This window comes from Nocardioides sp. TRM66260-LWL (genome assembly GCF_020075545.1).
GTDB lineage: Bacteria > Actinomycetota > Actinomycetes > Propionibacteriales > Nocardioidaceae > Nocardioides.
The window spans coordinates 1-57,671 of sequence record NZ_JAIQZK010000003.1 but is presented as its reverse complement, the minus strand read 5'-3'; the positions used below and the strand labels follow the sequence as shown (position 1 = coordinate 57,671).

Here is a 57,671-nt window from a genome sequence, read left to right as displayed (position 1 = left end):
CGCCGGGTCGCGCAGGCGGTTCTTCACCTCGTCCCACAGCGACGCGCGCCGCAGGCTCGTCCACACCAGCTCGTCGGCCTCGTCGCGGTTCGCCTTGCGTCCGGTGAGCATCAGCCCGGCCAGCACGTTGTCGTAGATCGACATCGTCGGGAACGGGTTGGGCTTCTGGAACACCATGCCGATCCGCGAGCGGATCTCGGTGAGCGTGCGCTGCGGGTCGTAGACGTCCTCGCCGTCGAGCTCGATCAGCCCGTCCATCGAGGCGGTCTTCACCAGCTCGTGCATCCGGTTGAGCATGCGCAGGAACGTCGACTTGCCGCATCCGGAGGGCCCGATGAGCGCGGTGACCTCGCCTGCCGGGATCTCCAGGTCGACATCGGCGAGCACCTGGTGGTCGCCGAACCAGGCGGCGACCTTCGTGGCCCGCAGCTCGCCGGGCAGTCGCTCGGCGGTGGCGGTGGCGCCGCGGCCGCGGCGCAGGGTGCTGTCGTTCACGGTGACCTCACATCAGGTTCGGGAGGAGCAGGGCGAACTGGTGGCCGACGCCGAGGGAGGCCAGCCCCAGCAGCGGCACCGCCACCACCCAGGTCTGCCAGCGGCCCCACAGCCGACGCAGCACGACGACGCCGGTCAGCGAGAGGAGCAGCAGCTGGGCCCAGAGGAACAGCGGCAGGCCGATGTCGCGCTGTCCGGCCATCGGCGCCTCGTCGGCACCGAGGGACGCCGAGCTCAGCACGGGCGCGGGGGCCGGCTGCACCTTCGAGGTGAGCATCGCGTCGACGCGCAGCACGTCCTTCGGCAGGAAGGGCGGCCCGGAGGCCGTCATGAGCGTCAGGCGGCTCGCGCCGGCCTTCAGCACCGGCACGGGGTCCCCCGGACGACGCGCGCCGACGACCTCGAAGCTCTGCACGCCCTGGCTGCCGACGACGTTGATGACGTCGCCGCGCGCGAGCTCGTCGAGCCGCGAGAAGTCGGCGCCGTACCCGGCGCGGCGGCCGGCGATGATGCTGACGCCGGCCTGGCCGGGCAGCACGGAGTCGCGCCGGTGGCCAGGGCCCTGGGCGAGCACCGAGGAGGTCGTGCCCTCGAGCACGACCTCCTTGAGGCCGATCGCGGGGATCGAGAGGATGCTCAGCGGCGCGCCGAGGTCGAGCAGCCGTCCGTCGACATCGGTCTGCCCGACTGGTGCGGTGCCGTTGGCCAGGTCGGATCGCAGCCGATCGAACGCCTGGGCCTGGGCACGGTCGTGACGCAGCATCCCGACGACGGTCGCGTCGGCGAGGGTCGCCAGCATCAGCATCGCGAGGCACCCCAGGGCAGCGCGGCGGATCGCCTCGGCGGCGGTCAGCTCGCGGACAGGCGGGCGGACGAGCTGGCGCGCGACCCCGCGCCAGCTCGCCGCCCGGTTCCCCCGTGGGCGCCCACGAGGGGGCTCGTCGGCCGAGACCGGGGCGTCCGGCTCGGCGGGCTCGAGGAGCGTCATGAGACCTTGACGGCCTTCGTCGTCGCGACGCCGTCCTTGTGACCGGCCGCCTTGGCGGTGACGGTGCAGGTGAGCGCCTTGCCCTTGTCGGCCTTGGCGACCTTGTAGGTGGCCTTGGTCGCGCCGGCGATCTTCTTGCCGGCCTTCAGCCACTGGTAGGCGTACGAGGTCGCCTTCGGCGACCAGGCGCCGGGCTTGCAGGTGAGGGTCTTGCCGACCTTCGCGGTGCCGGAGATCGACGGCTTGGTGGTGGGCTTGAGAGCCGCGCCGAGGGCGACCGTGACGGTGTTGCTCAGCTGCTCCAGCGAGCCGCCGTCCGCGGAGGTGGTGACCTTGCAGCGCACCGGCTTGCTCAGCCAGGCGGCAGGGACCTTCGCGGTCGCCGAGGTGAAGCCGGCGGCGGGGGCGCCGTCGACGAGCCACTGGAACTGCTTGGTGCCGGCGGTGCCGGTGCCGCAGGTGAGGGTCTCGCCGACCGCGGCCGTGCCGGTGACGGTCGGGGCGTCGACGACGGTGTACGCCTTCGCGGAGGAGGTCGAGGCGGCGTAGGCGTTCGCGTTGTCGGGCGTGAAGACGGCGACGAGGTCGCCCTGGCCCGACGCGATCGCGATCGCGAACGTCGCGGTCCCGTTCTTCACGGCCACCGGGGCGCCGAGGCTGGTGGCGCCCCGCTTGAACTGCACGGTGCCGGCGGCGTTCGAGGGCGTCACCGTCGCGGTCAGCGTGGTGGTCGTGCCGCTCGCCACCGGCGAGCTGGGCGAGACGGACAGCTCCGTGGTGGTGGCGGCGGCCTGGCTGGCCTGGGAGAACGCGAAGCCGCCGGAGCCGGGCGTGATGTGGATGGTGCCGTTCTCGGTGCCGAACACGGTGGCGCCGTCGCTGGTCTGACAGATGATCGTCACGCCGTAGTCGGCGTCCTGCGGCGTGATGCTCAGCCGCTGGAAGAACGCCTTCATGGTGCGCGCGGAGGTCACCGTGAACCCGCCGTCGGCGTTGGTGTCGAGGATCGTGTAGTCGGTGTTGCCGACGATGTTGTTGCTGCCGTTGTCGGCGATGCCGGGGCCGGTCAGCTTCGCCTTGATCGCCTCGGTGCCGCTCGGGCAGGGCGCGTCGGTCTCCATCGTCAGGAAGTCGTCCTGCGTGCCGGGGTTCGGCGTCACGAAGATCTTGCCGACGGAGGCCGCCGACGCGGGCACGGCGAAGGCGACCGGGAGGGCGACCCCGACGACGGAGAGGGCGGCGGTCGCCGCGGCGAGCCGCGAGCGCTGGGAGAGGTTCATCTTCATTCCTTCGGTGTCGGATTCACGCGCCGCGGCGGCGCAGGAGCAGGACGATGCTGGCGAGGACGACGGCGCCGCCCACGAGGGCGATGCCGATGCCCAGGGGACGGCGCGATGAGGTGGACCCGGTCGAGCCGAGCGCGGCAGCCGCCTGCTGGTCGACGGTGCCGTTCGGCGCCGCTCCCGGCGACGAGCCGTCGGTGGCCGTGCCTGGGCTCGCCTGGTCGCCGGGCGTCGGCGCCGAGAAGGCCCCTGGCCCCGACGAGCCGTTTCCACGGGGCTTGGCAGCGCCCGACGGACGGTCGCCCGGCGCAGAGCCCGAGGACCCCGGACGGTAGCCAGGGGTCGTGGAGACCGGGCGGGCCGCTACCCAGGCGCGAGGCGAGGTGAACCGGATCGCGACGACGTAGTCGCCGTAGCTGCGGTCGCGGTCGGGCAGGCGGCAGGTGACGACGATGCGGTACACACCGCGCAGCGGCACCGGGTTCGGCTGGTCGAACATGAACTCGCGCATCGACTTGAAGAGCGCCGTCGTGAACGCGCCCTTCTGCGAGACCCCTGCGTCGGTGTTGCCGATGACGTTGAGGCCCGCCTTGGGGAAGCCGGCGCCGTATACGCGGCCGATGATGTTCGTCGCCGGCGGCGGGCAGCCGCCGGAGGTGCGCACCTCGATCGGCTGGTCGTCGGCCCCCTTGGAGGGCTTCACGAAGGCCTGCCACTGGGGAGCGGGCTTGGACGACGCCTGGGACGGGCCCGCGACGCCGAGGGCGCCGACGGCGCCGAGCGCGACCGCGAGGACGGCCAGGAGCAGACGGATCGCCGAGCTCGGCGCGAGGTGTCCGGTGTCTGCGGGGTCGTGGCGGTGGTGGCGGGCCATGTCAGCTGTCTCCGTTCGCGGGACTCGTGGTGGCGGTGCTGGCGGTCTGGAGGACGGGGTCGGACGCGGCCGCAGCCGGGCCGTCGCCGTCCGGCGCGGCGGACGGGTCGGCGTCCTCGGGCGTCTCGGGCTCGGCCCTGCGGCGCAGCAGCCGCCGGATCGCCCACTGGAGCAGCAGCACCAGAGCGACGAGCACCGCGAGCAGCGCCCACGGGATCACCGTGATCGTGGTGCGGGCGATCGCGGTCGGCGCGACCACCTGGCCGAGGTCCTGGCCGGCGGGGTCCACCTGCACCTCGGTCGTGAGGTGCCAGAAGGTGAAGGCGCCGGGATGGTCGACGGTGACGTCAGTGGTGCCGCCCGGGAGCAGGTCGGGCAGCTGACCGTCGGGCACCGACAGCGGGTCCATGCCGAAGGACCGCAGGTAGCGCAGGTAGGTGGCGCCGGTGAGCGTCACGTTGCCGGTGTTGCGCACCGTGTAGGTCGTGTGGGGCCGGGTCCAGCCCCACCAGTGCCAGCCGCCGCGGGCCTCCGTCCGGAGGTTCTCGATGGTCAGCTGCGGCTTCAGTGCCCCGGGCACCCGGATGAGCACGCGCAGACCGACCCGGTTGGAGACGATCACCTGCTTGCCCTGCTTGATGCTGCTGGTCGCGATCGAGAGCAGCACGGCGCCGGCGTGGTCACCGGGCGTCACGTTGTAGGGCACGCCCACCTGGAACGGGACGAGCGCCATCGAGCGCGGGGGCAGGGTCAGCCGGGTGCGGCTGAGCGAGATCCAGGAGCCGACGTCGGTGGCCTTGGTCGCCTCGTCCTGGATGATGAACGCGCCCTCGGGCGTCGAGGTGGCGTCCTTGGCGCTCAGCCCGACGACCGCCGGGCGGCCGCTGTAGTTGAAGACCGCGACGGTGTCCTGGCGGACGCCGCGCGGATCGAGGGTGTACACGTACCGCGCCCGCTGGTCGGGTCCCTGCGGGGTGGCGGTCTGGATGCCGACGGTGACGCGGCTCTTGCCGCCGCTGTTCGTCGGGTCGGGGGCGATGGACGTGGGGGCACCCGGTGTCGGGGTGCCGGCGGGCGGCGTGGTCGGGCCGTCCGCCCGGGCCGGGCCGGCGAGCGTGCCGAGGAGCACGGCTGCGGCGGCCAGGAGCCTGCTGAGGGTGGTCATGGGATTCCGTCTCGTGTGGGTGGGTCGACCCGGGGTCGGGCGGTGGTCGCCGTCCGGCCGGTGATGCGGAGTGGTGCTTGGCGTTGCTGGGTGGTGCTGGGCGTTGCTGGGCGTTGCTGGGCGTTGCTGGGCGTTGCTGGGCGGTGCTGGTCCTGCTGGGTGGTGCTGGTCCTGCTGGGTGGTGCTGGTCCTGCTGGGTGGTGCCGCCGGCGTCGTGGTCGGACGCCGGCCGCGCTCAGCCGACCGTGATGGTCAGCGTCGCGACGTAACGGCCCGGAGGGGTCTCGGTGGGCACCTGCAGCAGCAGGTCGGCGCCGAGGTACGCCGTGCCGCTGCCGTGGTCGGCGGTCGCGGTGGCGAGGATCCGGGAGTCGTGGAGGCCGAGGTCGGGGTCGGCCGGGATGCCGCCGGCCGCCACGAGGGCGGGGCGGATGCGGGGTCCGAGGGCGAAGCCGGGAGCCTGGTTGGACGACACCGAGGTCATCGTCGGCGTCCAGCCCAGGTCATATCCCGAGATGCGCTGGGTCGCGTCGCGGGTCTGGACGAAGTCGGTGACGCTGCCGGACGCCGTCCAGCCGGGGTCACCGGCGCGGGTGTCGGAGACGACGATCGGGTCGAGCGAGCCGCTCGCGACCATCTGGCCGCCGGACTGGTCGAGGACCGGCTGGCCCAGCGCGACCTGGCCGTCGGAGGTGTCGGGCACCGAGATCGTCAGGGCACCGGGCTGCACCTCGACCCGCAGCGTCTGGGCCACGACCCGCTCCGGGTCGGCGGCGACGATCTGCGAGACGTCACGGGAGGCGACGGGCGCGAGTCGACGATCGGCCGGCACGAACACGGCACGCACGGGGTGGGTGCCGACCCGGAGCAACGGCGCGACGAGACGCACGCGACCGGTGGCGGCGACCCGCGCCGTCCGCACCTGCCGGCCGTCCACGAGCAGGCGGACGACGCCGCGCGATCCGGCCGGCACGATCGCCGTGAACCGCGCGGCATGCCAGCGGCTGGTCGGGCCGTCGGCGCGGAGTCGCACGGTCACCGGCGGCGCCGTCGTCACCGCGGGCGCGGTGGTCGTCGCAGGCCGCGCCGGCGACGACGCGGCGGCGCTCGGGCTGGGGGTCGGGCTGGGGGTCGGCTGCGACGCCGACGCCGGGTCGACGGCGCTCGCGGACGCCGAGGCGCCGGAGCTCGCCGGGGGGAGCGTGCGGAAGGCGAGGGAGTCGCCCGTGCGCTCGAACGTCACCGAGCGCTCGACGGTCGTCAGGGGGCGTCCGCCCGCGTCGCGGCAGGTCCACGCCACGACGTAGGGACGCCCGACGACCGGAGCGACGCCGGTGTCGTGGAAGAAGGCGGCGAAGGAGGTCGCCAGGACGCGCTGGTCGCCGGAGGCGGTCCGCCGCGCGCGGGCCAGCTCGGCGGGCGCGACGAGGGCGTCCGCGCGCAGGCTGGGCCCCCGCAGCGTGACGGTCGAGGTCGCGGCCGACGGGGAGCAGGACGGGCCCTCGAGGGCCGGCGTGTCCGTCCAGTCGCCGTGCCCGGGGAGCACCCGGAGGGTCGGCGTCGACGGGTCGTCGGCCAGGGCCGGCGGCGGGAGCAGCATCGGCCCGCCGGCGAGGACCACGGCAAGGGACGCGGACGCGAGATGCCGCATGGCGTGACCTCCTCCGGGCAGCCGACGGGACGGACGGGACATGGGGCTGGACGCCCCGATCGGGTGGGGATCGCCAGGGACGCGACCCCCACCCGACGGGTGGAGCGGTGGTGCGGGTGGGGCTCAGGCGCGCTCAGGCGCCTGCTGGTGCACGGGTCAGGAGACGGTGAACGTCAGCGTCGCCGTGTAGAGGCCCGGCGGGAGCTCGGTCGGCACCTGCAGCAGCAGGTCCGCGGCGAGCTTGGCCGTGCCGGTGCCGGCCTTGGCCGGGGCCGACGCGAAGGTGCGCGCGTCGTAGAGGCCCAGGGACGCGTCGGACGGCTTGGCGCCGGCGAGCACGAGGGCGGGGTCGACCTTCGAACCGAGGGTCAGGTTCTGGTGGTCGGCGGCCGAGACCTTCTTCGGCTTGAAGCCGAGGTCGTAGCCCGAGATCTTGACCGTCTTGTCCTTCGCGTAGACGAAGTCCGACACGCTGGCCTGAGCGGTCCAGCCCTTGTCGCCGGCGCGGGTGTCGGTGACGGTGATCGGGTCGATCGAGCCGGTCGAGACGAACTTCGAGCCGGTCTGGTCGATCACCGGGTCGCTCAGCTTGACCTGGCCGTCACCAGCGGCGCTCAGCGGGTCGGGGTCGGCGATCGAGATGGTGAGCGAGCCGGGCTGCACCTCGACGCTCAGGGTCTCGAAGGCGGGCTTCGACAGCGCCTCAGTGACGGTGTGGTTGATCGTCGCCTCCGAGCCGGTGACGTTGGCGTCGGTCGGGGTGAAGACCGCACGGACGACCCGGGTGCCCTTGTCGAGCGTCTTGTCGGAGTAGACCGAGGTGCCGGTGCCGTCGACGGCCTTGGTGGCCACCTTGGTGCCGTCGATGTAGAAGTCGACCGAGCCGGCGATGCCCGCGGCGACCTTCGCGGTGAAGACTGCGTCGGCGTACTGCGCGGTGTCGCCGTTGTCGGTCAGCGTCAGGCTGGTCGACTTCTTCGCGATGGTGATCGCCCGGTTGTTCACCGAGGACGACGCACCGAACTTCGCGGTGCCCGGCAGGTAGTCGGCGGTGATCGAGTGGTCACCCGCCGTGATCGCCGTCGTGGTGAGCGACGCCGCACCGTTGACGACGGGCTGGGCCACGTCGAGGGCGTTGCCGTCGACCTTGAACTGCACGGTGCCGCCGTTGACCGGGCCGTTGGCCGCCGCGGCGACCGACGCCGAGAGGGTCACCGAGTCGCCGTAGGTGAACGGGCCACCGGCGATCGCGTCGACCGAGGTCTCCGTGGCCGGGTCGCCAACCGAGGAGCTGAACGCCGAGTCGCTGCCCGCGTTGTTGGGCGTGAAGGTGACCTTGCCGACGAAGGTGCCGAAGACCGTCGTGCCGTCGGCGTTCTGGCACACCGCGGTGACGGTGTAGGCACCGGACGGCGCGTTCACGCCGATGGCCGAGAAGATCTGCTTGAAGGTCTTCTGGCCGACGAAGTGGGTCGAGGTGATGCCGTTGGTGTCGTTGTTGCCCAGGATGTTCGCCGGAGCGGACAGCGCCGGACCGGACAAGGTCACCTTGGAGTTGGTCGCGCCGAGCGAGCCGCAGGTCGCATTGGAGTCGAACTCCAGCGCCTGGGCGAGCGTGGCCGACGACGCCGGCGACACGGTCAGGATCCGGTAGGGCGCCGGGGCGGCCTCCGCGGATCCGGCGGCGACGACGGCGATGCCCGACGCGGCCGCGGCGGTCGCGCAGGTGAGCGCGAGGGTGCGGTTGAGCTTCATCTGAGTCTTTTCTCTCTGTGGGGGGGAGATCACTTGACGAGCGAGGTGTCGCCGCAGGTGGACAGCACGCCGAAGCCGTACTTCAAGATGGTCGACTGGGCCTGGCAGACCTTGGAGTTGGGACCGACGAAGACGTCGCTGAGCGTCTGGTTGAACGCGGCGTTGCTGGACGTGATGGCGTTCTGCGGCACGACGTTGTAGACGTCGCGGGTCAGGTCGAGGATCTTGGTGCCGCGGTTGTTGGCGTAGCCGGTGTTGAGCGAGATCGGGTAGCTGACCACGCCGCCGGTCGACGCGACGGTGCCGAGGAGGGCGTCACCGCGGTAGTCGGTGCTGGTGCCCTGGGCCTGGGCGATGTACTGGGCGATCGAGATCGGGACGATGCTGTCGTCGTCGAGCACGTTGCCGCGGTGCTCCTGGATGAGCGGGGCCTTGTTGGCGGAGACGCGGTCCTGCGAGTCCGAGATGCAGGGGTACGCGGTGGCGTCGAAGGTGCCGTCGGTGCTGATGCCCATGGCCTTCAGCCAGAACGAGCGGGTGCCGGAGCCAGGGGCCGGGACGAGGGCGTGGTAGGGACCGGTGCCGGCCGCGCGGTTCCAGTCGGCCGGCGTGGCGCCGCCGTAGGTGCAGTGGTAGATCGCGTAGAGCGAGTCGCCGGTGAGCTTGCGCGGGAAGTTGCTGGTGGAGGTCACCGCGAACGCGACGGCGTCCTTGGCGAACGGGATGTTGACGAACTTGTTGTTGGCGTCGAGGCCGGTCTGGGAAGACGACGCGCGGGCGAAGTCGACGCAGCCCGCGTAGGGGCTGTTGCTGGTCACGGCCGCACGCAGGGTCGCCGCGCCGTTGCCCGAGTTGTTGGCCCGCTTGCCGAGAACCCACGTGTCGCCGGCGTTGTAGGCGGTGAAGGAGCAGCCCGACGACGAGGTCGTGGACGAGCGGGTGGTGAAGCCGGCGCCCGTGGAGTTCCACGAGGCGATGAGCTTGTTGCCGTTGCTGTCGGTGATCACGTCGGAGAGGCCCTGCATGACCTCCTCGGTGGTGTCCGAGCCCATGCCCTGGAGGGGGCGCACGGTGCCGGCGGGGTCACCCGACGGGTCAGCAACGGCGATGCTGGTGCCGAGGGCAGCCGTCGCCAGGCCGAGGCCACAGGCGAGCATCGCGACGCGGTGGAGTCGCTTCATGGTGTGTGTCTCCTTGGTGAGGCATGACGCGGACGCGGCGCCCGCATCGCCCGGCGGAACCTGTATCCGCCGGGAGTCGGTGGGTCAGGGGCCGGCCCGGGTGGTCCGGGCCCCGGTGAGGGATCGCGCGATCAGCACCGCCGCCGTCAGCAGCAGCAGGGCCGCCAGGGCGTAGCGGGAGCCACCGGCGGGCGATCCGGGCGTGGTGACGGTGGAGGCAAGGGCGGTCGCCGGCGCCGTCGGGCTGGCCGACGCGGCGCCGGACGCCGGGGCGCTGGGCGCCGCTCCCGGTGCCGCCGGGGCGGACGCGTCGGGTCCGGCGGGCAGCCCGGTCGCCGGCGGGACGACCCCGCCGCCCGCGTCGACCGGCGTCGAGGGCACCGTGGCCGGCGGCACGGACGACGAGGCCGACGGCGACGCGCTCGGGCTCGCCGTCGCCGCGGCGCCGACCGCCTTCGCCATCGCGAGCGTGCGGGCCCGCATCGCGGCCGGCAGCGGCACGTAGCCGTCCGGCAGCAGACCGGGCGCGGCGCCGAGCACCTGGCCCTTGGTGGCCACGTAGGTGAGGAAGCGGGAGTAGGCGGTCGCCTCGTCGCCGGTGAGGTGCTCCGGCGAGGTGACCGCGTAGGTCACGTGGGTCAGCGGGTACGCGGCGTCGGAGGACGACGTCGGGTCGGGGACCTCCACGCCCGCGACGGACGACGGCTTCAGCGAGTCGAGGCCGGCGGCCAGGCCGGCGCGATCCGGGGCGACGAACCGGCCCGCGGCGTTCTGCAGCGACGCCATCGGGAGCTGGTAGCGGGCGGCAGTGGCCGTGTCGGACACGGCGAGCACCGCGTGCGTGCCGCTCAGCTGCGGCTGCGCCAGCTTGTACCCGCCGACCGTGCCCGGCGTGTACGCCGTGCGGGCCAGCGTCGAGCCGCGGGCCGCGGCCCGGGTGCCGTCGTGGATGTCGGCGGCGTAGGCGAAGGCATCGAGCGGACACAGGTCCGGCGTGCCGGTGTCGAACGTCCGGCAGGTGAGGTCGCTGAGCGGGAAGTCCGAGCGGGTCAGGTCGAGGCCCTTGTAGGCGGCGTTGACCGTCATGCCCCACGGGTCGGGATCGCCGTTGAGGAAGGCCCGGGCGGAGCGGTCGGCCGCCACCCAGCGCCACAGCTCCGCGAACGCGTCCGTCTGACCCACCGGCACAGTGATCCGCGCCAGGGCGCGGATGTCCTGGTGCGACAGGCCGGGGTTCAGCTGCTTGAACTCCGGGTCGTAGCCCATCGCCAGCGGGTTGCGGCCCAGCTTGTCGGGATCCAGCGTCGCGAGGCGGTACGACTGGGTGAGCAGCTTCGCCACGAGCCGGGCGTTCAGCCGCAGCGACGGCACCCGGGCGCCGGCCTTGGAGGCCTCGTCCTCGGGTGCGGTGTCCGTCGGCGACCCGTCGATGTTGAAGGCGATGCCGACGCCGGAGACCGAGACCGGCGCGTAGGAGAGCGAGCGGCCGTCGGCGACGTTCTCCGGGTCGAGCGGCTTGGAGACGAAGGACAGCCACGGGTCGGCCGCGAGGGTCTGGGCGCGGGCGAGGTCGTCGTTGATCTGGGAGAAGCCGAAGATCGAGCCGGTCTCCTGGCACAGCACCGGCTGCCAGCGCGACACCGCCTCGCTGACCTCCTCCTGACCGACCAGGCGACGCTCCGGCGTGCCGATCGGGCACGCCAGACCGACCGGGTCGAAGTGCAGTCGGACGACGAGGCGCTGGTCCCAGTTGGACTGCGAGAGCGGCGAGCTCTGCACCGAGGAGGTGGTCTTCGATCCGTCGGCGTCGACGTCGTCGCGCGGCACGATCACCAGCCAGCAGTCGCGCACCTTGCCACCTTCGAGGCGGGCGCCGCACCCGAGTCCGGGCGCCTCGCGCACCGTCTGGATCTCGACGTGCTCCTCGCCGGTGCCGTCGGCGTAGGTGCGGGCGAAGGGCAGCTCGTTGGTCGAGTAGGCGTCGAAGAACTGGTTCGGCGCGTCGGGCACGGTGACGCCGGAGACGCTGCGGAACGGGATGCTCGTGGTCGTCGCCCGCTCGTTCGGGTCCTTCAGCGTGGAGCCGTAGTCGACCTGGCGCGAGGTGGCCCAGTTGCCGCCGCGGGTGTCGCTGCTGAGCGCGCCGAACTGGCAGTCGCGACGATCGGGACCGGCCGGGTCGTCGCCCCAGCACTGCATGATCTGCAGGTAGTCGGAGGAGAAGCCGCCCGTGGTCGGGGTGGTCTGCTTGCCACCCGACCACTTCACGTCGACGACCTGGTTGATCAGGTGCTCGGTCTGGGAGACGGTCACCTTGAGGTCGGCGAACCGCCCCGTGCCCTGGACGGTCACCGCGGAGCTCGCCTGCGCACCCGAGGCCGGGGCGCCACCGAGCGGCGAGAGCACGAGCACGGCGCCGATCAGGCAGGCCCCGCTCGCGACCCAGCTGACGACCGACCCACGCCGGCTGCGGGCGCTCACGCGCGCCGCCCGAGGTACTGGCCGACCAGCGGCGGGACGACGACGGCGCCGACGAGCACGAGGCCCGCGAGCAGGAGCAGGAGCGTCTGGCCGCCCACCGCTCCGGAGGCGACGTTGACCGACTGGCCGGCCACCGGCGCGCCCGAGGCGAGCGTCGTGCCGGCCGGGAGTCCGGTCTCGGGGTCCACGGCGGCGCCCACGACGGGGGCGCTGCCGACGCCGCCCGGCGTGGTGCCGGTGCCGCCCGTCCCTGCGCCGGAGCCGACCGGGGTGCCGGGCGCGCCGCCGGTGCCGGTGGTCGCCGTGCCACCGCCGGAGCCACCCGGCCCCGCGGTGGTGCCGGATCCGCCACCTGGGCCTCCGCTGGGCGTGCCGTTGCCGGGGTCGGGCGCTCCGCCGGTGTTGGCGGTGGGCACCTTGGCGCCGCCGGTGCCGTTGAGGCACTGCGTCGGGCCTTGCTTGTCGCACTTCGCCGGGTACGGCGCGTTCTTGGCCAGCAGGTTGGTGCCACCGGGCCCGAAGGTCGGGTTGTTGCACTTCGCGTACGGGTTCTTCGCGACCTTCGCTCCGGGGATCCGGGCCACCTGCTTGAAGGCGGCCTGCACCAGGTTGAGCGGCAGCGGGCTGTAGCCGAGCGTCGGCGCCTGCTGCTGGCCCTCGCAGAGGAAGTAGCTCGCGAACGCGCCGAGCGTGTATCCCTTGGCCGTGGTGAAGCTCGAGGTCGTCGCGGTCGGGACGATCATGTAGCTGTAGGACGACAGCGGGTAGGTGCGCGGGTCGCGGTTGCGGTAGACGCCGGTGAGGTCCTGGGTGAGGTTCTTGTCGATCCGCGCGCCCTCGAGGCCGACGGCCACGCTGTTCGCGGTCGGCTCCACGTAGTAGCCCGCGCTGTTGAGCACCTTGACGACCGGAAAGTTCGTGGCCAGCGCGTAGGAGTACTCGACGTAGGTGATCGTGCCCTCGTTCTGCGCCTGGCTGACGAAGCCGGAGACGCCGAGGGAGCCGGCCTGCGCGACGAACTTCGAGCCCGAGACGACCGGGAAGAAGCTGGTGACGCCGCACGGCGTCGGACGGCCGGCGGTGGCGCAGTAGTTGTTCCAGACCTGGGCGTGCTCCTTGCTCATCCAGGTCGCGAACTGGGCCGTGGTGCCGGAGCCGTCGGAGCGGACGACCGGGATGATCTGGCGGGCGGGGAGGGCGAGGCCGGGGTTGTCCGCCTTGATCTTCGGATCGTTCCACTGCGTGATGTTGCCGGTGAAGATGCCGGCGATGACGTCGCCGGAGAGTCGCAGGTTGGTGACCCGCTGGCCGCCGATCTTGAGGTTGTACATGAACGACGTGCCGCCGGCGACGATCGGCATGTACGCGAACCCGCGCGTCGGCGGGGTGTCGACGACGCCGCCGTCCTTGAGGCCGTAGGGGATCTCGGAGACCGCGAAGTCGACCGTGCCGTTGCGGAACTGGTTGCGGCCGTCGGAGGAGCCGGTGCCCTGGTAGTTCACCTGCATGCCGTACTGGTTGACGTTGCGGCGCCACTGGTCCAGGGCGTTCTGGCTCCAGGTGGAGCCGGCGCCGGAGATCGGGACGAACGCGTCGGCGGCCTTCGCCGGGGCGGACGGCGCGAGGGCCAGGCCGGCGACGATCCCGCCGACGAGCACCAGCACCCCGACGGGCGTCCCGAGGCGCGCGGCCATCCGCGCCGCGTCCTTCGCCGATTCCGCCTTGCGCCGACGCTTCATCCGCGCGGTCTCCTGGCCGGGAGCCCGACCGCCGATGATCCGTGCGGCGATGAAGAGGAGCAGCACGAGCGCCAGCAGCGTGACGGCGGTGCCGAAGCCGCGCTGGATCATCGCCGGCTGGGGGGACCGGACGAACTCGAAGATGGCGAGAGGCAGGGACACCTGCGGACCTTCCAGGGGGTTGGCGTTGACGGTCGCCGAGAAGCCGGCGGTGAGGAGGACGGGCGAGGTCTCGCCGATGCCGCGGGCGGTGCCGAGGATCACCGCGGTCGTCAGGCCCGAGCGCGCGGTCGGCAGCACGACGTGCCAGACCGTCTTCCAGCGGCTCGTGCCCAGGGCGTAGGACGCCTCCTTGAGCGGGCCGGGCACCAGGCGCAGCACGACGTCGGAGGCCCGGATGACGATCGGCAGCATCATCACGCTCAGCGCGAGCGCAGCGGCGAGACCCGACTTGGGCCGGCCGAGCATGAGGATGAACGTGGCGTAGATGAACAGACCCGCGACGATCGAGGGCAGCGCGGTCATCGCCTCGACGATCGTGCGGACGAACTTCGAGAAGCGGCTCGGGAACTCGTTGAGGAACACCGCGGTGACGAGCCCGAGCGGCACCGTGAGGGTCAGCGCGATGCTGATCTGCTCCAGGGTGCCGATCGCGGCGTGGATCATGCCGCCGACCTCGAGGCCCTGCAGCGGGCCGGCGTCCTTCATGTCCTGGCTGAAGAAGTTCGCGTGGGTCAGCGCGCTCGAGCCTCGGCTGACCGTGTACGACAGCACGAACACCAGGACGCCGAACAGGATGACGCCGGCCGTCGACAGCACGACGGTCGCGATGCGGTCGACGACGACGGTGCGCTGCTCGTCCTGGCTGACCAGCAGGGCGTAGAGCCCGAGGAACGAGACGTACCAGATCAGCACCATCGAGACGACACCGCTCGTCGGCAGCACGACGGTGGTCAGCAGCGCGGTGAGCGCCACCGCCGCCACCGCGGATCCGGCGAGCGCGAAGACGTCCGAGCTGCGCACCGCGCGCACCGCGCGACGCGGCTGCTCGGGCAGGTCGAGGCCTGCGTCCAGGTCCGGCAGGTGGGTGGTGCCGAGTGGCTCGGCCCGGCGGGCGCCCGTGCGCCCGTTCACGTCGACGGACATCAGGTGCTCTCCGCTCCGGACCGGCTCCGCGCGACGACCGAGGCGGCGGCGAAGTTGATGACGAGGGTGACGAGGAAGAGCGCGAGCCCGGCGGCCATGAGGGCCGAGACGCCGACGCGCGTGGAGTCGCCGTAGCGCTGCGCGATGAGCGCGCTGACTGTCGAGCCGCCGCTCTTGAGGATGTGCGGCTGGATGCCGACGACCACCGAGAGGATCATGTAGACCGCGATGGTCTCGCCGAGCGCGCGACCGAGCCCGAGCATCGTGCCGCCGATGACGCCGCCGCGGCCGAACGGCAGGACGACGGCGCGGATCATGCCCCAGCGGGTCGCCCCCAGCCCGAGCGCGGCCTCCCGCTCGCCGACCGGCGCCTGCGAGAAGGCCTCGCGCATGACCGACGTCATGATCGGCGTGATCATCAGCGCGACGACCATGCCGGCGATGAAGATCGAGGACTGGTACTGCGTCGCGGAGTCCAGCGGGTCGTCGGGGTTGGAGCCGGGGATGGCGAAGATCGGGATCCAGCCGAGGTACTGCGAGATCAGCTTGGAGAGCCCGTACACGTGGCTCTGCAGGAAGAAGGCGCCCCACAGGCCGTAGACGACGCTCGGCACCGCGGCCATCAGGTCGACCAGGCTGATCAGCGTGCGCTGCAGGCCGCGCGGCGCGATCTCGGAGATGAACAACGAGGTCCCGAGCGCCAGGGGGAGGGCGAAGGTGATGGCGACGAGACCCACCGAGATCGTGCCGAGCAGCACGCCCGCGATGCCGAACCGTCCCCCGTCGGGCTCCCAGAGCTGCTCGGTGACGAAGTGGAGCTTCGCGATCTGGAGCGCCTCGAGCGCCCGGTAGCCGAGGAACAGGCCCACCGACGTCATCACGACGAGGACGAGGATCCCGCCCGCGTGGGCCACGGAGGCGAAGACGGCGTCGGCGGGCTCCACGCGCGCACGGCGACGGGAGCCCCGGGACAGGGCTGACAAGGCGGACAAGTCGGTCCTTCGTGGGAGGGAGGTGCGTGGGGCTCGGGCCGATCCGGATCGCGGAGCGGCGCGAGAGGGGCGTGCGGTGGAGGCACCCGAGCGGCCGGGCGTCATTAGTCAGGCCACGCGTGACGCCTTGATCCGCCGCAGATGAACGGACGGCGACGCGGCAGCGTCCGAGCGCAACAACGCCCGGACCTGTGGAGAGACCTGTGAGCGGATGCCGTGCCGACGGCGCGACGTCGATCAGGAGTCGCCGGGCGTTCACCGGGGACGCGATCGGGGTCACACGCGCCGGACGACTGGACCAGACCACCGGACCAGACCAGTCTCAGGTCCGAGGGCCGCCTGCCGATGCCCGCGAGCCCGCGCGCACACCCGCGCGGCCTGAGAGGCCTCCCTACTCCGGTGTGGCGCTGACCTGCGCGGGCCTCGGCCTGGGAGGCTGGCGACCGACCGTCCGCCACCCTCCGCAGGAGCCCCCGTGTCCACGAGCCGCACCCTGATCGTCACCGCCTTCATGTCCCTCGACGGCGTCATGGAGGCGCCCGGCGGCGAGCCCGGCTACCGCAGCAGCGGCTGGACGATGTCGGGCGTCGAGCCCGACATGGCGGCCTACGAGCTCAAGGGCCGCGAGCAGGACGAGGCCGCGGCGCTGCTGCTCGGTCGCGTCAGCTACGAGGCGTTCGCGCCGGTGTGGCCGTCGATGACCGAGGTCTTCCCGCGCTACAACGCGATGCCCCGCTACGTCGTCTCGTCCACCCTCGAGCACGACGACGAGCGCTGGCCGGCCACCGTGCTGCGCTCGGTCGACGACGTCGCGGCGCTCAAGCAGCGCCCGGAGGCCGACGGCTCGACCGGCCCGATCATCGTCCACGGCAGCGCCCGGCTCGGGGCCGCGCTGGCCGACGCCGGCCTCGTCGACCGCTACCACCTGCTGACCTTCCCGGTGCTGCTCGGCGAGGGCCGGCGGCTGTTCTCCGAGAGCGCCCACCCGATGCAGCGGCTGCGCGTCGTCGAGTCGACCACGCACGCCAACGGCATCACCGCCCAGGTGCTCGACGTCCTGCGCTGAGACAGGCGGCCCAGGCGCCGACGCGTCCCGGAACGGGTGAGCCCGCGCACGTCCGGGAAGCCCCGGCGCGTCCGGGCCGTTGTGTGTCGACGTCCCACCGTCACACGCAGAGGAGCACCGCCATGCGAGCCGTCGTCTACGACGCCTTCGGCAGCGCCGACGTCCTGGAGGTCCGCGAGGTCGCGGACCCGCCCGTCGGCCCCGACACGATCCTGGTCCGCGCGAAGGCCACCAGCGTCAACCCGGTCGACTGGAAGGTCCGCGAGGGCTACCTGCAGGGCGCTCTGCCCCACCACCTGCCGATCATCCCGGGCTGGGACGTCGCCGGGGTGGTCGAGGCGGTCGGCCCCGCCGCCCGCACCGACCTCCAGGTCGGCGACGAGGTGTGGGGCTACGTGCGCCGCGACGACATCGCCTTCGGCACCGCGGCCGAGCTCGTGCCGGCCCCCGACCGCACCGTGGCCCGCAAGCCGGCGTCCCTGTCGTTCGTCGAGGCGGCGTCGGTGCCGCTGGCCGGGCTCACCGCCTGGCAGGCCATCGACGAGGCCCTGCAGGTGCAGGAGGGCGAGCGGCTGCTCGTCCACGCCGCGGCCGGCGGCGTCGGCCAGTTCGCCGTGCAGATCGCGGCCGCGCGCGGCGCGATCGTCGTGGCGACCGCGCGCGCGGTGAACCACGAGCACCTGCGCTCCCTCGGCGCCACCGAGACCCTCGACCACACGGCCGGCCCGATCGGCGTCCAGCTGAACGAGAAGGTCGACGCCGTGCTCGACCTGATCGGCGGCGAGGCGCTCGCCGACGCGCCGAACCAGGTGAAGGACACCGCGCGGGTCGCCTCGATCGTCGACGGCGACACCGTGCTGGGCCTCGGCGGCCGCTACGTCTTCGTCCGTCCGGACGTCGCCGGACTCGACGCCCTCGCCGAGCTGGTCGAGTCGGGGCGGCTGCGGGTCGACCTCGCCGCCACCTACCCGCTGGAGCAGCTGGCCGAGGCGCACCGCGCGTCCGAGACCGGCCGCACCCGCGGCAAGATCGCCGTCACGATCGGGAACGACGCGTGAGCGACGCCGCCCGCACGGCCCCTGCCCTCGGCGAGGAGCTGCGGCTGACCCGCGGCCCGGCCTGGCGCAACCGCGTCGCCCTGGCTCCGCTGACCAACCTGCAGAGCAACGCCGACGGCACGCTGTCGGACGACGAGCACGCCTGGCTGGTCGCGCGCGGACGCGGCGGCTTCGGCCTGACGCTCAGCTGCGCGTCGCACGTCTCGCGGGCGGGTCAGGCGTGGCCGGGCCAGCTGGCCAGCGCGGAGGACCGTCACCTGCCGGGGCTGACCCGGCTGGCCGACGACCTGCGCGCCACCGGCACGGTCTCCTCGGTGCAGCTGCACCACGGCGGCCTGCGCTCGGACCCCGACGTCTCCGGCGTCCCGAACCTCGCCCCGTGGGCCGACCCCGCCAAGCGCACGGAGGCGCTGACCACCGAGCAGGTGGAGCAGGTCGTCGCCGACTTCGTCGCCGGTGCGGTGCGCGCGGAGCGGGCCGGGTTCGACGGCGTCGAGCTCCACGGCGCCCACGGCTACCTGCTGTGCCAGTTCCTCGACGCGCGGCACAACCACCGCACCGACCGCTACGGCGGCTCCCTGGAGAACCGCCTGCGGATCTTCCACGAGGTGCTCGACGGCATCCGCGCCGCCACCGGCCCCGACTTCCAGCTCGGGCTGCGGCTGACCCCCGAGGGCAACGGCATCGTCCTGCCCGAGGGCCGCGCGATCGCCCGCGAGCTGCTGGCCACCGGCCACCTCGACTACCTCGACATGTCGCTGTGGGACGTCTTCGCCTCGCCGCGGGGCAGCGAGGTCGTCGCCGGCCACGAGGGCGACCTCTTGATCGACCACTTCACCGACCTGCCGCGTCACGGCGCGGCGCTCGGCGTGGCCGGCAGGATCCGCTCGGCCGCGGACGCCCGCTGGGCGCTGGAGCGGGGCGCCGACTTCGTCAGCGTCGGGATCGGCGCGATCCTGCACCACGACTGGGCGGCCCGGGCCGTCGCCGACCCGGACTTCGAGCCGCGTCCGCAGCCCGTCACCCGCGAGGAGCTGGCCGCGGAGTCGGTCAGCCCCGGCTTCGCCGAGTACCTCTCCCGCGGCTGGCAGGGGCTGGTCGCCTGATCGGGGGCCGGGCTCAGCCGCAGCGGTCGTCGATCGCGACGCGGCCCGGGCCCGGCACCACCGACGGCGTCTGCCAGACCTGGCCGACGGCGTCGGCACCCTGCGGGAAGCCCGCGGGCAGCCGGAACCGCCAGGCGACGAGCACGTCGCGCGGCCCGCGCAGCAGCACCGGCAGCGAGGCGACGGGCCGCCGGTCGAGCCGGGTGCGGACGATCGAGTCGGTCACCTCGGCGCCGTCGAGCTCCACCCGCTCCAGTGTGGCGCCCGGCGGTCCGTAGACCCGGACGGCGACGCGCTGCTGGCCCGGCTCGACGCCGTAGAGCCCGGCTCCGGTGACGTACGGGTCGAGCCGGCGGGCGCGGACGTCGGTGATCGTCTGGCTCAGCCGGGTGTAGCCGGTGAGCACCCGGCGTCCGTCCTCGCAGGTGACCTGGGCGGTGGTCCCCCGCCGCAGGTAGTACGACATCTTCGAGCCGGTGTTGTCGTCGAGCGTGACCAGCGCCGTGGGCCCGTCGGCGGCGAGCAGGTCGGGCGTCACGCCGGCGCGGTCGAGGGTGCGGCGCAGGTCGGGCGCGAGGCCGACGACGCGCAGCCGGTCCTCGCGCTCGGCCCGGGCGAGGCCCGTGACGACGTCGAGCAGCGAGACCGGACGCGTGACCAGCCGCTGGAAGGCCGCCTCGGTGGCCTCGCGGAAGAGCCGGTCCGAGGCCCCGCCCAGCCGCGCGTAGCTGCGCGAGAGCAGCGTGGCAACGGCGTCGTCCTCGGTGAGCGTCGGCCCGCTGAGCAGGCGCACCGGACCGACCCCGCGCAGCAGGTAGGAGAGGGCGACGGTGTCGATCTGCACGACGCCGTCGAGGCGGACCGGCGGCTCGCCCGGCCGCACCGTCGTGCCCTGGCTGCGCTCCCACAGCAGCGCCTGGAGCCGCGCGGCGCGGTCGGCGTCGGGGGTGAAGGCGGTGTCGCGAAAGTCGGTGGCCGGCAGCCCGGTGAAGAGCCGGCGCTCGGCCGCCGACAGCCGCGCGACGGGCGGACCGTCCATGCCGACGTCGCCGGCGCTGCCCTGGCCGTCGAGGCCGATCCGGCCGTCCCGCACGGTGAGCAGCGCCCAGGAGCCGGGCAGGCCGCCGGTGGAGCGGATCTCCGCGTTGTTCTCGACGACCAGCAGGTAGTGGCGGGTGCCGGAGCCGCCGAGCATCGCCGGCAGCACCCGCAGGGTCTGTCCCCCGGCGCCGAGGGCGCTGGACGCGGCGCGGACCTGCTCGATCATGCCGGCGATCGCCCCCGAGCCCGGCCCGGCGAGCTCGTCGGTGCGGACGTCGGCGACCTCCGCGGCCGCGGCGTCCGCCGCCGTGCCGAGGTCGACGATGGGCCGCTCCAGGCGACGCAGCGTCGGGACGTCGAGGCGCCCGTCGCGCACCAGGCCGGGCAGCACGCCGGCGGCGTCGACGAGGGGCCGGACGCTCGAGCCCGCGAGGGTGTCGGCCGCGGCGCTCAGGTCGCGGGTGGCCGTGATCTCGGTGCCGACGAACGGCAGGTGGGCGGCGAGGCGCCACCACAGGTGATCGCTGCGCCGGTGGGCGTCGGTGGCCGAGTCGGCCATGATCCGGCCCGCCTGCGCGGCGGCCGACTGGTCGCCGGCGCCGAGCGCGTCGGCGACGACCGCCGAGGCCGCCTGCGTGCGATGGAGGCTCTGGTAGAGGCGGTAGCCGTCGTACCCCAGCACGCCGACCACCAGCGCCACGACAGCGCCGGCGCCGATCAGGAGCCGCAGGACGCGACGCCGGCGGCGCGCACGCAGGAACGCATGGTTCGTGCGGCGCACGCGCACGCGCACGTACTCGCCGTCGGCACGCCGGTCGTCACCGACCGGATCGAGTCGCTCGCCGGCGTCCGGCGAGGACGGGTCGAACGGGTCGTGCGGATCGCTCACCCGTTCACCGACCGGTGGAGCGGGTCAGCGGGCGGTGCGGCTGCGGCGCACGAGCACGCCGCCCAGCAGCGCGACGAGCGCGGCGAGCACCGCTCCCCAGACGCCGTACTCGGCGCCGGTGTTCGGGAGGACGCCGCCGGAGGCGCCCACGCCGCCGTTGGAGTTGCCGACGCCGCCGTCGCCGAGGCCGCCGTTCTCGTCGCCGACGCCGCCGTTGGTGGGGCTCGGGGTCGGGACGGGCATCGGGGGCACGTACGGGTCGGCGGCGTGCACGCCGGTGGGAGCGACCGCGGCCGACGCCGGCACCAGCGCCGCGCCGCCGAGCAGCACGAGCAGGGCGACGAGCGGGCTCGCGAGGGCGGCGACGAGCCGGACGGGGCGGGCGGTACGGGTCACGGTTCACTCCTCGGGCCGCGCGTCGCCGAGCGGACGGTGCGGGGCCGGTTCTGGGCTTCTCTGGGAGGGTCAACGACCGGATGGCCGTCGAGTCACGGTGCAGCATAGCCCGGCAGGCGCGCGCGGGTCCCGTCCCGCGGGAGGGTCCGGACGCCTCGGCCACCGGCGTTCCCTGGGAGGATGGCGGCGTGACCGATCGCTCGCCCGTGCCGCGCGGCTCCGCGGCTCCGCGCCGCCGCCACCTGATCGATCCGCACAACCCGCCTCCGCGCACCCCCGCCCGCGAGACGACGCAGGTGCAGCGCTGGGTCATGTCGGCGCTCTCGGTCACGACGATCCTCCACCTCTCGGTGGGCCTGATGCTCTCGACGCTCTTCATCTCCGACGCCCACCGCACCGCCCAGGTCGGGCTCAACGTCATCGCCGCGGCGTTCGGCGTGATCGCCGTGGCGTCCGGCTTCCTGATCCACCAGCGCAGCGCGCTCACCCCGTGGCTCGCGGTGGGCCTGCTGCCGGGCCTGGTCGGCCTCGTGCTCGTGCTCCGCTGAGCCGGCTTCGGCCGGAGACCTGCGCGGGAGCGACCCGCGGGTGATGATGGTCCCTCGCCGACCCCTCGGGGACGGGTCGGCGGCGGGGTGGGGAGGCCCCGTCCGATGACCGCTGCGCATCCGCCCGTGCCGGGCCTGGCCGACTGGCTGCTCGACGCCTGCCCCGACGGCCTCTGGCTGCTCGACGACGAGGGCCGCACCCGGTGGGCCAACGCCGCGATGGCGCGGCTGCTCGGCCGCTCCGCCGACGAGCTGGCGGGCCTGCCCGCCGCCGAGGTCCTCGACGCCCGCGGCCGCGGACGGCTCGCCCGGCTCCTCCCGCTGCTGCGCGGGGACGACGCCCCGCCCGCCGACAACGCCGAGTGCCTGCTCGTGCGTCCCGACGGCAGCACCCTGTGGACCCTCGTCACGCGACGTCCGCTGCCCGCCGCCGCGACCGAGGCCGGCTGGGGGCGCTGGCTGCACCGGTTCACGCCGTACGACGAGCAGCACCGCGCCCGCGCCCAGCTCGCCCAGGCCCAGCAGATCGCCCGGCTGGGCAGCTGGTCGTGGGACCTGCGCACCGGCGCCCAGCGCTGGTCCGAGGAGATGCACCGGCTCTTCCTCGTCGGGCCCGACGACGACGAGGTCACCCTCGACGACCTCCTGCACCGCTTCGACCCCGACGACCACGACGACGTCCGCGCGGCGGTGATGCCGGTCGTCCGGGGCGAGCGCTCCACCTTCTCCTTCGAGGCCCGCACCTCCCCCGGCTCCCCCGCCGCCGTGGTGCGCGGCATGGGCCGGGTCGAGGAGCGGGACGAGAACGGCGAGCCGCTGGTGATCACCGGCACCACCCAGGACATCACCGCGCTGCGGGAGGCGCTGGAGGCGAGCGCCGACGCCCTGTGGGGCATGGAGATGCTCCAGGGCATCGCCTCGGCCGCCAACCAGGCGGGCGATCTCGTGGAGGCCGTCCGTCTGGTCACCGAGCGGATCAGCGCCGCCACCGACTGGCAGCCGGTCGCCCTGCACGCGATCGATCCCAGGCCCGCCGGTGCTGACGGTGCTGACGGTGCTGACGCGGCGGAGCCGAGGGTCGTCGAGCGGCTCTCCTTCCCCGGCCCGGTGCGTCCCGACCCGGCGCTGACGCTGCGGGCCGCGGCCGTCGGACAGCCGTGCGACCGGGTCGAGGACACGCCTGCGGGGCCGCGCGCGCTGGTCGCGATGCCGGTGCTGGCCGAGGGCGGCACCGTCGCGGTCGTGCAGATGCTCGCCGACCGTCCCGACGTCGTCGCCTCGGCCCGACGCCTGCTCGGGCACGGCACGGCGCAGCTGAGCGTCGTCGCCGAGCGCGAGCGGATGGCGGCGACCCTGGCCGTCGCGCGTGACCGCGCCGAGGAGGCCTCCCGGCTGAAGTCGGAGTTCCTCGCGACGATGAGCCACGAGATCCGCACCCCGCTCAACGGCGTCATCGGCCTCAACGAGGTGCTGCTGCGCTCCGGTCTGGACGCGCGCCGCCGGGGCCTGGCCGAGGGCGTGCGCGATGCGGGGCGCTCGCTGCTGGCGATCGTCGACGACATCCTCGACCTCTCCAAGATCGAGGCCGGCCACCTCGGGCTCGAGGACGGCGACGTCGACGTGCGCGCCGTCGTCGAGCGGGCGGCGTCCCTGGTCGGCCCCGCCGCGGCGCAGCGCTCGCTGCCGATCCGGCTCGAGGTCGACCCGCTGGTGCCCGCGCGGGTGCGCGGGGACGCGACGCGCCTGGGCCAGATCGCGTCGAATCTGCTGGGCAACGCCGTCAAGTTCACCGACCGCGGCGAGGTGCGCGTCCGGGTCGCCGTGGTGCCCCCGGCCGGCGAGCACGCCGACCCCGGCGAGCACGGCGGGGGCAGCGCGCCGGGCGCCCGGCTGCGCATCTCCGTCACCGACACCGGCCCCGGTCTGAGTCCCGAGGCCCTGGCGCGCGTCTTCGAGCCGTTCACCCAGGCCGACGCCAGCGCGACCCGCCGTCACGGCGGCACCGGGCTGGGCCTGACCATCTCCCGTCGCCTCGCCGACGCGATGGGCGGCACGCTCACCGGCTCGTCCTGCCCCGGCGAGGGCTCCACCTTCGTGCTGGAGCTGCCGCTGCGTGCTGCGGGGCCGATCGCGTCACCCCCGGCCGCGCCGGAGGCGCCCGGAGCGCCGCCCCGGGGTCGCCGGGTGCTCGTCGTCGAGGACAGCCCGGTCAACCAGGAGGTGGCGGTGGGCCTGCTCGAGGCGCTCGGCTGCGTCGTGGAGCTGGCCGACGACGGCGCCGCGGCGCTCGAGCGGCTCGCCCCCGGCCACGACGTCGACCTGGTGCTGATGGACCTGCGGATGCCGGGCATCGACGGGCTCGACGTCACCCGGCGACTCCGCGCCGCCGAGCAGGACCACGGCCTCGGGCGCGTGCCGATCGTCGCCGTGACGGCCAGCGCGCTGGCCGACGACCGCGCGCACTGCCTGGCCGCGGGCATGGACGACTTCCTCACCAAGCCGATCGACGTCCGCGCGCTCTCCGCGACCCTGACCCGCTGGCTCGGGCCGGCCGACGCCGCCACCGGGCCGACCGCGCCTCCCGCGCCTCCCGAGCCCGCCGAGCCGGCCGTCGACCCCGCGGCCGAGAGCGTGCTCGACCCGGAGCGGGTCGCGGACCTGCGGTCGCTGGTCAAGGACGGCGTCGACTTCTTCGAGCGCACCGCCCGCTCCTACCTCGAGCGCCTGCCGGACGAGGTGGGCTCGGTCGAGGCCGCCGTGGCGGCCTGCGAGTCGGCGCGTCTGCGTGATGCCGCCCACCGTGCGCGGGGTGCGGCCGTCAACGTCGGACTGCCCGCCCTCGGACGCGTGCTCGGCGACCTCGAGGCGTGCGGACGTCAGGAGACGTGGGCGCCCGTCGTCACGCTGATGGCGGCGCTGCGCGTCGAGTCGACGCGAGCGCGCCTCGCGCTGGAGGCCGCCCTGCGCTGAGGGGACGTCCGGGACGAGGACGAGAGGTGCCGTGCGCCCGCAGGCGCACGGCGGGGGTCAATCTCGAGAACGATCCGCGTAGTCGGACCACTCGTCGTGGTCCTGCTCGTCGTCGTTCGGCGTCTCCTCGCCATGCAGCTCTCGGGCCAGCGCGCTGAAGTCCGTCTCGTGAGAGCGGTACTTCAGGTCGCGGGCGACCTTCGTCTGCTTGGCCTTAGCTCGGCCGCGCCCCATAGGGTCAGCCCCCTCGCACGCTTGGCCGGGGCACCAAGGCTCCCGGGCTCACCTGAGTCTTCTCGTGGGCGCAACAGTACCTGTTCACCGCCTGTTCCCGCACACCAGCCCACGAGAATCACCCCACGCGGGGGCGCGGTGCGATCAGGAGGTCCAGCCGGGGTGCTGGCCGGTGAGTCGCACCCGGCCCTCGCCGGCCGCCACCTCGCCGGCCGCCCACGCGTCGATGCCGTGCTCGCCGAGCAGCGCCACGGCGGCGTCGACGTCGTCGGCCGGCAGCAGCGCGACCATGCCGACCCCGCAGTTGAGCGTGGCCTCGAGGTCGTCCTGGGCGAGGTCGCCGACCCGGCGCACGAGGTCGAAGACCGGCTGGGGCGTCCAGGTGCCGCGGTCGAGCGTGGCGCCGAGCTCCTCGGGCATCACCCGCTCGAGGTTCGCGGCCAGGCCGCCGCCGGTGACGTGGGCCATCGCGTGCACGCCGGTGCGGTCGGCGAGCTCCAGGCAGGCCTTGGCGTAGATGCGGGTCGGCTCGAGCAGCTCCTCGCCCAGGCTGCGGCCGAGCTCGTCGACGTGCCGGTCGAGCGCCCAGCCGGCCTCGTTAAGCAGCACGTGGCGCACCAGCGAGTAGCCGTTGGAGTGCAGGCCGCTGGCGGCCATGGCGAGCACGACGTCGCCGGGACGCACGCGGCCGGGGCCGAGCAGCCGGTCGGCCTCGACGACGCCGGTGGTCGCGCCCGCGACGTCGTACTCGTCGGGGGCCAGCAGCCCGGGGTGCTCGGCGGTCTCGCCGCCGATCAGGGCGCAGCCGGCGACGACGCAGGCCTGCGCGATGCCCTGGACGATCGCGGCGATCCGCTCGGGCACGACGCGTCCGGTGGCGATGTAGTCGGTCATGAACAGCGGCTCGGCGCCGCAGACCACGAGGTCGTCGACGACCATGCCGACGAGGTCGAAGCCGATCGTGTGGTGCACGTCCATCGCCTGGGCGATCGCGACCTTGGTGCCGACGCCGTCGGTGGAGGTGGCCAGCAGCGGCCGCGTGTACTTCGTCAGCGCGGAGGCGTCGAAGAGCCCGGCGAAGCCGCCGAGGCCGCCGATCATCTCGGGCCGGCGGGCCTGCTCGACCCAGCCCTTCATCAGCTCGATGGCCTTGTCGGCGGCCTCGATGTCGACGCCGGCGCGGGCGTAGGCGTTCTGGGACACGGGCGGGCTCCTACGGGTTGTTCAGGACGGGCAGGGCCTTGCCGGCCGTGGGGGACTTCAGCGACACCTCGAGCAGGTGCTTGCCGAGCAGCGACTCGTCGGGCAGCTCGACGGGGTACTCGCCGGTGAAGCACGCCTGGCAGAGCCGGTCGGCGGTCTGGCCGGTGGCCTCGATCATGCCGTCGAGGGAGATGTAGCCGAGGCTGTCGGCGCCGACGCTGGCGGCGATCTCGTCGACGTCGAGCCCGTTGGCGATCAGCTCGGCGCGGGTGGCGAAGTCGATGCCGTAGAAGCAGGGCCACTTGACCGGCGGCGAGGAGATGCGCACGTGCACCTCGAGCGCGCCCGCCTCGCGGAGCATCCGCACCTGGGCGCGCTGGGTGTTGCCACGGACGATGGAGTCGTCGACGACGACCACCCGCTTGCCGCGCACCATGTGCTCGAGGGCGTTGAGCTTGAGCCGGATGCCGAGCTGGCGCAGCGTCTGGCTGGGCTGGATGAACGTGCGGCCGACGTAGGCGTTCTTGACGAAGCCCTGGCCGAACGGGATGCCCGACTCCTCGGCGTACCCGGCGGCGGCGGGCGTCCCGGACTCGGGCACGGGCATGACGAGGTCGGCCTCGACCGGGAACTGGCGGGCGAGCTCGCGGCCCATCTCGACCCGCGCCTGGTGGACGCTGCGCCCGGAGATGGTGGCGTCGGGACGGGCCAGGTAGACGTACTCGAAGACGCAGCCCTTCGGCGCGGCGTCGGCGAAGCGGTGCGAGCGCAGGCCGTTCTCGTCGATGACCAGCATCTCGCCGGGCTCGACCTCCCGCACCACGCTCGCGCCGACGGTGGCCAGCGCGGCGTCCTCGGAGGCCACCACCCAGCCGGAGTCGAGCCGGCCCAGCACGAGCGGACGGATGCCCTGCGGGTCGCGGGCGGCGTAGAGCGTGCCCTCGTTCATCCAGACGAAGCAGAACGCCCCGCGCAGCATCGGCAGCACCTCCAGCGCCCGCTCCTCCAGCGAGACGTCGGGGTGGTGGGCCAGCAGCGCCGTGACCAGGCCGGTGTCGTTGGTCGACGACTCCTGCGGCCGGGTGTGCAGGTCGAGCTCGTCGTCCGGCCCCGGGAGGGCGTCGACGAGCTCGCGCAGCTCGTGGGTGTTGATCAGGTTGCCGTTGTGGCCCAGCGCGATCGAGCCGTCGGCGGTGGGGCGGAACGTCGGCTGGGCGTTCTGCCAGGTGCTCGCGCCCGTGGTGGAGTAGCGCGAGTGGCCGATCGCGAGGTGCCCCTGCAGCGAGTCGAGCGTGGTCTCGTCGAAGACCTGCGAGACCAGGCCCATGTCCTTGTAGACCAGGATCTGGCGGCCGTTGCTGACCGCGATGCCGGCCGACTCCTGGCCGCGGTGCTGCAGGGCGTAGAGGCCGAAGTAGGTGAGCTTGGCGACGTCCTCGCCGGGGGCCCAGACGCCGAAGACGCCACAGGCGTCCTGGGGGCCTTGATCCTGCGGGTCGAGCGCGGCGGTCAGGCGACCGTCCCCGCCCCTGCGTCGACTCTCGGCGGCGGGCACCCGGCCATCCTACGGCGGGCCGCGACGACGTCGGGCATTACCGCCCCCGGCCGGACGCACGTCACGTAGCGTCGGAGGCGCTCCCCCGGCTCGGCCCCCGCCGCGCCCGCGGGACCCCTCCGCCCGCATCCTCCCGGGAGTCGTCATGACCGAGCGCTCGCGCGGGCTGCTGCGCTCGCTCGCCGCCGACCGCGCCCGGCTCGACGTCACGGCCGCGGCGCTCGCGCAGACCACCGGCTCCACCCGGGTCGAGATCGCGATCGCCCGCGTCACCGACGAGTACGAGGTGATCGCGACCCACCCCGCGGGGCAGGGCACCGGACGGCACCTCCCCGCCACGACCGTCGAGGGCGCCCCCGAGCCGCTCGACGGCGCGCGGCACCTGCACCGCGACGCCTCCGGCCGGATCCGGCTGCGCCTGCTCTGGGACGGCCCGCTGCGTCCCGACGGCACCGTGCTCGACCGCTTCTCCGACTCGATCGTCGAGATGGACCGCACGCTGCGGCTGCGGCACGCCGTCGAGCTCGGCGAGACCGGACGCGTGCGCATCCGTCGGGCGATCGCGCACCACGACCCCGCGGCCGTCGTCGTCGCGGCCGCGGGAGCGCTGCGCGAGCACCTGGACGCCGACCTCGCCTACGTGCACACCACGAGCCCGGCGCACACCGCCGTCCGGGGGCCCGAGGGCGACGCGCCGCTGCCGCAGCCGGCGCTCGAGGTCTTCGCCGACGTCGCCCTGCGCATCGCCCACGGCTGCTGGGACGCCGGCCGCGCGTTCGTCCTCTCCGCCGACCGGGTCGTCGGCGCCGACCTCGGCGACCGGCAGCGCACCCGGGTGCTGCGGCTGCTGGCCGACATCGGGCTCGCGTCGCTCCTGCTCGTGCCGGTGGGGCACGACGGCACCTGCACCGGCTGCGTCGTGCTGCTGCGCGCCCCCGAGCGGCCCGAGTGGGGCGAGGTCGAGATCCGCACCGCCCTCGAGCTCGGCGCCGACGTGGGGGCCGCGCTGCACCTGGCGTCGCTGTTCGCCGAGGAGCGGCACCGCGCCCGCGAGCGCGAGCGCGTCGTCACGACGATGACCCACGAGCTGAAGAACCCGCTGACGGCGGTGAGCGGGTACGTCGAGGTCGCCGAGGAGCTGCTGGCCGAGCTCGGGGAGGCCGACCCCGCCGGCCCCGCCCTGGCCGGGCGGATGGCCGGGCCGCTCGCCGGCATGGCCGAGGCCGCGCGCCGGATCGAGGCGATCGTCACCGACCTGCTCCTGCTCTCGCGCAGCGACGCCGCCCGACCGCTGACGACCGGCCGCACCGACTTGGCGGCGACCGTGCGGACGGTGGTCGCGGCGCAGGCCGACGCTGCCCGGGCCGCCGGGGTCGTGCTGCGCACGCGGCTGCCGGAGGGCGACGACGCGCTGCCGGTGGCCGCCGATCCCGAGGCGCTGCGCCGCGTGGTGCTGCACCTGGTCGACAACGCGATCCGCTTCGGGGATCCCGGCCACACGGTCACGGTGACGGTCCGGCGGGCCGACGGCCTCCTGCCGACGGCGGTCGGCGCGCCGATGCTCCTCGAGGTCGCCGACGACGGCTGGGGCATGGCGCCCGAGGAGCAGGGACGGCTGTTCTCGGCATTCCAGCGCGCGGACGACCCGCGGGTGCGGGCGCGGCCCGGCGCGGGGCTCGGCCTGGCGACCGTCGCCCGGCTGGTCGGTCGGCTGGAGGGACGCATCGCGCTCCGCTCGCGGCCCGACGAGGGCACCGTCGTGGAGGTCTACCTGCCGGCCGTGGCCGACCCCGGGATCGACGGGCGCGGACCCGCTGGCGCGTCGAGGGAGCCGGGCGAGCCCGAGGAGCCCGGCGAGGCGGTGTCGGCGTGACCGGGGATCCCGACCTCACCGGGCTCCGCGCCGACGTCGCACCGGTGCTCGACGCGCTCTGCGAGGTCACCGGGTTCCGCCTGGCGGCGCTGCTCCTGCTGCGCGGCGAGGGCGGCGAGGTGGTCGCGGCCGGCGGTCCCGCCGCCCGCCACCACGACCCGGTCGGCCACCTGGCCAGTCGCGACGCGGCCGAGCGGCTGCTCGAGCGCGGCCGGGGCGTCGACGGGCTGTGCTTCGTGCCGGCCGAGGCCGTCGACGTGCGCGGCGACGAGGTGTGGCTGGCGGACGCCGCCGGGGACGCCGGGGACGCCGGGGACAGCCGGGACGCGGACTCCTGGCGGCCGGCCGACCTCCTCCTGCTCCCCGTGCGCGCCGGCGAGCGGCTCGTCGCGGTGGTCAGCCTCGACCTGCCGGGCGACGGGCTGCGGCCGGACGCACGCGACCGCGACGGCTGGGAGGGCGCGGTGCGCGAGGCCGCGATCGGCGTCGAGATCTCCCTCGACCGCTACCGCCTGCGCCAGCGGGCGGCGCTCGCGCGCGATGCCGGACGGCTCGCCCGGATGGCGGCCGCCGAGGTCGACCCGCAGCGGCTCGTGGACGTGGCGGCGGCGCGGCTGCGCGAGATGGTCGACGCCCAGGACGTGCTCGTCGTGCTGCACGAGGTGCCCGAGATCGCCAGCGCCGAGCCGGACCCCACGCTGGCGCACCTGGCCGAGCGGGTCGCGCGCGAGGCGTGGGCCACCGGCCGGGTCGGCGTCGTCGGCCCGCACAGCAGCCCGGAGGGGCTGATCAGCGGCGCCGAGCTGGCGCTGGTCCGCGAGGCGATGGGCCTGGTCGGGCGGGCGACCGTCCTGCTCGTGCCCCTCGGCGCCGGCCCGGACTGCCTGGGCCGGATCACCCTGGTGCGCGGACCCGTCGGGCCGGACTGGAGCAGCGACGAGATCGCCACCGTCCGGCAGCTCGGCGAGGAGCTCGGCCGGGCGGTGCTGGTGGCCCGGGCGTACCGGCAGGAGCACGAGCTCGTCGAGTACCGCAGCCGCCTCGTCACGGCGGTCGGCCGCGAGCTGCGTCCCCCGGTGGCCGCCATGCTGGAGCACCTCGCCGGCCTGCAGGACGCGGTGTCGGCCGCACCCGAGGACGACGTGCTGGCCCTGCAGCTCGCCTCGGCCACCGGACGCATCTCCCGCGCCGTGCAGCGGCTCTCGGGCATCGTCACCGACCTGATCAGCCTCGGGCTCGTGGAGGACGACCCGGCGCTGCCGAGCACGCTGGTCGACGTCGGGGCGGCCGCCCAAGCCGCCGTCGACCTGATGTCGATCCGCGCGCTGCGCAGCGGCGTCGAGGTGGTCGAGCGGGCCGAGCCGCAGCGGTGGACCCGCGGCGACGCCGGCGAGCTCGAGCGCGCCATGATCAACCTGGTCGGCAACGCGGTGAAGTACACGCCGCCGGGCGGCCGGGTGGAGGTCTCGGTGCGTCGGGACGACGCCGGCGCGGTGGTCGTCGAGGTGCGCGACACCGGCATCGGGCTCTCCGAGGCCGACCGGTCGCGGCTCTTCGAGGAGTTCTTCCGCAGCGACGACCCCGCCGCCCGGGCGCAGGAGGGCACCGGCCTCGGGCTGGCCATCGTCCGCCGGATCGTCGAGCGCCACGGTGGCCGGATCGAGGTGGAGTCGACGCTCGGGGTCGGGTCGACCTTCCGGGTGCTCCTGCCCGGCGCCGAGCCGGCCTGACGCGTCAGCCCTGCTGGCCGAGCCGCTGCAACAGCAGCGCCTCGGCGACCAGCACCCGCTCGAACTCGGCCAGGTGCAGGCCCTCGTCCGCGCCGTGGGCACGGGTGTCGGGGTCCTCGACCCCGGTGACGAGCACGCTGGCCTCGGGGAAGGTCGCGAGGAACTCGGCGATGAAGGGGATCGACCCGCCGACGCCCATGTCGATCGGCGCGGTGCCGTCCCAGGCCTCGGCGAAGGCGGCGCGGGCGGCGTCGTAGGCGGGCCCGGTGGCGTCGATCGCGGTCGGCTCGCCGGCGTCGACGACGGTCGTGGCGAGGGTCGCGCCCCACGGGACGTGGGCCTGGAGGTGCTCGAGCAGCCGTGCGGTCGCGTTCTCGGCGGTGTCGCCGGGCGCGATGCGCAGCGAGAGTCGCGCGCGGGCGCTCGGGACGAGGGTGTTGGACGCGCCCGCGACCTGGGGCGCGTCGAGGCCGGTGATCGAGAGGGAGGGCTTCGTCCACAGCCGCTCGACGGCGGAGCCGGTGCCGATCCAGTGCACGTCGGCGGTGGCGCCCGACTCGGCCCGCAGGCGCTCCTCGGGGTACTCGACGTCGGCCGCCGGGCCGGCGTGCAGCCCGGCGACGGCGACCTCGCCCGCGTCGTCGTGCAGCGAGGCCAGCAGCCGGGTGAGCGCCATCAGCGCGTCGGGCACCAGGCCGCCCCACATGCCGGAGTGCACCGCGTGGCGCAGCGTGCGCACCTCGACGTCGACCCGCACCAGGCCGCGCAGGCTGGTGGTGAGGGCCGGGACGCCGATGTCCCAGTTGCCGGAGTCGGCGATGACGATGACGTCGGCGCGCAGCCGCTCGCGGTGGGCGGCCAGCAGCGCGGGCAGGCCCTCGGAGCCGACCTCCTCCTCGCCCTCGACGAAGACGGTGACGCCGACCGGCAGCTCGTCGCCGAGGATCCGCAGCGCGGCGAGGTGGGCGACGACGCCGGCCTTGTCGTCGGCCGCGCCGCGCGCGAAGAGGCGGCCGTCGCGCTCGGTGGGCTCGAAGGGCGGGGAGCTCCACTCGGCGTGGTCGTTCTCGGGCTGGACGTCGTGGTGCGCGTAGAGCAGCACCGTGGGCGCGCCCGCGGGGCCGGCGCGGTGGGCGATGACGGCCGGCGCGCCGTGCTCCCCGTCGCGGACGATCTCGACCTCGCAGCCCTCGGCGGCGAAGAGCGCCGCGACGGCCTCGGCGCTGCGCTCGACCTCGGCGGAGCGGGCGGGATCGGCGCTGACCGACTGGATGCGCACGAGGGCCTCGAGGTCGGAGCGGAGCCCGGGGAGGAGGGTGGCGACCCGGGCGCGGACGTCGTCGCTGGTGAGCGTCATGGCTCGACCCTAGACGTCGGCTCCGACAGGCTCGCGCGGGCCGCTCCCCCGTCGATCAGCGCACGCGGGGCGGCGCCTCCACGGCGTCCCAGTCCCACTCGACGACACCGCGCGGGCGGGCCCGGCGGGGCGAGTGGCGCTCGACGTGCGGGCAGTCCGCGCCGTACAGCCGACGGCAGCGACGGGTGCGGCGCAGGCGACGCCAGTGGTGGCTCAGGCTCATGGCGGCATCCTCGCGAAGCCGGCGCACCGCCGCCACCCTTCGGTGCACGCCCGTGCCGAATCGGCCTGAGGCGATCGTCACGCCCCAGTGGAGGAGCGCTTGCGCCCGTCGAACGCGTGTTCGACACTGGACGAGTGACCCGCTTCCTGCACGCCGATCTCGACTCGTTCTACGCCTCGGTCGAGCAGCGTGACGCCCCCGAGCTGCGCGGTCGACCGGTGGTCGTCGGCGCGGGCGTCGTGCTGGCGGCCAGCTACGAGGCGCGGGCCTTCGGGGTGCGGGGCGGCATGGGCGGTCACGAGGCGCGACGACGCTGCCCGCAGGCGGTCACGGTGCCCCCGCGGTTCTCCGCGTACGTCGAGGCGAGCCGCGCGGTCTTCGAGGTCTTCGCCGACACCACGCCGCTGGTCGAGGGCGTGTCGATCGACGAGGCGTTCCTCGACGTCGGCGGTCTCGCCCGGCTGGTGGGGCCGGCCGAGGTCGTCGCACGCCGCCTGCGCGAGCGGGTCCGCGACGAGGTGGGCCTGCCGATCTCGGTCGGGGTCGCGCGCACCAAGCACCTGGCCAAGGTCGCCAGCGCCGCGGCCAAGCCCGACGGGCTGCTCGTGGTGCCGGCCGAGCGCGAGGAGGCCTTCCTCCATCCGCTGCCGGTGGAGCGGCTGTGGGGCGTCGGCCCGGTCACGGCCCGGCGGCTGCACGAGCAGGGCGTCCACACCGTCGGGCAGCTGGCGGCGCGCGAGGAGTCCGAGCTCGCGTCGTCGCTGGGCCGCGCGGCCGCGCAGCACGTGTGGGCGCTGGCGAACCTGCGCGACCCGAGACCGGTCGTGGTCGGGCGCCGGCGCAGCTCGGTCGGCGCCCAGTGCGCCCTGCCCCGGGGCGCGCCCACCGGTCGCGACGATCTCGAGGCGGTGCTCGTGGGCCTGGTCGAGCGCGTGGCCCGGCGCCTGCGCGCCGGGGAGCGGATCGCCCGCACCCTCACCCTGCGGCTGCGGTTCGGCGACTTCGGCACCGCCACGCGCTCGGCGACCCTGCCCCGCTCGACGGCGATCACGGCCACCTGGATCGACACCGCCCGCGACCTCCTGCGCGCAGCCTGGCCGATGGTCGTCGAGCGCGGCTGCACCCTGCTCGGCGTCAGCGTCTCGGGGCTCGACGACGGCTCCGCCGAGCAGCTGGAGCTCGACCTGTTCGGCCACGACGAGCAGCAGCGCCTCGACGCCACGCTCGACGCGGTGCGCGACCGGTTCGGCTCGGCCGCCGTCGGCCGGGCCGCGCTGGTCGGCCGGCGGATCGGCTTCGAGGCGCCGCAGCTGCCGGACGGGCCGTGACGCCGCACCGCGCACAGCGCGACCGGTCAGCGGCGAGGACGCGTGACGCGGCGTCGATGCGCGAGGGCCCGGTCGACGGCGACGACGAGCACCAGCAGCGCCAGCGCCCACGCCCAGCCCTCGATCGCGAAGACCAGGTAGAGCGCCACGACGAGCAGCGGCGTCAGCGCCATCGGGAGCCCGACGACGCTGACGAAGGTCCGCGACGCCCGGGCATCGATGTCGGCGATGCCGTTGCGCGGGGTCATGCGACCAGCATGCGCGCCGACGGCGCCCGTGACCAGAGCCTGCGCCGGCCGCGAGCCGTCAGGTGAGCAGGTCGGTCAGCGGGCTGAGCAGGAAGTAGACGACGAACAGCGCGGCCACCACCCACAGCAGGGCGTGCACCTCGCGCACCTTGCCGCGGACGACCTTGAGCAGCACGTAGGCCAGGAAGCCCGCGCCGATGCCCACGGTGATCGAGTAGGTGAACGGCATGAGCACGATCGTGAGGAAGGCAGGAAGGGCGATCTCGGGGTCGTCCCAGCTGATGCCGGTGACCTGCTGCATCATCAGGAAGCCGACGAGCACCAGCGCCGGGACGGCCGCCTCGGACGGGATCACCGCGACGACGGGGGCGAAGACGATCGTCAGCAGGAACAACAGGCCGGTCACGATCGAGGCCAGGCCGGTGCGGGCGCCCTCGCCGACGCCGGAGGCCGACTCGATGTAGGAGGTGTTGGACGAGACGCCGGCCGCGCCGCCGGCGACCGCGGCCAGCGAGTCGACGACCAGGATCCGCTCGGTGTGGGGCGGCAGCCCCTCCTCGTCCAGCAGCCCGGCCTCGGCGCCGATGGCGGTCATCGTCCCCATGGTGTCGAAGAAGTCCGCCAGCAGCAGGGTGAAGACGAACAGCAGCGCCGAGACCGCGCCGATCGACTCGAAGGAGCCCAGCAGGGAGACCTGGCCGAGGGTGCCGAAGTCGGGGGTGGCGATCCAGTCCGACGGCAGGCGCGGCGTCGTCAGGCCCCAGCCGCCTACGTTCGCGACCTCCTCCAGGAGGATCGCGACGACGGTCGTGCTGAGGATCGCCAGCAGGATCGCGCCGCGCACCTGCCGGATCCACAGCGTCACGACGAGCACCAGGCCCAGCCCGAACACCGCGACCGGCCAGCCCGAGAGCTGTCCCGTCGCGCCCAGCTGCACCGGGACGGTGGTCTTCGCGGCGTCGGGGATGCGGGTGACGAAGCCGGCGTCGACGAAGCCGATGAAGGCGATGAACAAGCCGATGCCCACCGAGATCGCGACCTTCAGCTGCGCGGGCACCGCATGGAACACCGCGGTGCGGAAGCCGGTGAGCACCAGCACGAGGATCACCAGGCCCTCGATCACCACCAGGCCCATCGCGTCGGCCCAGGTGACCTTCGAGGCGATGGCGACGGCGACGAACGCGTTGAGGCCCAGGCCGGTCGCCAGCGCGAGGGGGTAGTTCGCGACCGCGCCCATCAGGATCGTCATGACGCCGGCGACCAGCGCGGTGCCGGCGGCGATCGCGGGGAGGTTCGGCGCGGCGCCGCCGCCGAGGAACCGGCCGTCCACGTCGGGCGCATAGCCGAGGATCAGCGGGTTGAGCACGACGATGTAGGCCATCGTCACGAAGGTGACGACCCCGCCGCGCACCTCGCGGGCGAGGGTCGACCCGCGCTCGCTGATGGAGAAGTACCGGTCGAGGGCGCCCGTCACAGTGCTCACGGGCGGTCAGACTCTCACTGGCGGCCGCATGCCACCAAGCGGCGACCTCGCCCGCCCGGACCGTAGGCTCGACGAGGTGACCGCCACCGTCTCCCTGAGCCACCGCTTCGCCGACCTGCTGCCCGAGATGGCCGTGCCGGTCCGGGCGGCGGACGCCCCGGACCCGCGGCTCGTCGTCCTCGACGAGGCGGTCGCCGCCGACCTCGGTCTCGACGCCGGGTGGCTGCGCTCCGACGAGGGGCTCGGCCTGCTCACCGGCACCCGCGTGCCCGACGGCGCGCGGCCGGTGGCCCAGGCCTACGCGGGCCACCAGTTCGGCGGGTTCGCCCGGCTCGGCGACGGCCGGGCGCTGCTGCTCGGCGAGCTGCGCGACCGCGACGGCCGCCTCCGCGACCTGCACCTCAAGGGCTCGGGCCGCACCCCGTTCGCGCGCGGCGGCGACGGTCTGGCCGCGCTCGGCCCGATGCTGCGCGAGGTGGTGATCAGCGAGTCGATGCACGCCCTGGGCATCCCGACGACGCGGGCGCTGGCCGTCGTCGTCACCGGACGCGCGGTGCAGCGCGAGCAGCCGCTGCCCGGCGCCGTCCTCGCCCGGGTGGCGAGCAGCCACCTGCGCGTCGGCAGCGTCCAGTTCGCCCGGGCCACCGACGACCGCGGCCTGCTCGAGCGGGTGGTCGCCCTCGCGATCGAGCGGCACCATCCCGAGGCCGAGGGCGCGCTGGGGCTCTACCGCGCCGTGATCGCCGCCCAGGCCGACCTGATCGCCCGCTGGATGCTGGTCGGCTTCGTGCACGGCGTGATGAACACCGACAACATGACGCTCTCGGGCGAGACCATCGACTACGGGCCGTGCGCGTTCCTCGACGCCTACGACCCCGCGACCGTCTTCAGCTCGATCGACCACGACGGCCGCTACGCCTACCGCAACCAGCCCGGCATCGCGATGTGGAACCTCGCGCGCCTCGGCGAGGCGCTCCTGCCGCTGCTGGCCGACGACGAGCCGACCGCGATCGAGCGGGCCACCGAGGCGCTGCACGGCTTCGGCCCGCGCTACGAGGCGGCCCTCGCCGCGGGGCACCGCGCCAAGCTGGGCCTGGCCCACGCGCCGAGCGCGGACGTCGACCCGCTCGTCGCCGAGGTCCTCGGCCTCATGGAGGCCGCCCGCGTCGACCACACGCGCTTCTGGCGCGACCTCGCCGAGGCCGCCCGAGGGGACGCGGAGGCGGTGCGCGGCGTCGTCCTCGACCTGCCGGCGCTGGACGCATGGCTCGACCGCTGGCGCGCCCTGGGGCCGGACGCCGCGGCGATGGACGCGGTGAACCCGCTGCACATCCCGCGCAACCACCTCGTCGACGAGGCCCTGCGCGCGGCCGAGACCGACGCCAACCTGGAGCCGCTGCACCGGCTGCTCGAGGCCGTCCGCTCGCCGTACGTCGCCGTGCCCGGCCTCGAGGCGTACGCCGCCGCGGCCCCCGACGCGGGGCCGTTCGTCACCTACTGCGGCACCTGAGCCGCGGGCCTCACAGCAGCGGCAGCGCCCGCAGCTCGTCCTGGTACGCGTCGTACACGACGCGCAGCTCGCGGCCGGGCCAGTCGTCGGGCAGCAGCGCCGCCGGCAGGAGCGGGTCCTCGGCGAGATGGCGCACCAGCCCGGCCGCGATCGTCAGGCGGTCCATCGGGTCGCGCGCCTGCGCCAGCCAGTCGCCGAGGCGTCGACCGACGTCGGCCCACCCGTCGAGGTCCCAGAGCCGCGCGGCGAGCATCCGCCCGTCCTCCTCGGCGGCCGCAAGGGCCCGCACGCAGAGCAGGTCGGGGTGGCCGGCGTGCGCCGGGGCTCGCGTCAGGTTCGCCGGGCGCAGCCACACGCCCTCGCGCAGCTCGGCGAGCCGGTCGTCCTGGAGCAGCGCGCGCAGTGCGGCCCGCTCCGCGGTCGGGCGGCCGCTCGTGACGACCACCGCGGTCTCCCAGGTGCCGTCCCACGGCCCGTCGCCGACATCGGTCAGCGCCGCCCGCTGCCGGGCGTGGCGGTGCAGCTGGCGCGGGCCGAGCACGTAGCCGCCCTCGAGCCGCGCGAGGTCGCCGGTGGCGACGCCGCGGCTCAGCGCGACCCGCACGCCCGACGCCGGCAGGCCGACGTGCGCACCGGCTCGGACGAGGCCCGCCGCCGACACCGGCGACGGGTGCGCGCCGAGCACGACGCTGACGATCGCCGAGCGCACCGACAGCGACGGCAGGTCCGACGGCAGGAGCGGCGACGAGGGTGGACGGTGAGGCAGGGAGCGGAGGGCTGCGGACGCGGCGGTGGCGGGCGTCGGGAGTGCTGGGGTTCCCGAGAGTGGAGCGTCCGAGCGCCGTGGGGAGCGCGCAGGCATGGACGAAGCGTGCCAGAGCACAGGGGTTCACTGGGGGGGCTTCTCGCCAGTGGATGCGGCGCGCCGTCGGCCTCTGGGACGATGTGGTCGCCCGGACGATCTCGGCGACCCGGCGTCGCTCCCGACCCCGACCTCCCCAGGACCGACATGACCGACTCCCCCCGCGTCCGCCGGCGCACCCGGCCGGCGGGATCCCACCGCGCCGCGACCCGTCGCTCACCCGCCGGACGCGGCCTCGTCGCCGCGTCGGCGGTGCTCGTCCTCAGCGGCGTGGCCGGTGTGGCGTACGCGGCCGGCGCCTCGAGCAGCGAGCTGAGCCAGCCGCGTCGCACCGTCGCCACCGACAGCGGCGCGATCGTCGTCCGCTCGTGCGTGCTGCGCTGGCAGCGGAGCGCCGACGGGACGAAGGCCGAGCCGTACCTCTACACCAACCAGGCGCACCCCTGCCCGGGCCTCACCGGCGTGAGCACGAACGCCGACACCGGCGACGTCGTGATCACCGGCGACACCGCGTCCTTCGGACCGATCCTCTACGTCGCGGCCAGCCCGGACGAGACCTTCGCGCGCATGGGCATGATCGTCGGCGCCTCCGCCGGGAACACCCTCGTGCTGCGGCTCTCCCTCGCCGCCAAGGCCGTCCGGGGCGACGACCTGTCGCTCGCCCAGCCGAACGCGAACCTGTGGCTGCTCGTCGTCTCGTCGACCACGCCCGGCCCCACGCCGTCGACCGCCGGCGTCACGCCGACGCCGTCCCCGAGCGTCAGCACCGTGCCCTCCGCGACCCCGACGCCGACGCCCACCCCGGTGCCGTCCACGTCGCCGCGGCCGACCTCGCCGACCCCCACACCCGGTCCGACGCCAGGCCCGACGCCGAGCCCCAGCGCGAGCCCGTCCAAGCTCCTCGGCATCTTCTAGCGGACCCGGGCGAGCTCCGAGACGACGAAGACCGGCTGCGGCTGAGCTTCTCCCAGGTCAGGGCCGGTCTCGGTGGAGCCGCCTGTCGGAATCGAACCGGCGACCTCATCATGACGAGAGATTCGCGTGCCACGCTCCAGAGGCCCCTGATCAGGCCGACAAGCAGCCATCGTGCGTGTAGTGGAGGCTGGCGCCGTGACCAACCCTCGCGAGACGGCCGCCGGCGGCGACAGTCATGGACGCCCTGTTTCGGGGACGTAACGAGGTCTATCTTGTGCACATGGTCCCTCCCCGAGACCCTCGCCGGCGCCGCGGCGCCCTGACCGTCTTGATCACGTTCCTGTTGATTGCGAGCAGCTGGATCTTCGCCCCGCCGAGCCAAGCTCTGGACCCAGACATCCAGGAGGCCCCTCGCGAGGTGGTCGCTGGCGTCCCAGCGACCTACAGCGGCTTCTGCTACCCGGACACCGATCAGGGCGCTCTTTGGTACGTGGATGGCACGTTCGTCGCCTCCGGACCGCGGGTGCAGCTGACCTTCACCGAGGGCGGCCACACCGTGACGCTGACCGGCATCGACGAGTCCAGCGAAGAAAGCTGCTCCGCCGACATCACCGTGCAGGCACGTAAGGCCGACGCGCCGACGGTGTCGATCGCCAAGCCTGCGGCGATCACCGACGGGAACCCGGCCACGATCAAGGCGACTGCGACCACCCAGCTCAACGGCGTCACCTACCAGTGGAGCGTCAACGGCTTCGACGTCCGCGACGCGACCGCCGCGTCCCTGCGGGTTCTGCTGCGCCAGGGCCGCCACACCATCGGCGTCACCGTCACCCAGCCCGACGGACAGACCGCCACCGCCGAGCGCACGGTCGAGGTTCGCTACAGCAGCGAGATGCCGCAGCAGCCGGTCGACACCATCCAGGTCACCCCGTACTCGGCATCCACGCGAGCGACTCTCCCCAGCGCCGGCACCGTCCGCCTCTACCTTCACGACGCCAAGGGCACCCTGCTCGCCTCGAGCAAGTCCATGACCGTGCGCAAGTACGGCCGAGCTGCTGTGTCGTTGGACTTCACCAAGGCCGGCAAGTCGGTGTTCTCGCGGACCAATCCGCCGGGCCTGACCGTGCGAGTCGTCTTCGTGCCGACCGGCGGCCAGGCTGTGGTCCGAACCCACCCGGTCCGGGCGATCCGCGCGCTCTCCTGACCGCTGGACCGGATCCGACCCGAGCGACATCGGCTCGACGACCAGTCGGGGCTGTCTGGGCCTGCGACGGAAGAGACTTTCGGCCCGGGCCGTTGGTCCTGCAGGATGGGACAGGCGATGCCGCCATGGGGGCGGCGTCGTGGGGTCCGTCTTCACCAGCACCTGCGCAGGGGTCCTGAGCGGCGGAGACCTCGGCTGGCCGCGCGAAGGCTGGGGAGCCTGGCGCGGCCAGCCCCCTTGTCCCCGCAGCGCAGGCTCGCGGCTCGGGTACGCGGCTCCCTGCGTGGGGCCGGCGGGAACCGCGTCGGGTCCCGGGCGACCGGAAACCATGACGGTGACTACGGGAGCCCAGCGCTGGGGAGGCGTGCGCACGGTACCGGCGATCAGCGAACAGCCGGCGAGGTGGTCTAGTCGACCGGCTTGCGGACGCTGTTCGGTGCGCGAAGAGAGCGGCCCCGGTACGCGGCTCCTGCGAGCAAGGGGGAGGCAGGAGCCGCGCTCTCCGGGTCAGGCGGTGGGAGGCGGCCCGTGGGGTTCCACCGGAGCCTGCCTCGCGTGGGGAGGCAGTGCCCTGCACGCTACGCCCGTTCCCGAGCAGACGCTTGGTGGTCTGGACACCATGGCCGGAGCCTGCCTCGATGGGAGGCGATGAGGTGACCGCATCCGCGAGGCTTCGACGATGGCGATGCTTTGGTTTGGCCTGGCTGCTCAGATCGAGCACCGAGGACAGCCGGCGGTCGCGAGCGGCCAGGACCACTGCTGCCCTGAGCCATGAGCGCCTACGGACGTCGGTCGCGCACCTCAGCGATCAACGCTCTCGGACTGACCATCGTCGGGTCGATCGTGATCCGGGATCGACCGCGGCGCTGCAGATGCATGCGCCAGTTGCGCGCGCCGACACGACCGTCAGTCTCGATACGCAGATGTTCCGACGCGAGGTCAACGGTGCGATGCGAGCCGCGGGCGACCACATGCAGGACGTCGCCCTCTATCCACAGCCTGCTTCGCCCGAGCCAGAGCTGAGTCCACAGAACCAGCGAAGCGACCGCGACGATCATGGTCGCGATGGGGCCCGCCTTGAGCATGTCGTCGGTCACCGCGTAGTAGGTGAAGGTGCTGAATCCGAGGAGCGCGCTCAGCAGCAACAGGGCCCGGACCGGGTCGAACGGGCGACGCAGCTTCGTCACCTCACCGAACGCTCCTGTCCCACGACGAGACCTCTCGAACGAGGTCGTGGAGGAGCCCCGTCCGATACCACTCGTCGCACTCCAGTCCTCTGACGACCCGAAGGCATCGAAGGTGAGATCGGGCGCCAAGCCTGGGCGCGTGTTCCCGACGAGGAGCGACTCGGCCTCGTCGCGGCTGGGAGCAGCCGTCGCCGACAGCGACGGTCTGTGATGACCCCGAACCGACTCTGTAGGCGTATGGCTCGCGTCGGGGGCGGCGGGGTGATCCGCGGCTGGCGGATCCGCCGGCGCAGCCTCGGTCCCGCTCGCGAGGCGCGTGTCAACCGGATCCGCTGGCAGGGGGCGTGCTCCGAGAACGCCTTGAGCGAGAGCGGCCCTGGTCTCCTCGAGCGCAAGTGCCAGTCGAGTGGCACGGAGCTCGGACTCGGCTCGCTCTCGCGCGGCCTTCTCTGCGATGTCGACGTGGTGACCGATCAGACTTTCGGCTTCGAGACGATCCTCGGCGAGACGGGCGGCTGTCTCCTCGGCGGCCAATCGCGCTTCGAGTGCGGCTGCGACGGCATCCGCCGCATCCAAGGCACGCTGCTCTGCTTCGATCCGGACGCGACCCGCCTCGGCTACCTCCAGGAGCAGCGCCTCGCGCTCGGTGTCGCGGTCGACCGCGGAGCGTTCTCGGGCTTCCGCTGCCGCCCATGCTGCGGCCGCTCGCTCCTCTGCCTCCGAGATGGCCTCGAGCACGCGCTGGGCCTGCTCGTGGAGCACCTCGAGCGCAGCCTCGGCTCCTCGGCGCGCTTCTAGGGCGGCGCTCACTGCAGCCTTGATCACGAGTTCGTCGGTCTCGGATCTCGGGGGGTTCAGATCATCGCCGGCGACGGGGCTCGGTCCGGCCTCCTGCGACGGCGGCTCTGGAGGTTCGGACAGCGGCCGGATCGCGTCCTCTGCAACAGTGGCTGCCTGAGGCAGCGCGGTGTCATCGGCACCAGAGGGCGACGCGGTTGCCTCGGCCTCGATCTCGGAGCGCATCGACACGAGCATTGCGTTGCGGCGCGACGCGTCGTTGCGGTCGTCCGACTGCCGCGCGGCTCGAGCATCTGCTTGCCGTAGCGCCTCGAGAGCGGAGCGAAGATCCTGGCTGACTTCTCGGTCGACCTCCGAGGCTTCCGGGACGTCAGGGGCGCGCTTCTGCTCCGAGCGTCCGGGCGGCGCCAAGGTGGCGGAGCGGATCAGGTCAGCGGGGCCATCCGTGCGGCGGTCCGAGGAAGCAGCCGGGTTGCCAGCGACCGAGCGCCGTGGTTCGACGCCACCAGCCGCCCGCCCCTGGCGAGCGCTGGAGAGCCCATCGGCGAAGCTGCGGCGTCGCTCTCGTGCGACGTCTCTCAGCGATCGCTGGATGGACTGACTCGGCGTGAGCCGGCCAGCCGCATGGGAGCGGTCGTCACTCGGCTCGCGGGGGGTGGAGGCGTCCTCGGGGGGGACCGGGCGAGGCATTGCGTCGTGCGCTCCTCTTCTGTCATGCCAGAGCTCGATGCTCGAGGCGCGACCTCCTAGTGTGCGTCGCACCCCTCACTAAGACAACGTTGTCTAGCCCACCCTCGGCCGAGTCGGGGTTTCGCCCCCGGCGCGAGCGCGACGATGCACGATGACTCGGCTGCGCTGACCCAGGGGGGACAGCGCGCTCGTCGCGGCGGCAGCTGGGCGCACAGCTGCCGCCGCCTCAATGGGGCTGGCCGCGCGACCTGGGGAGGCCGGCGCGGCCAGCCCTCCTGGCATCAGGCGGACCTGCGAGCGCAGGCGCCGCCTGCTGCGACTCCGTCAAGCCCGAAGAGAAGCGCGGCTCCCGGGGTCCTGGGGGTCGGCGGGAGCCGCGCTCCGCGGGTCAGCGTCAGCCAGCAAGGCGCTCCGACCCGCACAGAGGCGGCGTGCTCGGGGATTGCCGCCTCGTGCCGCTGTTCGCGGTAGCCCGATTGCTGGATTGGGTGACATGTCACCTGTCTAGACAACGTTGTCCGTAGGTAGTTCAAAGGTCAACCTTTCAAGGCCGGTTCGGCCATACCCCCACTGGCATGACCACCTCCCCGAAGGACCCCGACCCACATGCTTGACGACCTGCTCAACCCCTACCTCGACCCCACCCACGTCACGGAGGACGCCGCCGACCGCCGCCCGACGCTCGCCGACGTCCGGCCCATCGCCCCCGGCTTCGTGCCTGATCCCAAGCACCCCGGCGCATTGCGCTGGTGGGACGGCACCAAGCACAGTGAGTGGCTGTTCGAGGTCCACACCCCGAGCCGCTGGGAGCAGCGCATCGTCCTCGGAGTCACCGCACTCGTCGCCAGCGCGATCCTGATCGGAGCCGGCGACCTCGCCTACCAGCTGCTGCACCGCTGAGCAGCCGATACCTGGCACCGTCGGCCGGTCAGGTGGCCGTCGCCTCCAGCGGCGGGGCCATTTCACGATCGGCTGGACCGTGCCCTTCGTCTCCGCCACGAGGTCGTCTACACCTGGGTGCCGCGCTCGGTGGTGTCGACGACGATGACGCCCTCAGGGGCTCATTCAGCGGCGTCCGCGGCGGGTCTGGCGGGTCCAGCGGGTCCAGCGGGTCCAGCGGGTCCGCGGTCTAGCTTGCCTCAGGATGACTCGGAGAGGGCGCGCTGCGGGCCCGAGGACTACGTCGCAGCGTTGGAAGACCGATCCGGCGCCGCGGTCGAGTCGTGGGCAAGCCGTGGGTGCGCGCTTCCCTCGGGGCGGAGCCGCGATCCAGGCAGCAATTGGTTGGGGGTCGGTTGACCACCGAGAGCCGACTGTCGACCGCCGAGAGGTTGCCCCGGAACGGAGATGATCGGCTCCGGCCTGGGCTTCTCCCAGGTCAGGGCCGGTCTCGGTGGAGCCGCCCTCGCCCGACGCGCCACGAGCGAGAGCGCCCGGAACCTTGCGGCTGGTCGCTACCGACCCTGGGGAGGAGACGTGGCGGCCAGCCGTGGGGAGGCAGTGCCTTGACGCTACCCGCGTTCCCGAGCAGGCGCTTGGTGGTCTGGACGCCATGGCTAGCCACACCTCGCCAGATGATGCAGGAGGAGCATCTCGGCTCATGCCGCGGATCACGCTCATCGTCGAGCCCGACGACGACTCCGGCCGCTGGTGGCTCTGCAACGTCGCCGGCCCCACCCCGATCGACCTGCAGGCCCACGCCGCCGAGACCCAGGCGGAGGGGCAGGCGTGGTGCGTGGAGCGGGCGGTTGCGATGGCGGCCGGGCGGCCGGTGGTCGGGGGTGGCGGCCCGATGAACGGTTCAGCGCGGTGGTCGCCGACATGTCGATCCGATCCGAGCAGGGGTGCGCGGCTCCCTAGGTCTGCGTCTCCTGGGAGCCGCGCACGTGCGCGCCAGAGACCCCGTCAGTCCACCGGACGCGCGACTGGGGAAGGCCCGGGTCCGCGGTGTGCTGCCTGCCCGGCCCGGCCGCGCAGGTGCCTCCACGACCGAGCCAGTGCGCGAAATTCGGCGTCGCGGGGGCAGCGGATTGCTGGTCTAGCGACCCGGGCTAGACGGGACCGTGGGGACCGCCAACGACCGCGTGGCAACGTTGTCTAGACACCGTTGGGATCCGGCATCGGTTGCCCTACGGTCTGCTCGCTCCCCAGAGGAAGGCAGACCACGATGAGGCGATCACAGGCCAGGGCCGCAGCAGTTCTGACCACCGCGATCCTCGCCCTGACCTCGGCAGCGAGCGCTGCGACCGACAACACGTGGTCCCCCAAGGACCCCAAGAACGACTTCGTCTACACCGGCAGCAAGGCCGACCAGAAGGCGAACGAGAAGAAGTACGGAGCGGCCCTCGCCAAGGCGGACGTCACAGCCCGCTTCCGCTACAACTCTGCGCGCCACGAGTTCGTCTCAGACATCAGGCTTCCGAAGGGATTCAAGCAGCCGAAGGACGCCGGCTTCTTCGAAGTTCTCGTCCTCTTCCACAGGCCCGACGGCAAGAAGTCGAAGATAGAGATCGTGCCTTCTCAGGAGTTCGCGATCACGAGTCTCAAGTGCCGGCCGGACATCGGTCGGGGTGAGATCGAGCGGCTGCCAAGCACCGAGACGAGCACCGGACTCCGCGTCACCTTTCCGCGGGATTGTCTTGTGCGTCCGGACCAAACCGTGAGGGTGAACGTCACGGCCAAGTCGGTCTTGTTCCACCCACGGAAGGCGGACTACCCGGTGGCCTACGACGACTTCGGCCGAGGATCCGACGGCTCCGCCTCGTTCTTGCTGGATTGAGGCAGACGGTCGACAGACGCACACAGCGCCCCCGCCACCCTTGTCAGGTGGCGGGTGCGCTGTGTCAGCGGGGCGGATCAGTCGGTGCGCTCGGCGGTCGGGGGCTGCGGGTGCCGAACGGGCGGTCTGTTCGGGACGGCGTAGACGCCGACGCCGGCCGCGACTGCCGCAGCCGCGATCGTGAGGACGTCCGCGACCGTGAGCCGGCCGTCGACGAGCGTCGCGGGGGTGGTGAGCGCGGCGACGAGGGCGGCGGCGATCGCCCTGCGGTACGGCGCGAGCGTCTCGAGCAGGCCGGTCATCGGCGGGCCACCAGGGCGCGCTGTGCGGTGTTCGCGGCGAGGAGCCGCCGGCCGCGCTTCGACTTCGCCCACCGGCGCACGAGCCGGTCGACGGGCTCGTTGGCCTTCACGAGCTCGAGGTGCATCTCGTCGGGCCGGTTCGCGTAGAACGCTCCGGCGCGGACGACGCCGCCGCAGGTGAGCATCCGCCACCACAGCTTCTCCGTCGCAGCGTTGGTAGACCGATCCGGTGCCGTAGTCACGTCGTGAGCGAGCCATGGCGTGCGCCTCGTGGTGCCAAGCAGCAATCTAGGCAGCAGTTGGTTGGGTGGCAGTTGACCACTGAGCGCCGACAGTTGACCGCCGAGAGGTTGCTCCGGAACGCACAAGACCGACTCTGACCTGGTCATTCTCCCAGGTCAGAGCCGGTCTCGGTGGAGCCGCCTGTCGGAATCGAACCGACGACCTAATCATTACGAGTGATTCGCTCTACCGACTGAGCTAAGGCGGCGTGCCAGCCCGGCATGCACCGGACGGACGCGGAGGAGTGTAGCCAGGGCGTCCGCGCCGGACGAAAACGCGGGCGGGTCACCACCGGGCGGCGGCGAGCAGCAGGCCCGCGTCGATCGTCCAGCGTCCGGTGACGGTGGCGCCGTCGGGCAGCACGGCGACGAAGCCGGCGTCGTCGGCCGCGGTGACGGCGACCTCGAGCGGGTCGAGGTGCCGGGTCGCACGGTCGGGCGCCCAGGCCTTGTACGCGGCCTCCTTGGCGCAGAACAGCAGCCGGTCCGGGCCGAGGAGATCGGCGACGAGCCGCTGCTCCGCCTCCGACAGGACGACCGGGACGACGTCAGGCGGCAGCGGCTCGTCCGGCTCGACGTCGACGCCCACGCCCCGCAGGCCCGGCCGCGACCGGGCGACGGCGGCCACCACCAGCCGGTCCGTGTGGGCGAGGCTGCCCACGACGCCCGGGGGCCACGACGGAGCGCCGAGCGGCCCCGGCAGCAGGGCGTGGGCGGGGGCGTCCTCGACGCCCAGGGCGGCGAGCGCCTCACGGGCCAGCCGGCGCGCGGTGGCGGCCTCACGCCGGCGCCGCGGGACGGCGCGGGCGAGCCATGCCTCCTCCGCCGGCAGCAGGCGGCGCTCGTCGTCGGCGTCGAGCGGACCGCGCTGCTCGCGCACGACGACGTCCGAGGGCAGCAGGGGCCCGAGCAGCGATGCCGCCGGCGTCAGCAGCGCTTCCCGTCCTTCGGCACGGTGCCGTCGATCAGGTACGCCTCGACGGTGGAGTCGACGCACGCGTTGCCGGCGTTGTAGCCGGTGTGGCCGTCGCCGTCGCGGGTGAGCAGGACGCCGGACTCGAGCTGGCGGGCCAGCGACACCGCCCACGCGTACGGCGTGGCCGGATCGCGGGTGGTGCCGACCACCAGGATCGGCGCGGCGCCCTTCGCCGTGATCGAGTCGTCGCGCTCGGTGGCCTTCGTCTGCACGCCGCGGCACGACAGCAGGCTCCAGGCGAAGATCCGACCGAGCGTCGGCGAGGCCTGCTCGAACCGCGGGGTCAGCGCGCGGATCTGGGCGGGGTCGTAGGAGCGCGGGTCGTCGAGGCAGTTGATCGCCAGGATCGCCTCGGCGGAGTTGTCGGCGTAGGTGCCGTCGGGGTTGCGCGAGGAGTAGACGTCGGCGAGCCGCTGCAGGGCCCGTCCGTCGCCGGTGACGGCGAGCGCGAGCGACTGCGTGAGCAGCGGCCAGTAGTCGCGGTTGTACAGCGGGGTGATCAGGCCGAGGAACGCGAGCCCCTCGGTGACCGGACGGTCGGAGTCGGAGGTGAGGGGCTTGGCGTCGGCGTCGAGGATCAGCGTGCGGATGCGCGCGAGCCCCTCGGGCACGGTGCGCCCGATCGGGCAGGTCGCGCTCTTCACGCAGTCGGCCACGTACGCCCGCAGGGCGGTCTCGAAGCCGCCGGCCTGGCCGAGACCGAGCTCGAGCGGGCCGAGCGAGACGTCGACGGCGCCGTCGAGGACGAGCCGCCCGACGCGGGTCGGGAAGAGGTCGGCGTAGGTGGCGCCGAGCTTGGTGCCGTAGGACGCGCCGAAGTAGGTGAGCCGGGACTCCCCCAGCGCCGAGCGGAGGACGTCGACGTCGCGGGCGGTCTCGACGGTGGTGACGTGCCGGACCAGCGCGTCGGAGCGCTGCAGGCAGCCGGTGAAGAAGTGCCGGTAGGAGCGGACGGCGGCCGTCGCCTCCTGCGCGGTGTCGGGGTCGGGATCGGCGCTGAGGAACGCGTCGAGCTGCCGGTCGTCGAGGCAGTCGACGGGATCGGACGCGCCGGTGCCGCGCGGGTCGAACCCGACGATGTCGTAGCGCTGGCGCAGGTCGGGGCGGAAGGCGAGGTCGGCGGTGGCGGCGTAGCCCGTGCCGGGGGCGCCCGGGCCGCCCGGGTTGACGACCAGCGAGCCTATGCGCCGCGCGGGGTCGGAGGCCGGCACCCGCAGGACGGCGATGCGCGTCGTCGCGCCCGCCGGACGGCGGTAGTCGACCGGCACCGTGAGCTCGGCGCACTCCTGGTCGGAGCCCTCCTGGGCGCCGAAGCGACCGTCGCACGGTGCCCACGCGAGCGTCTGCCCGTAGAACCGCTTGAGCGCCGCGGACGGCGGCGTGCCCGACCCCGGCTGCGGGCGGGTGGTCGGCGCGATCGCGCGCTCGTCGCGCCCCGGGAGGTCCATGCCCGTGCCGGTGAACGCGGCGACCAGGCCGACGGCGGCGCCTCCCACGACCAGCGCGGCGACGACGACGAGGGCGATGATCCGCGTGCTGCGGCTCATCGGCGGGCTCCGGACGACTCGGGCAGCTGCATGGCGACCATCATCGACTCCACCGCCAAGGCCGGCGGCACGTTGAACTCCAGCAGCTGCTCGCGGGCCTCGAAGATCGCGGTGATGCGGGCCAGCGCCCCTTCCGGGCCGAGCGCGTCGGCCAGGCCGGTCAGCTCGGAGCGGAGCTCCTCGTTGACCAGCGGCCCCGGCGCGCCCAGCGCGAGCGCGATGACGTCGCGGTAGACCGACACGAGGTCGGTGAGGCTGCGGTCGAGGACGTCGAGGACGCGTCGCTTCGCGCGGGTCTTCTGGGCCCGCTCGAGCGCCACGAGCGCCGGCGCGTACTCGCGCGGGCGCCGGCCCCGCTCGACCACGCCGTAGGCGGAGTCGAGATCGGCCTTCTCGCGGGCGTCGAGCTCGGTGGTGATCGCGTCGGCCTCCTCCTTGGCCTGCTCGACCAGGCGTCCCGCCTCGGCCATCGCGCGCCCGAGGCCGGTGAGCCGCCACGGCAGCCGGACGACCTCGTCGCGACGGCCGCGGGTGGCGGCGTCGCGGGCCAGCGCCCGGGCCCGGCCGATGTGGCCCTGGCTCGCGCGGGCGGCGTGGTCGGCGAGCGCCGGCTCGACGCCGTCGGCGCGCTGGAGGAACGCGGCGACGTCGGCGGTGCTCGGCGTGGAGAGCGTGACCAGCCGGCAGCGGGAGCGGATCGTGGGCAGGACGTCGTCGACGGTGGGCGCGCAGAGCATCCAGACGGTGCGCTCGGTGGGCTCCTCGATCGCCTTCAGCAGGGCGTTGCAGGCCTGGTCGGTGAGGCGGTCGGCGTCCTCGACGACGAGGATCTGCCAGCGCCGGCCGGCCGGCGAGAGGGCCGAGCGGCGGACGAGGTCGCGCACCTCGTCGACGCCGATCGAGAGCCGCTCGGTGCGCACGAGCGCGACGTCGGCGTGCGAGCCGGCGAGCACCGTGCGGCACTCGTGGCACACGCCGCACCCGGCGTCGGGGCACTGGAGGGCGGCGGCGAGCGCGACGGCGGCGTTGGAGCGACCCGAGCCGGGCGGGCCCGTGAACAGCCACGCGTGGCTCATGCCCTGCCCCCGCGCGGCCGCGGCCAGCGCCTCGACAGCCGGGCGCTGCCCGACCAGGCCGTCCCAGACGCTCACGCGGGCGCCACCGGCGGCAGCAGCGGCTCGACGCGCGCCCGCACGGCCGCGGCGATCTCCTCGACGCCGGCTCGGGCGTCGAGCACCAGGTAGTGCTCGGGGTCGGCGGCGGCCATCGCCAGGAACGCCTCGCGCACCCGCTGGTGGAACTCCAGCGACTCGCCCTCGATGCGGTCGCGCTCGGCGAAGCGCCCGAGGCCCGCGGCGGGCTCGAGGTCGAGCACGACGGTGAGGTGCGGCCGGAGGTCGCCGGTGGCCCAGCGCGCGACCCGCTCGACCTCGTCGACCGGCAGCGTCCGGCCGGCCCCCTGGTAGGCGAGCGTGGAGTCGACGTACCGGTCGGTGACCACGACCGCGCCGCGCGCCAGGGCGGGCAGGACGAGGGTCTCGACGTGCTCGGCCTTGTCGGCGGCGTAGAGGAGCACCTCGGTGCGGTCGGCCAAGGAGCCGGTGTCGGGGCTGAGCACGATCCGGCGGATCTCGGCGCCCACGGGGGTGTCGCCCGGCTCGCGGGTGAGCACGACCTCGCGGCCCGCGGCCTCGAGCCAGTCGCGCAGCAGCCGCGCCTGGGTGGACTTGCCCGCGCCCTCGCCGCCCTCGAGGCAGAGGAACAGACCGGTGGAGGCGTGGCGGGCGGTCACGTCGGTGACGCTACCGTCCGCCGCCGACGGTCCGGATCGCGCGGTGCCGCGCCGGGCTCCGTGACCGCCGTCACCAACGCCGCCGCGGGTCGTTGACGAGGTCATGCACTCCCCCCGACCCGTCGCGCGGCTGCTGATCGCCGCCGGCCTCCTCGCCGCCCCGCTCGCCACCGCCGCCCTGCCGAGCGCCGCCGACGCCGCGCCGGCCGTCACGACGGCCGGGACCCCGGCGTCCCCGGCGTCCCCGACCTCCGTGACGGCCCGCGCGTCGGCGGTGCGCGTCACCCCGCTGTGGTTCGACGTGACGGTCGGCTCCGCGGAGGACGGCGTGCGCCGGTGCACGATCGTCGCCGACCTCTACACCCCGCGCACCGCGAGCGCCTCGCGACGGGTGCCGGCCGTCCTCGCGACGAACGGGTTCGGCGGCTCCAAGGACGACCAGGCCGGCCTCGGCCGCTACCTGGCCGGCCGCGGCTACGCGGTGCTCTCCTACTCCGGCCTCGGCTTCGGCGGCTCGAGCTGCCCGATCTCGCTGGACTCTCCCGTCGCCGACGGGCGCGCCGCCCGGTTCCTCGTCTCCTACCTCGGCGGCCAGACCGGCCACGCGTTCCTCGACGCCGGCCTGACCCGGCGTGCACCGCGGCTCGACGTCGTGCGGCGCGACGCCCGCGACCACGCCGGACGCCGGGCCGCGTTCGACCCCCGCGTCGGCCTGATCGGCGGCTCCTACGGCGGCGGAAACCAGTTCGCCGTCGCCTCGATCGACCCGCGGGTCGACGCCCTGGTGCCGCTGATCACCTGGAACGACCTGAGCTACTCCCTCGCCCCGAACGACGTCGTCGCGAACGGCGACGAGCGCGCCACCGGCGTCACCACGCCGACGCACGGCGCCGCGAAGCTGCTCTGGGCCGGCGGCTTCTCCGCCCTCGGCGTCGCCAACGGCCTGCAGAACGCCCAGGACGACCAGCAGCGCCTCCTCGGCTGCCCGAACTTCGAGACCTGGGTCTGCCCGAGCCTGGTGAACGCCGCCACCACCGGCAGCCTCGACGACGCCACCTTCCGCAAGCTGCACTCGCGCTCGGTCGCGTCCTTCCTCCGGCGGATCACCGTGCCGACGCTGCTGATGCAGGGGCAGGGCGACACCCTCTTCAACCTCAACGAGGCGGACGCCACCTTCCGCGCGCTGCGCGCCCAGGGCACGCCGGTCAAGCTGGTCTGGAGCGACGGCGGCCACTCGAACCCCTACCCGACGGGCGAGATCGACCTCGACGCGCCCGACGCCCGCACCCAGTACCTCGTCGGCCGGGCCTACGCGTGGTTCGAGCGGTACCTGCGCGACCGTGAGGTGCCCACCGGCCCGACCTTCGCCTACTTCCGCGACTGGGTGCGCTACTCCGGCAACGCGAAGCCGGCCTACGCGACCTCCTCCGCCTACCCGGTGGCGGGCTCGCAGCGGCTCGTGCTCGACGGCTCCACGCTCACCGGCAGCCCGGCGGCGAGCCCGGCGTCCCAGATGCTCGTGACGCCGATCGCAGGCCTGCCGACCTCCTACGACACCCCCGACGTCGTCGGCGGGTCGTTCGCGGGCCTCCCGGCCCTGCCGACCTTCTCCGACACCGACGCCCCGGGCACCGCCGCCGCGTGGACGAGCGCCCCGCTGACGGCGCCCCTGACGGTGGTCGGCTCGCCGGTGGTCGACCTGCGGGCCGACGCCCCGACCCTGCCGGCGGGGCAGCCGCTCACGCTCTTCCTCAAGGTGCTCGACGTGGCGCCCGACGGCACCGCGAGCGTCGTGCGCGACCTCATCTCGCCGGCTCGCGTCGGCGACGCCACGAAGCCGTTCACCGTGCGCATGCCGGCCTTCGCCCACCGCTTCGAGCCGGGCCACGCCGTGCGCCTGGTGGTGGCCGGCGGCGCGATCTCGTTCCGCGGCGGCCTGCTGCCGGTGCCCGTGACGATCCCCGGCGGCGGCACCGTCACGCTGCCGACGCCCTGATCGCGATCGGACGCGACACGGCCCCGGACCTCGCGGTCCGGGGCCGTGCGGCGTTCAGGCCTCCTTCGCGGTCTTCCGCGCGGTGGCCTTCCTGGCGGCGGTCTTCGTGGCCGCCGACTTCTTCGCCGCCGACTTCGTGGCGGTGGTCTTCTTGGCCGCCGTCTTCTTCGCCGCGGTCTTGGCGGGAGCCTTCTTCGCGCCCTTCTTGGCGCCCTTGGCCGGGCCCCGCTCGCGCCGGTCGGCGAGCAGCTCGGCGGCGCGCTCGAGGGTGATCGACTCGACGGAGTCGTCCTTGCGCAGCGTCGCGTTGTACTCGCCGTCGGTGACGTACTCGCCGAAGCGGCCCGACTTCACCACGACCGGCTGACCCGACACGGGGTCGTTGCCGAGCTCCTTGAGCGGCGGCGCGGCCGCAGCCCGACCCCGCTGCTTGGGCTGGGCGTAGATGGCCAGCGCCTCGTCCAGGGTGACGGTGAAGAGCTGCTCCTCGCTCGTGAGCGAGCGGGAGTCGGTGCCCTTCTTCAGGTACGGGCCATAGCGGCCGTTCTGCGCGGTGATCTCCTCGCCGTCGGCGGTCGTGCCGACCACGCGCGGCAGGGAGAGCAGGCGCACCGCGTCGTCGAGGGTGAGCGACTCCAGCGTCATCGACTTGAACAGCGAGCCGGTGCGCGGCTTGACCGCGTTCTTGCCGGTCTTCGGCGCGTCCTCGGGCAGCAGCTCGGTGACGTAGGGGCCGTAGCGGCCGTTCTTCGCCACGATCTCCAGGCCGGTCTCGGGGTGCACGCCGAGCTGGATCTCCTCGCCCGCCGGGTTGGCCAGCAGCTCGGTGGCCTTCTCGACCGTCAGCTCGTCGGGCGGCAGGTCGTCGGGGACGTTCGCGCGCCGCGCGAAGGCCGTGCCCTCGTCGTCCGGGCCCTCGACGTAGGGGCCGTAGCGGCCCACGCGCAGGTGGATGCCGGAGTCGGGGCCGCCGACGGGGAAGGTCGCCAGCTCGCGGGCGTCGATGTCGCCCAGCTCGTCGACCAGCTTCTTCAGGCCCTCGACGTCGCCGGCGCCGTAGTAGAAGGTCGCCAGCTCGGCGTTGCGCTCGCGGCGGCCGGCCGCGATCTCGTCGAGCACGTCCTCCATCTCGGCGGTGAACTCGTAGGAGATCTGCCGTGGGAAGTGGTCCTCCAGCAGCCGCACGACCGAGAACGCCAGCCACGACGGCACCAGCGCGGTGCCCTTCTTGTAGACGTACCCGCGGTTGAGGATCGTGCCGATGATCGAGGCGTAGGTCGACGGGCGGCCGATCTCGCGGTCCTCGAGCTCCTTGATCAGCGTGGCCTCGGTGTAGCGCGAGGGCGGCTTGGTCTCGTGGCCGGACGCGCTCAGCGCGGTGGCAGTCAGGGCGTCGCCCTCGCCCAGCGCGGGCAGCCGGGTCTCGGCGTCGTCCTTCTCGGCGGCGTCGTCGGTGCCCTCGACGTAGGCCTTGAGGAACCCGTGGAAGGTGATGACGCGGCCGCTCGCCGAGAACACGGCGTCCTCGCCCGACGACGCCCGGCCGCCGAGGCGGATCGTGACGGTCTGGCCCGTCGCGTCCTTCATCTGCGAGGCCACGGTGCGCATCCAGATCAGCTCGTAGAGCCGGAACTGGTCGCCGGAGAGGCCGGTCTGCGCCGGGGTGCGGAAGGAGTCGCCGGCCGGGCGGATCGCCTCGTGCGCCTCCTGCGCGTTCTTGACCTTCGAGGCGTACACGCGCGGGGCGTCGGGCAGGTACTCCGCGCCGTACAGCTCGCGCACCTGCGCCCGCGCGGCGCCGACGGCGGCGTCCGAGAGCGTCGTGGAGTCGGTGCGCATGTAGGTGATGTAGCCGTTCTCGTACAGCCGCTGCGCCACCGACATCGTCACGCTCGCGCTCATGCCCAGCTTGCGACTGGCCTCCTGCTGAAGCGTCGTCGTGCGGAACGGCGCGTACGGCGAGCGGCGGTACGGCTTGGCCTCCACCGAGCGGACGTCGAAGCTCGCCTCCGCGAGCCCCTCGACGAGGTCCTCGGCGCGGATGCGGTCGAGATGGACGACGCTCGCGCCGTCCTTGAGCCGTCCGTCGGGCCCGAAGTCGGAGCCCCGCGCCACCCGGACGCCGTCGACGGAGTGCAGCTTGGCCGGAAAGCTGCGCTGGTCGTGCGCGGCGCCGGCGTCGAAGGTGCCCTCGAGGTCCCAGTAGGTGGCCTGGGTGAAGCGCATCCGCTCGCGCTCGCGGTCGACGACCAGGCGGGTCGCCACCGACTGCACGCGGCCCGCGGACAGGCCCGACATGACCTTCTTCCACAGCACCGGGGAGACCTCGTAGCCGTAGAGGCGGTCGAGGATGCGGCGCGCCTCCTGGGCCTCGACGAGGTCGTCGTTGATCGAGCGCGGGTTCTCGACCGCCGCGAGGATCGCCGGCTTGGTGATCTCGTGGAACACCATGCGGTGCACCGGGATGTCCTTCGGCTTCAGCTCGTCGAGCAGGTGCCAGGCGATCGCCTCGCCCTCGCGGTCCTCATCGGTGGCCAGGTAGAGCTCGTCGGCGTCCTTGAGCAGGCTCTTGAGCTTCGCGATGTGGCTCTTCTTGTCGCGCGGGACGACGTAGTAGGGCTCGAAGCCGTTCTCGACGTCGACCGCCAGCCGGCCCCACGGCTTGTCCTTGATCTTCGCCGGGGTGTCCGCGGCGCTCTGCGGCAGGTCGCGGATGTGGCCGATGGAGGACTCGACGACGTACCCCGCGCCGAGGTACCCGCCGATCGTGCGGGCCTTCGCCGGGGACTCGACGATCACCAACTTGTGTGCCACGAACTACCACTTCCGTCTGGATGCTGCCTGGGCTCTGCAGGGTGCTGCAGGGGTGGTGCGGGGGAGGGGGCGCTCCGAGGCCCACGGCGGCTCACGGTAGCGCGTGCCGCGGAAGAGGCCCGTCGGCCGTCTACCGGGGCCCGCCCGGGACGACGCTCGTGCGAGGGTCGCGCGGGGGCCGTGCGGGGCTCAGGCGAGGATGGCGAAGCCCTCGGCGACCAGCGCGCGGGCGGTGGCGAGGTGGTCCTCCCGGAGCGCGGCGGGATCCTCGTCGAGCAGGGTGGCGAGGGCGTCGAGGATCTGCCCGACGGTGAGCTCGCCGTCGCACGCCCCGGCCAGCGCCGCCTCGACGGTGTCGACCCGTCGGGCCCGGCGCAGCCCGCGCTGCTGCCGCAGGACGATGGCCGCCGGGTCCTCCGCCCCGGCCGCGCCCGAGGTCTCCTGGACGACGTCCTCGCGCAGCACCAGCCGGCTGGCAAGCGTGACCTCGGCCCGCTGCGCCTCGCCCCAGGCCGCGATCGCCGGCGCGATCGGCTGCTCGACGTCGAAGGGCCACTCCAGCAGCTCGCGGGCGCCGCGGCCGCCGGTGCGCAGGCTGATCCAGCCGAAGCCGATCGCCTCGACGCCCTGCTCCTCGAACCACGACAGCCACGTGTCGTAGCGGCGGGCGTACTCCCCGGCGTCCAGGCCGCCGGTGGAGGGGTGCTGGCCGGCGTCCTTGAGCCACAGCTCGACGTAGGCGGCGGTGTCGAGCACCTCGCGCTGCACGACGAGGGCGTCGCAGCCGGGGTCGAGCCAGCCGGCGAGCCGCTCGTCCCACGGCTGGCCGGCGAGGATCGACCAGTTGCCGAGCACCTGGCACCAGCCCCCCTCGGTGAGGTGCGCGGGCGCCGTCCGGACGATGTCCTCGACGACGCGGTCGCCCGGCAGCCCGGAGTCGCGGTAGACGAGCCGCTCGCCGGTGGCCGGCGAGATGACGAACGGCGGGTTCGTGGCGATCAGGTCGAACCGCTCCCCCTCGACCGGGACGAAGAACGAGCCGTCGCGCACCTCGACGCGCTCCTCCACGCCGTTGAGGGCGGCGTTGAAGCGGGCCAGCCGCAGGGCGCGGGCGTTGACGTCGGTGGCCACGACCCGCTCGGCGTGCGCGGCCAGGTGCAGCGCCTGCACGCCGCAGCCGGTGCCGAGGTCGAGCGCCGAGCCGACCTCGTGCCGCAGGGTCAGCTGCGCGAGCGAGGTGGACGCCGGGCTGATGCCGAGCACGTGGTCGGCGCCGACCCGCGTCGGCAGGCCGTCGAGGCCCGGCGTCAGGTCGCTGACCACCCACAGCCCGCGCCCGTCGGCGCCGTCGGTGGCGTAGGGGCGGATGTCGAGTCGGGCGGCGACCTCGCCGACGGTCTGCTCCAGGAACCCCTCGACCGCGAGCCGGTCGACCAGCCCGGGCAGCGCGGCCTCGGCGGCGCGGAGCGAGACCGGGCTCTGCAGCAGGAACAGCCGCACGAGCGTCGCGAGCGGCCCGTCGTCGCGGGTGCGGCGCAGGCCGGGCGTGGTCTCGTTGCGGCCCAGCGCCTCGTGCGCCTGCCCGCCCAGGAGCTCGGCGACGGCGTCGTAGGTGAAGTCGGCGGCCGCCAGGGCGTCGCGCAGACGGTGCGGCAGCTGCTGGCCCTCGCTCATGCCGGGGAGCCTAGCCACGGGGTCCGGCTCCCCGGTCGGACGCCCGCTGGCCCGAACGGGTCATCTGCGACGGCGATCGGCCACGAGGGCGTCGAGTCCCTCCCGCCCGTGAGCAGGGGTCCCTACGGTGGTGCTCGTCGCGGGGGGGGGGGGGGGGGCCCCCCCCCCCCCCCCCCCGGGCCCCCGGGGGGGACCCCCCCCCCCCCCCCCCCCGGGCCCCCCCCGCCCCCCCCCCAACCCCCCCCCCCCCCCCGCCCCCCCCGCCGCCCGGCCCCCCCCCCCCGGG

The 57,671-nt window shown here is 74.0% G+C and carries 44 protein-coding genes and 1 tRNA gene (1 of these 45 running past the window's edge); 14 read left to right on the top strand and 31 right to left on the bottom strand.

Annotation, left to right across the window (positions count from 1 at the left end):
- The 11 genes from pstB to pstC form a co-directional block, all read right to left on the bottom strand.
- On the bottom strand, positions 1–441 hold the 5' portion of the coding sequence (gene pstB, locus K8Z61_RS09505; RefSeq protein WP_224129415.1) for a phosphate ABC transporter ATP-binding protein PstB. Its footprint begins 336 nt before the window's first position; only the first 441 of its 777 coding nucleotides appear in the window; its start codon is at positions 439–441; its stop codon lies off the left edge, out of view.
- Positions 442–502: 61 nt separating this feature from the next.
- Positions 503–1,483: a sortase domain-bontaining protein gene (locus tag K8Z61_RS09500; RefSeq protein WP_224128874.1), complete on the bottom strand. Its 981-nt coding sequence runs from the start codon at positions 1,481–1,483 to the stop codon at positions 503–505.
- Complete coding sequence (locus tag K8Z61_RS09495; protein WP_224128872.1) at positions 1,480–2,763, bottom strand: Ig-like domain repeat protein; 1,284 nt, start codon at positions 2,761–2,763, stop codon at positions 1,480–1,482. Before K8Z61_RS09495 ends, K8Z61_RS09500 begins: the two co-directional genes overlap by 4 nt.
- Positions 2,764–2,785: 22 nt before the next feature.
- Positions 2,786–3,640 carry a hypothetical protein gene (locus tag K8Z61_RS09490; protein ID WP_224128871.1) on the bottom strand — a complete coding sequence of 285 codons (855 nt, stop codon included), beginning with the start codon at positions 3,638–3,640 and terminating at the stop codon, positions 2,786–2,788.
- A 1-nt stretch (position 3,641) separates the two neighbouring features.
- The gene (locus K8Z61_RS09485; protein WP_224128869.1) at positions 3,642–4,805 is read right to left on the bottom strand and encodes a hypothetical protein; all 1,164 of its coding nucleotides are present in this window, start codon (positions 4,803–4,805) and stop codon (positions 3,642–3,644) included.
- 235 nt (positions 4,806–5,040) lie between these two features.
- A complete protein-coding gene (locus K8Z61_RS09480) occupies positions 5,041–6,456 on the bottom strand; it encodes a hypothetical protein (RefSeq protein ID WP_224128867.1) in 1,416 nt (471 codons plus the stop codon).
- Between the two features lie 156 nt (positions 6,457–6,612).
- Complete coding sequence (locus K8Z61_RS09475) at positions 6,613–8,211, bottom strand: Ig-like domain-containing protein (protein WP_224128865.1); 1,599 nt, start codon at positions 8,209–8,211, stop codon at positions 6,613–6,615.
- Between the two features lie 29 nt (positions 8,212–8,240).
- Positions 8,241–9,392 carry a substrate-binding domain-containing protein gene (locus K8Z61_RS09470; RefSeq protein ID WP_224128863.1) on the bottom strand — a complete coding sequence of 384 codons (1,152 nt, stop codon included), beginning with the start codon at positions 9,390–9,392 and terminating at the stop codon, positions 8,241–8,243.
- 84 nt (positions 9,393–9,476) lie between these two features.
- Positions 9,477–11,873, bottom strand: coding sequence for a hypothetical protein (locus K8Z61_RS09465; RefSeq protein WP_224128861.1), 2,397 nt, complete (start codon positions 11,871–11,873; stop codon positions 9,477–9,479).
- A complete protein-coding gene (pstA, locus tag K8Z61_RS09460; RefSeq protein ID WP_224128860.1) occupies positions 11,870–14,758 on the bottom strand; it encodes a phosphate ABC transporter permease PstA in 2,889 nt (962 codons plus the stop codon). Before pstA ends, K8Z61_RS09465 begins: the two co-directional genes overlap by 4 nt.
- Complete coding sequence (gene pstC, locus K8Z61_RS09455) at positions 14,758–15,702, bottom strand: phosphate ABC transporter permease subunit PstC (RefSeq protein WP_224128857.1); 945 nt, start codon at positions 15,700–15,702, stop codon at positions 14,758–14,760. Before pstC ends, pstA begins: the two co-directional genes overlap by 1 nt.
- Before the next feature lie 523 nt (positions 15,703–16,225).
- On the opposite strand from pstC, the gene K8Z61_RS09450 reads away from it, so the two are divergent.
- The 3 genes from K8Z61_RS09450 (at position 16,226) to K8Z61_RS09440 (ending at position 18,980) form a co-directional block, all read left to right on the top strand.
- The gene (locus K8Z61_RS09450) at positions 16,226–16,816 is read left to right on the top strand and encodes a dihydrofolate reductase family protein (protein ID WP_224128855.1); all 591 of its coding nucleotides are present in this window, start codon (positions 16,226–16,228) and stop codon (positions 16,814–16,816) included.
- Between the two features lie 122 nt (positions 16,817–16,938).
- A complete protein-coding gene (locus K8Z61_RS09445; RefSeq protein ID WP_224128853.1) occupies positions 16,939–17,874 on the top strand; it encodes an NADP-dependent oxidoreductase in 936 nt (311 codons plus the stop codon).
- The gene (locus K8Z61_RS09440) at positions 17,871–18,980 is read left to right on the top strand and encodes an NADH:flavin oxidoreductase (protein ID WP_224128850.1); all 1,110 of its coding nucleotides are present in this window, start codon (positions 17,871–17,873) and stop codon (positions 18,978–18,980) included. Before K8Z61_RS09445 ends, K8Z61_RS09440 begins: the two co-directional genes overlap by 4 nt.
- A 13-nt stretch (positions 18,981–18,993) precedes the next feature.
- Here the strand turns inward: K8Z61_RS09440 and K8Z61_RS19275 are convergent, their stop codons facing one another.
- Positions 18,994–20,910, bottom strand: coding sequence for a DUF4012 domain-containing protein (locus K8Z61_RS19275; protein WP_224128848.1), 1,917 nt, complete (start codon positions 20,908–20,910; stop codon positions 18,994–18,996).
- Positions 20,911–20,934: 24 nt separating this feature from the next.
- Positions 20,935–21,306 carry an LPXTG cell wall anchor domain-containing protein gene (locus K8Z61_RS19270; RefSeq protein WP_224128846.1) on the bottom strand — a complete coding sequence of 124 codons (372 nt, stop codon included), beginning with the start codon at positions 21,304–21,306 and terminating at the stop codon, positions 20,935–20,937.
- Positions 21,307–21,494: 188 nt separating this feature from the next.
- Here K8Z61_RS19270 and K8Z61_RS09425 point away from each other — a divergent pair, with 188 nt between their 5' ends.
- The gene (locus K8Z61_RS09425) at positions 21,495–21,854 is read left to right on the top strand and encodes a hypothetical protein (protein WP_224128844.1); all 360 of its coding nucleotides are present in this window, start codon (positions 21,495–21,497) and stop codon (positions 21,852–21,854) included.
- A 105-nt stretch (positions 21,855–21,959) separates the two neighbouring features.
- Positions 21,960–24,824, top strand: coding sequence for a PAS domain-containing hybrid sensor histidine kinase/response regulator (locus K8Z61_RS09420; RefSeq protein WP_224128842.1), 2,865 nt, complete (start codon positions 21,960–21,962; stop codon positions 24,822–24,824).
- A 57-nt stretch (positions 24,825–24,881) separates the two neighbouring features.
- Here K8Z61_RS09420 and K8Z61_RS09415 read toward each other — a convergent pair whose 3' ends face one another.
- The 3 genes from K8Z61_RS09415 to purF form a co-directional block, all read right to left on the bottom strand.
- Positions 24,882–25,058: a DUF3073 domain-containing protein gene (locus tag K8Z61_RS09415; protein ID WP_224128839.1), complete on the bottom strand. Its 177-nt coding sequence runs from the start codon at positions 25,056–25,058 to the stop codon at positions 24,882–24,884.
- 144 nt (positions 25,059–25,202) lie between these two features.
- The gene (gene purM / locus K8Z61_RS09410) at positions 25,203–26,261 is read right to left on the bottom strand and encodes a phosphoribosylformylglycinamidine cyclo-ligase (RefSeq protein WP_224128837.1); all 1,059 of its coding nucleotides are present in this window, start codon (positions 26,259–26,261) and stop codon (positions 25,203–25,205) included.
- 10 nt (positions 26,262–26,271) lie between these two features.
- Entirely contained in the window at positions 26,272–27,816 is a 1,545-nt protein-coding gene (purF, locus tag K8Z61_RS09405; protein WP_224128835.1) for an amidophosphoribosyltransferase, read from the bottom strand.
- Between the two features lie 145 nt (positions 27,817–27,961).
- Here purF and K8Z61_RS09400 point away from each other — a divergent pair, with 145 nt between their 5' ends.
- Together K8Z61_RS09400 and K8Z61_RS19265 are read left to right on the top strand one after the other, a co-directional pair.
- Complete coding sequence (locus K8Z61_RS09400) at positions 27,962–29,689, top strand: sensor histidine kinase KdpD (RefSeq protein ID WP_224128833.1); 1,728 nt, start codon at positions 27,962–27,964, stop codon at positions 29,687–29,689.
- Entirely contained in the window at positions 29,686–31,419 is a 1,734-nt protein-coding gene (locus tag K8Z61_RS19265) for a cell wall metabolism sensor histidine kinase WalK (RefSeq protein ID WP_224128831.1), read from the top strand. Before K8Z61_RS09400 ends, K8Z61_RS19265 begins: the two co-directional genes overlap by 4 nt.
- 4 nt (positions 31,420–31,423) lie before the next feature.
- Here the strand turns inward: K8Z61_RS19265 and K8Z61_RS09390 are convergent, their stop codons facing one another.
- Both K8Z61_RS09390 and K8Z61_RS09385 read right to left on the bottom strand, forming a co-directional pair.
- Positions 31,424–32,776, bottom strand: a complete 1,353-nt coding sequence (locus tag K8Z61_RS09390) for a dipeptidase (RefSeq protein ID WP_224128829.1) — start codon at positions 32,774–32,776, stop codon at positions 31,424–31,426.
- Between the two features lie 55 nt (positions 32,777–32,831).
- Positions 32,832–32,999, bottom strand: a complete 168-nt coding sequence (locus K8Z61_RS09385; RefSeq protein WP_224128827.1) for a hypothetical protein — start codon at positions 32,997–32,999, stop codon at positions 32,832–32,834.
- Positions 33,000–33,133: 134 nt separating this feature from the next.
- Here K8Z61_RS09385 and dinB point away from each other — a divergent pair, with 134 nt between their 5' ends.
- Entirely contained in the window at positions 33,134–34,327 is a 1,194-nt protein-coding gene (gene dinB, locus K8Z61_RS09380; protein WP_224128825.1) for a DNA polymerase IV, read from the top strand.
- Positions 34,328–34,353: 26 nt separating this feature from the next.
- On the opposite strand, the gene K8Z61_RS09375 is transcribed toward dinB, so the two are convergent.
- Positions 34,354–34,575 (bottom strand): hypothetical protein, encoded by a 222-nt coding sequence (locus K8Z61_RS09375; RefSeq protein ID WP_224128823.1) that lies wholly within the window; start codon positions 34,573–34,575, stop codon positions 34,354–34,356.
- A gap of 58 nt (positions 34,576–34,633) precedes the next feature.
- Complete coding sequence (locus K8Z61_RS09370) at positions 34,634–36,058, bottom strand: NCS2 family permease (RefSeq protein WP_374227930.1); 1,425 nt, start codon at positions 36,056–36,058, stop codon at positions 34,634–34,636.
- Positions 36,059–36,134: 76 nt separating this feature from the next.
- Between K8Z61_RS09370 and K8Z61_RS09365 the strand changes: the two genes are divergently transcribed.
- On the top strand, positions 36,135–37,568 hold the full coding sequence (locus K8Z61_RS09365) for a YdiU family protein (RefSeq protein ID WP_224128821.1): 1,434 nt from the start codon (positions 36,135–36,137) through the stop codon (positions 37,566–37,568).
- Positions 37,569–37,578: 10 nt separating this feature from the next.
- Here K8Z61_RS09365 and K8Z61_RS09360 read toward each other — a convergent pair whose 3' ends face one another.
- On the bottom strand, positions 37,579–38,277 hold the full coding sequence (locus K8Z61_RS09360) for a PaaX family transcriptional regulator C-terminal domain-containing protein (protein ID WP_224128819.1): 699 nt from the start codon (positions 38,275–38,277) through the stop codon (positions 37,579–37,581).
- Between the two features lie 300 nt (positions 38,278–38,577).
- On the opposite strand from K8Z61_RS09360, the gene K8Z61_RS09355 reads away from it, so the two are divergent.
- Both K8Z61_RS09355 and K8Z61_RS09350 read left to right on the top strand, forming a co-directional pair.
- Positions 38,578–39,345, top strand: a complete 768-nt coding sequence (locus tag K8Z61_RS09355) for a hypothetical protein (protein ID WP_224128817.1) — start codon at positions 38,578–38,580, stop codon at positions 39,343–39,345.
- A 235-nt stretch (positions 39,346–39,580) separates the two neighbouring features.
- Positions 39,581–40,549 carry a PKD domain-containing protein gene (locus tag K8Z61_RS09350; protein ID WP_224128814.1) on the top strand — a complete coding sequence of 323 codons (969 nt, stop codon included), beginning with the start codon at positions 39,581–39,583 and terminating at the stop codon, positions 40,547–40,549.
- A gap of 779 nt (positions 40,550–41,328) precedes the next feature.
- Here K8Z61_RS09350 and K8Z61_RS09345 read toward each other — a convergent pair.
- A complete protein-coding gene (locus tag K8Z61_RS09345; RefSeq protein ID WP_224128812.1) occupies positions 41,329–42,759 on the bottom strand; it encodes a hypothetical protein in 1,431 nt (476 codons plus the stop codon).
- A gap of 1,071 nt (positions 42,760–43,830) precedes the next feature.
- On the opposite strand from K8Z61_RS09345, the gene K8Z61_RS09340 reads away from it, so the two are divergent.
- Complete coding sequence (locus K8Z61_RS09340; RefSeq protein ID WP_224128810.1) at positions 43,831–44,124, top strand: DUF2510 domain-containing protein; 294 nt, start codon at positions 43,831–43,833, stop codon at positions 44,122–44,124.
- A gap of 1,267 nt (positions 44,125–45,391) precedes the next feature.
- Entirely contained in the window at positions 45,392–46,003 is a 612-nt protein-coding gene (locus tag K8Z61_RS09335; protein WP_224128808.1) for a hypothetical protein, read from the top strand.
- 77 nt (positions 46,004–46,080) lie between these two features.
- On the opposite strand, the gene K8Z61_RS09330 is transcribed toward K8Z61_RS09335, so the two are convergent.
- From K8Z61_RS09330 to tmk, 7 genes are all read right to left on the bottom strand, one after another.
- Complete coding sequence (locus tag K8Z61_RS09330; RefSeq protein WP_224128806.1) at positions 46,081–46,305, bottom strand: hypothetical protein; 225 nt, start codon at positions 46,303–46,305, stop codon at positions 46,081–46,083.
- Complete coding sequence (locus K8Z61_RS09325; RefSeq protein ID WP_224128804.1) at positions 46,302–46,547, bottom strand: hypothetical protein; 246 nt, start codon at positions 46,545–46,547, stop codon at positions 46,302–46,304. The genes K8Z61_RS09330 and K8Z61_RS09325 overlap by 4 nt, the downstream gene beginning before the upstream one ends.
- A 172-nt stretch (positions 46,548–46,719) precedes the next feature.
- A tRNA-Thr gene (locus K8Z61_RS09320) sits at positions 46,720–46,795 on the bottom strand.
- Between the two features lie 77 nt (positions 46,796–46,872).
- A complete protein-coding gene (locus K8Z61_RS09315) occupies positions 46,873–47,466 on the bottom strand; it encodes a 4'-phosphopantetheinyl transferase superfamily protein (RefSeq protein WP_224128802.1) in 594 nt (197 codons plus the stop codon).
- A 47-nt stretch (positions 47,467–47,513) separates the two neighbouring features.
- On the bottom strand, positions 47,514–49,109 hold the full coding sequence (locus K8Z61_RS09310) for an alpha/beta hydrolase (RefSeq protein ID WP_224128800.1): 1,596 nt from the start codon (positions 49,107–49,109) through the stop codon (positions 47,514–47,516).
- Positions 49,106–50,260 (bottom strand): DNA polymerase III subunit delta', encoded by a 1,155-nt coding sequence (locus K8Z61_RS09305; RefSeq protein WP_224128798.1) that lies wholly within the window; start codon positions 50,258–50,260, stop codon positions 49,106–49,108. The genes K8Z61_RS09310 and K8Z61_RS09305 overlap by 4 nt, the downstream gene beginning before the upstream one ends.
- Positions 50,257–50,901 carry a dTMP kinase gene (tmk, locus tag K8Z61_RS09300; protein WP_224128796.1) on the bottom strand — a complete coding sequence of 215 codons (645 nt, stop codon included), beginning with the start codon at positions 50,899–50,901 and terminating at the stop codon, positions 50,257–50,259. The genes K8Z61_RS09305 and tmk overlap by 4 nt, the downstream gene beginning before the upstream one ends.
- Before the next feature lie 103 nt (positions 50,902–51,004).
- Here tmk and K8Z61_RS09295 point away from each other — a divergent pair, with 103 nt between their 5' ends.
- Positions 51,005–52,897, top strand: a complete 1,893-nt coding sequence (locus K8Z61_RS09295) for an alpha/beta fold hydrolase (protein ID WP_224128794.1) — start codon at positions 51,005–51,007, stop codon at positions 52,895–52,897.
- A gap of 54 nt (positions 52,898–52,951) precedes the next feature.
- Here the strand turns inward: K8Z61_RS09295 and topA are convergent, their stop codons facing one another.
- Both topA and K8Z61_RS09285 read right to left on the bottom strand, forming a co-directional pair.
- Positions 52,952–55,711 (bottom strand): type I DNA topoisomerase, encoded by a 2,760-nt coding sequence (gene topA / locus K8Z61_RS09290; RefSeq protein WP_224128792.1) that lies wholly within the window; start codon positions 55,709–55,711, stop codon positions 52,952–52,954.
- A gap of 189 nt (positions 55,712–55,900) precedes the next feature.
- Positions 55,901–57,385, bottom strand: coding sequence for a methyltransferase (locus tag K8Z61_RS09285; RefSeq protein ID WP_224128790.1), 1,485 nt, complete (start codon positions 57,383–57,385; stop codon positions 55,901–55,903).
- Positions 57,386–57,671: the final 286 nt, after the last annotated feature.

Bases quoted from the DNA above. Each gene is read 5' to 3' on its own strand.
- K8Z61_RS09500 (WP_224128874.1), bottom strand. From the start codon at position 1,483: ATGACGCTCCTCGAGCCCGCCGAGCCGGACGCCCCGGTCTCGGCCGAC.
- K8Z61_RS09495 (WP_224128872.1), bottom strand. From the start codon at position 2,763: ATGAACCTCTCCCAGCGCTCGCGGCTCGCCGCGGCGACCGCCGCCCTC.
- K8Z61_RS09490 (WP_224128871.1), bottom strand. From the start codon at position 3,640: ATGGCCCGCCACCACCGCCACGACCCCGCAGACACCGGACACCTCGCG.
- K8Z61_RS09485 (WP_224128869.1), bottom strand. From the start codon at position 4,805: ATGACCACCCTCAGCAGGCTCCTGGCCGCCGCAGCCGTGCTCCTCGGC.
- K8Z61_RS09480 (WP_224128867.1), bottom strand. From the start codon at position 6,456: ATGCGGCATCTCGCGTCCGCGTCCCTTGCCGTGGTCCTCGCCGGCGGG.
- K8Z61_RS09475 (WP_224128865.1), bottom strand. From the start codon at position 8,211: ATGAAGCTCAACCGCACCCTCGCGCTCACCTGCGCGACCGCCGCGGCC.
- K8Z61_RS09470 (WP_224128863.1), bottom strand. From the start codon at position 9,392: ATGAAGCGACTCCACCGCGTCGCGATGCTCGCCTGTGGCCTCGGCCTG.
- pstA (WP_224128860.1), bottom strand. From the start codon at position 14,758: ATGTCCGTCGACGTGAACGGGCGCACGGGCGCCCGCCGGGCCGAGCCA.
- K8Z61_RS09445 (WP_224128853.1), top strand. From the start codon at position 16,939: ATGCGAGCCGTCGTCTACGACGCCTTCGGCAGCGCCGACGTCCTGGAG.
- K8Z61_RS09420 (WP_224128842.1), top strand. From the start codon at position 21,960: ATGACCGCTGCGCATCCGCCCGTGCCGGGCCTGGCCGACTGGCTGCTC.
- K8Z61_RS09415 (WP_224128839.1), bottom strand. From the start codon at position 25,058: ATGGGGCGCGGCCGAGCTAAGGCCAAGCAGACGAAGGTCGCCCGCGAC.
- K8Z61_RS09400 (WP_224128833.1), top strand. From the start codon at position 27,962: ATGACCGAGCGCTCGCGCGGGCTGCTGCGCTCGCTCGCCGCCGACCGC.
- K8Z61_RS09390 (WP_224128829.1), bottom strand. From the start codon at position 32,776: ATGACGCTCACCAGCGACGACGTCCGCGCCCGGGTCGCCACCCTCCTC.
- K8Z61_RS09385 (WP_224128827.1), bottom strand. From the start codon at position 32,999: ATGAGCCTGAGCCACCACTGGCGTCGCCTGCGCCGCACCCGTCGCTGC.
- K8Z61_RS09375 (WP_224128823.1), bottom strand. From the start codon at position 34,575: ATGACCCCGCGCAACGGCATCGCCGACATCGATGCCCGGGCGTCGCGG.
- K8Z61_RS09355 (WP_224128817.1), top strand. From the start codon at position 38,578: ATGACCGACTCCCCCCGCGTCCGCCGGCGCACCCGGCCGGCGGGATCC.
- K8Z61_RS09350 (WP_224128814.1), top strand. From the start codon at position 39,581: ATGGACGCCCTGTTTCGGGGACGTAACGAGGTCTATCTTGTGCACATG.
- K8Z61_RS09345 (WP_224128812.1), bottom strand. From the start codon at position 42,759: ATGCGCTCCGAGATCGAGGCCGAGGCAACCGCGTCGCCCTCTGGTGCC.
- K8Z61_RS09340 (WP_224128810.1), top strand. From the start codon at position 43,831: ATGCTTGACGACCTGCTCAACCCCTACCTCGACCCCACCCACGTCACG.
- K8Z61_RS09335 (WP_224128808.1), top strand. From the start codon at position 45,392: ATGAGGCGATCACAGGCCAGGGCCGCAGCAGTTCTGACCACCGCGATC.
- K8Z61_RS09330 (WP_224128806.1), bottom strand. From the start codon at position 46,305: ATGACCGGCCTGCTCGAGACGCTCGCGCCGTACCGCAGGGCGATCGCC.
- K8Z61_RS09310 (WP_224128800.1), bottom strand. From the start codon at position 49,109: ATGAGCCGCAGCACGCGGATCATCGCCCTCGTCGTCGTCGCCGCGCTG.
- K8Z61_RS09295 (WP_224128794.1), top strand. From the start codon at position 51,005: ATGCACTCCCCCCGACCCGTCGCGCGGCTGCTGATCGCCGCCGGCCTC.
- K8Z61_RS09285 (WP_224128790.1), bottom strand. From the start codon at position 57,385: ATGAGCGAGGGCCAGCAGCTGCCGCACCGTCTGCGCGACGCCCTGGCG.